Genomic DNA, 50,895 nt, shown 5'->3' with positions numbered 1-50,895 from the left:
CATTGCAGGCCGCGTCGAGGACGCTTGTCGAGCATCACTAGGATGTCCGCACGACGTCTCATCCGTTCTGGAGGTCCTGTGGCACAGCTCCTGGTACTCACTTCGGCTGCGCCCGGGGACGTGCTCCCGAGCCTCGGCCTCCTGAGCCACCGGATCCGCCACGTGCCGGCGGAGGCCGCGCAGCTGGTGAACGCCCCGCAGAGCGACCTGATGTTCGTCGACGCCAGGACCGACCTCGTCAGCGCCAAGGCGCTGTGCAAGATCCTCTCCACCTCCGGCTCGACGACCCCGATCGTGCTCGTCGTCACCGAGGGCGGCCTCACCGCGGTCAACAGCGAGTGGAACATCGACGACGTCGTGCTCGAGAGCGCCGGCCCGGCAGAGGTCGACGCCCGCATCCGACTGAGCGCCGGCCGTGCCGCGAAGAACCAGACCGGCTCGAAGATCCAGGCGTCCGGCGTCGTCATCGACGAGGCGAGCTACTCGGCGAAGGTGCGGGGCAAGCCGCTCGACCTGACGTTCAAGGAGTTCGAGCTCCTGCGCTTCTTCGCCACGCACCCGTCGCGCGTGTTCACCCGCGAACAGCTCCTCTCCGAGGTCTGGGGCTACGACTACTTCGGCGGCACCCGCACGGTCGACGTGCACGTGCGACGCCTCCGCGCCAAGCTCGGCGACCTCGAGTCGCTCATCGGCACCGTCCGGAACGTCGGCTACCGCTTCAACGTCTACGACGACGAGGCCGATCGGCTGATGGGCCAGTAGTGGTGGACCCCGCCCGGTTCACCGTCCCCGGCGAACCACCGCCGTTCTCCGACCAGACCCTCGTCGACGTGCGCGCGGGGCGCGCGGTCGTGCTGCAGGAACCCGACGGGGTCGCGGTGGTCAGGAACGGCGAGCTGGAACTGGTCGTCGGACCGGAGGCCCGTGGCCACGGCGTCGGGACGTGGCTCGTCGAGCAGGCGCTCGCCCTGGGCGGCGGGGCCGCTCCCCGGCTCGCCTGGGCACACGGCGACAGCCCGGCGGCACGCGCGATCGCGACCCGGTTCGGCTGGGCCGCCACCAGGACGCTGCTGCAGCTGCGCGCACCGGTGCCGACGTCGGCACCGGATCCGAGCCTCCCGTCCGGGTACACCGTGACCGCGTTCCGGACCGGCACCGGCTCCGATCCCAGCACCGACGAGGGCGACTGGCTCGCCCTCAACGCCGCGGCCTTCGCGTCACACCCGGAGCAGGGCTCGATGACGCTCGAGGACCTGCGGGCGCGGGAAGCCGAGCCGTGGTTCTCCCCGGACGACCTGATCCTGCTGCGCGACGCCGACGGGGAACTCGCGGGGTCCTGCTGGCTCAAGGTCGAGGACGGGATCGGCGAGTTCTACGCCGTCGCCGTCCGCCCCGACCTGCAGGGGCATGGGCTCGGCGGTGTGCTCATGCGCGCCGGGTACGCCCGCCTGGCCGGTCGTGGCCTGACCGCAGCCGCGCTCTACGTCGAAGGCGACAACGAACCCGCACTGGCGCTGTACCGGCGGTCCGGGTTCACGCAGCACGCGATCGACGTGCAGTACGCCGCTCCCTGAAACGTCCGGGTGGCAGGATGTGGGCATGGACACCGAACCGCAGCTCGACGGCGACTCCGTCGCGCCCGACCTCGACGACTTCGACGAGGTCGTGGAGATCGAGCACGAGTCCCTCCCCTCGGATCGATACTTCGACCGTGAACTGAGCTGGCTCCGGTTCAACCAGCGGGTGCTCGAGCTCGGCGAGGACCGCACGGTGCCCCTGCTCGAACGCGCCAACTTCCTGGCGATCTTCGCGTCCAACCTCGACGAGTTCTTCATGGTCAGGGTCGCGGGCCTCAAGCGCCGCATCGACACCGGCATCGCGGTGCCCACGAACGTCGGCCGCGCCCCGAGCGACGTCCTCCGCGACATCGCGACGAAGGCGCACGAGCTGCAGGACCGGCACGCGCAGGCGTTCATGGGGTCGCTGAAGCCCGACCTCGACGCCGCCGGCATCCACATCGAGCACTGGTCCGACCTGGCAGAGGCCGACCGGCTCCGGATGCGCGAGTACTTCGCCGAGCAGATCTTCCCGGTGCTCATGCCGCTCGCGGTCGACCCGGCGCACCCGTTCCCCTACATCTCCGGCCTGTCGCTCAACCTGGCCGTGCGGGTGCGGAACCCGAAGTCGCAGCGGCAGGAGTTCGCGCGCCTCAAGGTGCCGCAGAACTTCTCCCGACTGATCAAGCTGCCCGACGACAACTCCGGCCGCATGCGGTTCATCCCGCTCGAGGACCTCATCGCGAACCACCTCGACGACCTGTTCCCCGGCATGGAGGTGCTCGAGCACCACGTGTTCCGGGTCACCCGCAACGAGGACGTCGAGATCGAGGAGGACGAGGCCGAGAACCTCATCCAGGCCCTCGAGCGCGAGCTCCTTCGTCGTCGGTTCGGGCCGCCCATCCGCCTCGAGATCACCGAGGACATGGACCCGGTGACGCTCGACCTGCTCGTCCGCGAGCTCGACATCACCGAACAGGAGGTCTACCGGCTGCCGTCACCGCTCGACCTCGGCTGCCTGTTCGAGATCTCGAAGATCAGCCGCCCCGACCTGCACTACCCGAAGCACGTCCCGACCACGCCCGTGCAGTTCCAGCCGGGCGAGCCGAACACGAAGCCGGACCTGTTCCGTGCGATCGCGTCGCGGGACGTCCTCGTGCACCACCCGTACGAGTCCTTCGCGACGAGCGTCCAGGCGTTCCTCGAGCAGGCCGCCGCCGACCCGAACGTGCTCGCCATCAAGCAGACGCTCTACCGGACCTCCGGTGACTCCCCCATCGTCGAGGCCCTCATCGACGCCGCGGCCGCCGGCAAGCAGGTCCTGGCGCTGGTGGAGATCAAGGCGCGCTTCGACGAGCAGAACAACATCACGTGGGCGCGGAAGCTCGAGAAGGCCGGCGTGCACGTCGTGTACGGCCTGGTCGGGCTGAAGACGCACTCCAAGCTGGTGCTCGTCATCCGGCAGGAGGGCGGGACGCTCAAGCACTACAGCCACATCGGGACGGGCAACTACAACCCGAAGACCTCGCGCATCTACGAGGACATGGGGCTGTTCACCGCGGACGACACGGTCGGCAAGGACCTCACCCGCCTGTTCAACGAGCTCTCCGGGTACGCGATCGAGAAGAAGTTCAAGCGGCTGCTCGTCGCGCCGCTGCACCTGCGGAAGGGCCTGCTCAAGCGCATCCAGGTCGAGACCGACAACGCCGCGGCCGGCAAGCCGTCCGGCATCCGCATCAAGGTCAACTCGATGGTGGACGAGCAGATCATCGACGCGCTCTACCTGGCGAGCCAGGCCGGTGTGCCCGTGGACATCCTGGTCCGAGGCATCTGCTCCCTGAAGCCGGGCATCGAGGGGGTCAGCGAGACGATCCGTGTCCGCAGCGTCGTCGGCCGGTACCTCGAGCACTCCCGCGCGTTCGCCTTCCACAACGAGGGCGACCCCTACGTGTTCATCGGCAGCGCCGACATGATGCACCGCAACCTGGACCGCCGCGTCGAGGCACTCGTACGGATGTCGGACCCGGCGCACGTCAACGAGATCCAGGAGATCTTCGACCTGGCGATGGCCGAGACGACGAGCTCCTGGCACCTCGAGTCGGACGGCGAGTGGACGCGCCACTCCACCGACGACGACGGACGGCCCCTCGACGACGTGCAGAATGTCCTCATGCGGAAGATCTCTGCGCGGAAGCGTTCCACTCGGTGAGCGGCGGTCCCACGGGTCCCGTCGTCGCGGCGGGAGCGGTGGTCTGGCGTGAGCAGGACGGCGTCCCGCTCGTGCTGCTCATCCACCGCGAGCACCACAAGGACGTCTCCCTCCCCAAGGGCAAGGTCGACCCGGGCGAAGCGGTCCCGACGACGGCCGTGCGCGAGGTCCACGAGGAGACCGGCTACCGCGTGCACCTCGGCGCACCGCTCGGCGTCGCGGAGTACGTGCTCCCGAACGGCCGCGACAAGGTCGTGCACTACTGGTCGGCTCGGGTCTCCAACAAGGAGTACGAGCGCGCTGGGGAGTTCCGGCCCAACGACGAGGTCGCCGCGCTCGAGTGGGTCACGATCGACCAGGCCCGCACCCGCCTGACGTACGCGCGTGACGTCGAGATCCTCGACCGCTTCGCCGCCCGCGCCGAGGTCGGGCACCACCGGACGTTCGCGCTCATCACGCTCCGGCACGCCAAGACCATCCCGGGCTCGGACTGGCAGGGACCCGACGCCACCCGTCCGCTGCTGCCCGTCGGCCGTTCGCAGGCCAAGGCCGTGGCGTCGCCGGTCGCCGCCTTCGGTCCGCGCAAGATCCTGAGCAGCACGGCCGCCCGGTGCCTGGCGACCGTCGAGCCGCTCTCGGACACGACGAAGCTCGGTGTCTCCAGCACGCCGGACATCAGCCAGGACGCCCACGACCAGGGTGCTGCCGACGTCAAGGGCGTCGTGCGCAAGCGGCTCGAGAAGGGGAAGACCGCCGTGCTGTGCTCGCACGGGCCGGTCGTCCCGGACATCATCGCGCGCATCGCCACCGCGACCGCCGACGACAGCGGCCGGTTCGACCTCCGTCGCGCCGCGATGCTCTCGGTCGGCGACTTCTCGGTGATGCACATCGCCGACGGGCAGCTCGTCGCCGTGGAGACGCACCGCAACCCGGTCTCCGCCTGAGGCGCACAGCGCGGGCGGGGCCCGCGATCCCGGCCACCTGCCGGGGTCCTGCGGCGCGCCCAACCGAGCCGGGCCTCCCGTCCGCTCCTGGGCACGCTGTTCCCGAGCATGCCCCCGGATCCGCACCCGTGCGCGCGTTCCGCGCGGGGACAACCCGTCGTTCACCTCCCGTTCACCAGTGGGCGTGATCCCGGTCACTTCGCGTCCCTACAGTCGCTCCCGGGTCGGCACCGGCCCGGGGACCAGCAGCGGTCCCACCTGCACTCCACATTCCCGAAGGGACCCCTGTGAACATCAAGCGAATCGGTACGGTCGCGGCAATCGCGATCGCCGGCGCGGTCGTGCTCTCCTCGTGCGCGGCGAACGAAGGCGGCGCGGGCAGCACCTCGTCGGCTTCGGCCTCGGGTGTCGACTACTCGAAGCTCTCCGGCACCCTCACCGGATCGGGCTCCTCCGCCCAGCAGACCGCCGAGGCCACCTGGGCCGCCGGCTTCCAGGACCAGGCCTCCGGCGTCACGGTGAACTACTCGCCCGACGGCTCCGGCGCCGGTCGCAAGAACTTCATCTCGGGTGCCGCGGACTTCGCCGGCTCCGACGCCGCGCTCTCGGACGAGGAGCTCTCCGGCTCCTTCGGCCTCTGCGCCGCGGACTCGAAGGCCATCGACGTCCCGGTCTACATCTCCCCGATCGCCATCGCCTACAAGGTCGACGGCGTCAAGGACCTGACGCTCGACGCGAAGACGATCGCCGGCATCTTCTCCGGCAAGATCACCAAGTGGAACGACTCGCAGATCGCGGCGCTCAACGACGGCGCGAAGCTGCCGGACGCCAACATCACGGTCGTGCACCGCTCCGACGACTCGGGCACCACGCAGAACTTCTCCGAGTACGTCTCGGCGAACGCCGGCGACGTCTGGACCGAGGCCCCGAGCCAGACCTACCCGTACCAGGTCGGCGACAGCGCGAAGGGCACCTCGGGTGTGGCTTCGGCCATGCAGGGCGCCTCGAACGCCATCACCTACATCGACGACTCCGGCGCCGGTGACCTCGACAAGGCCAAGCTCATGGTCGGCGACACCGCCACCAAGATCTCGGCCGAGGGCGCCGCTCAGGTCGTCGCCGACTCGAAGACCGTGTCGGGCCGCGAGGACAACGACCTGGCGATCGACATCGACCGCAAGGACACCGCCAAGGGCGCATGGCCGCTCGTCCTCGTCTCCTACGCCATCGCGTGCCAGGAGTACAAGGACTCGGCCAAGGCCGACCTCGTGAAGTCCTACCTGACGTACGTGGTCTCGGACGACGCGCAGAAGGCCGCCGCGACGGAGGCCAAGTCGGCCGCCCTCTCGAGCGACCTCGCGAAGAAGGCCGCTGACGCGGTCGCGTCCATCAAGTAGCACCTCCTGAACGCCCGGGTGCCGGTCCACCGACCGGCACCCGGGCACTTCCCCGTCACCCGACAGGAGCCCCACGTCCCATGACGACAGCACCGGCCCACCCAGGGTCAACGACCACCCCGAAGCCGAAGGCCGTCGTCCGCGTCGGCGACCGGGTCTTCTCCGCCGCATCGGTGATCTCCGGCGGACTCATCCTCGTCGTGCTCGCGCTCGTCGCGGCCTTCCTCGTGTGGCAGAGCATCCCCGCCTTCTCCGCGAAGGTCGGCGAGCTGCCGAACCAGGCGGCGAACTTCTGGGACTACGTCGGGCCCCTCGTCTTCGGCACCGTCTGGTCCGCGCTCCTCGCGCTCGTGATGGCCGTGCCGCTCTCCATCGGGATCGCGCTCTTCATCTCGCACTTCGCACCGCGCCGCATCGCGCCGGTGCTCGGCTACGTCATCGACCTGCTGGCCGCGGTCCCCTCGGTCGTCTACGGCCTCTGGGGCATCGTGGTGCTCGCCCGGTTCGTGCAGCCGTTCTACTCGTTCCTCAACGAGTACCTCGGGTGGTTCCCGCTGTTCTCCGGACAGATCTCCGGCACCGGACGCACCATCCTCACCGCGTCGATCGTGCTCGCGGTCATGGCGATCCCGATCATGACCGCCGTCATGCGCGAGATCTTCCTGCAGGCGCCGACCCTCAACGAAGAGGCGGCGCTCGCGCTCGGCGCCACGCGCTGGGAGATGATCCGCCTGTCGGTCCTGCCGTTCGCCAAGTCCGGCATCGTGTCCGCGATCATGCTCGGCCTCGGTCGGGCGCTCGGCGAGACGATGGCGATCGCGCTGGTGCTGTCGGTGTCGACGAACGTCACCTTCCAGCTGCTCACGTCGCTGAACCCCTCCACGATCGCGGCGAACATCGCCCTGCAGTTCGCCGAGGCATCCGGAACCGCCCTGAACGCGCTGATCGCATCGGGTCTGATCCTCTTCGTCATCACCCTGGTCATCAACATGCTCGCGCGGTACATCGTGCGCAAGCGCGTCAGCTGAGAGGTCGCACCCCGATGTCCCTCGCACTCCGTCAGTCCTCCGGCAACGTCTTCGCCAACGGGAAGCTCCACAAGTCCGTCCCGTGGCTGCTCCTCGGCGGGAGCTGGGTCGCGCTCGCCCTCGTCTTCGCTCTGCTCAACGCCGGCGGCGCGGTCAAGGACTTCAACATCGTCGCCGCGCTGTTCCTCGGCACGGTCCTGTTCGACGTCCTCATCGTGGTCGTCTCGCGGATCGTCGAGGGCGGGCGCAAGGCGGTCGACCGGCTGATCACGTCGCTCGTCGTCACGGCCTTCGTCATCGCCGTCCTGCCGCTGGTCTCGCTGCTGTACACAGTCCTCGCGGACGGTCTCGCCCGTTTCGACGCGGCGTTCTTCTCGTACTCGATGCGCGGCGTCATCTCGGTCGGCGGCGGCGCACTGCACGCCCTGATCGGCACGCTCGAGATCACGTTGTTCGCGGCGCTCATGGCCGTGCCGATCGGCCTGCTGACCTCGATCTACCTGGTCGAGTACGGCCGCGGACCCCTGGCACGCGGCATCACGTTCTTCGTCGACGTCATGACCGGCATCCCGTCGATCGTCGCCGGTCTGTTCGCCTACTCGCTCTTCGCGCTGTTCCTCGGCCCCGGCGCCCGGTTCGGCCTGGTCGGCTCGGTCGCCCTCGCGGTCCTGATGATCCCGATCGTCGTCCGCTCCACCGAGGAGGTGCTGAAGATCGTCCCGATGGAGCTCCGCGAGGCGTCCTACGCCCTCGGTGTGCCGAAGTGGCTCACGATCATCAAGGTCGTCCTCCCCACCTCCCTCGCCGGCATCACGACGGGTGTCATGCTCGCCATCGCCCGCGTCATCGGTGAGACGGCTCCCCTGCTGGTCACCGCCGGGTTCACGACGAGCATGAACTACGACCTGTTCAAGAACCCGATGATGACGCTGCCGGTATTCGCGTACACGCAGTACTCGCAGCAGGGCGCCAACCCGGTACCGTTCGTCGACCGGGCCTGGACCGCGGCGCTCGTGCTCATCCTCATCGTGATGGTGCTCAACCTGCTGGCCCGCTTCATCACCCGCCTCTTCGCCCCCAAGCTCTCCCGCTAGAACCTCCGGAAGGTCCACTGTGTCCAAGCGCATCGAGGTCGACGGCCTCAACGTCTACTACTCGAAGTTCAAGGCGGTCGAGGGCGTCGACATGACGATCGAGCCCCGCACCGTCACCGCGTTCATCGGCCCGTCCGGTTGCGGCAAGTCCACGTTCCTCCGCACGCTCAACCGCATGCACGAGGTCATCCCCGGCGCGTACGTGGAGGGCTCCGTGAAGGTGGACGGCGACGACCTCTACGCCCCCGGCGTCGACCCCGTCATCGTCCGCCGTCAGGTCGGCATGGTGTTCCAGCGTCCGAACCCGTTCCCCACGATGTCCATCAAGGACAACGTCCTCGCGGGCGTGAAGCTCAACAACAAGCGCATCTCGAAGTCCGAGGCCGACGACATCGTCGAGCGTTCCCTGCAGGGCGCGAACCTCTGGAACGAGGTCAAGGACCGCCTCGACAAGCCCGGCATGGGCCTGTCCGGCGGTCAGCAGCAGCGTCTCTGCATCGCGCGGGCGATCGCCGTGCAGCCCGACGTGCTCCTGATGGACGAGCCGTGCTCGGCGCTCGACCCGATCTCCACGCTCGCGATCGAGGACCTCATCGAGGAGCTGAAGAAGGAGTTCACGATCGTGATCGTGACCCACAACATGCAGCAGGCCTCGCGCGTGAGCGACAAGACCGCGTTCTTCAACATCGCCGGCACGGGTGCTCCCGGGAAGCTCATCGAGTTCGACGACACCGCGACGATGTTCTCGAACCCGTCCGTGCAGGCCACCGAGGACTACGTCTCCGGCCGCTTCGGGTGAGCGTGCGGGTTCTGGGGTCGGTCTCGCGCTGACGCAGAACGACAACGCCGATGTCGTACGACATCGGCGTTGTCGTCGTTTGCGGGTGCCAGGGGTCGGCGCACGCAACGAACGACGAAGTCGCTGTCGTACGACAGCGACTTCGTCGTTCCGGATCGGGCGGCGACTTCGTCGTTCCGAGTCGGGCGGCGACGCCAGCACGCGTGCGGGCGACCGGCGAAGGGCGCGGGCGGACGGACCTACGCCGTGGGCACCGCGACGATCGGCGTCGTCGTCGGCTGCTTCGACCCACCGGCGGGCTCAACCGTGATGCCGACCGCCGCCCCGGCGGACTTCGCACCGCTGAGCACGGCCGAGCGGACACCGCCGTCGACGTCGTTCATCAGGCCGGCGGACTCGATCGTGCCGCCAGACGCCTCGGAGCCGATGTACCAGAGCTGGTAGGTCTTGTCCTTCGGCGCAGCGGCCACCCCGTCGAGGATGACGGCGGACTTGCCGAGCTGGTCCGACCACACGACCGTGGCAGAGCCGCCGCCGGTCACCGGGGAGGTGGAGCGCTTGAAGTCGGCAGCGGCGTAGATCTGGTCGAGGCCGGACGCCGCCTGGGACGCGCTGGTCCCCGGGCCGGAGTCCTGGCCGAAGATCGCCCCACCCGCGCCGAGTCCGACGCCGAGGAACACGACACCGACCGCAGCAGCGGCACCGAGCATCGCTGCCGGACGCTGGAACCACCGACGGCGAGCCGCGGCACTGGCCGAGCCACCCCCGGAGGTGACGTCCGTGACGGAGGCGATCGGAGCCTCCTGGACGGTGGCGGGGACCGACTGCGCAGCCCGACCGGTGTCGGGAGCGACCTGCGGCGTGGTCTGGATCGCGGCCATCAGCGAGGCCTTGAGGGATGCCGGCGGCTCGATCGGCTCGACCGCGTAGGCCAGGGCCCTGGCGGTCTCGGAGAGCGAGTCGGCCTCTGCACGGAGTTCCGGGAACTCGGCGAGTGCCGCTTCGACCTCGCGTCGCTCGGCGTCGCTCAGCGCGTCGAGCGCGTACGCACCCGTGAGGAGTGCGGGATCGTCGTGTCGTTCGGTCATGACGCCACTCCCATCTCGTCGCGCAGTCTGATCATCCCGTCGCGGAGACGGGTCTTCACGGTGCCGATCGGCACCCCGAGGAGCTCGGCCATCTCGCTGTGCGAGTAGCCGCCGTAGTAGGACATCTGGACGGCCTGCCGCTGGAACTCGGTCAGGCGGGCGAGGGCCCTGCTGACCCGTTCGTGCTCGATCCGGATCTCGACGGACTCGGACACCTGGTCGAAGCCGGACTCGAAGTCGCGGATCCCGATCTTGGTGTCGCGGTCACGGGAGGCCTGCGCGGCACGCACCCGGTCCACCGCGCGGCGGTGGGCCATCGTCAGCACCCAGCTCGAGGCGCTGCCCCGGGTGGTGTCGAACTTGGCGGCCTGCTGCCAGACCTCGAGGAAGACCTCTTGTGCGACCTCTTCGGACTGGGCGCGGTCCTTGAGGAGGCGCGTGATGAGTCCGAGGACGCGGCCGGCGAGTTCGTCGTAGAGCTCCGAGAAGGCCTGCTGGTCGCCCTGGGCGACGCGGAGGAGGAGGGAATCCGGCGACGACGGAACCGGCTCGGTCGAGCTCCAGCGTTCGGTGTCGCGTTCCACGATGGCAAGCATTGCAGGTTTTCCTCCTTCCGGTGTCCGGGTTGCTCCATGCTGCGGTTCTTGGCAGCGAGGGTCCCGTGCGATCCGCAGGGAATTACTCCGGCCGGGTGAGCCGGGTCGGGTCGCACGGGGAGCCCTCGCTGTGTGGCGGCCCATGGGATCCGTCACGCTGATGATTCGGCACCCTCGTCCAGTCGGATTGCTCGGGATCCCGGCGAGGATCGTCACGCGTTCATGGCGCGCCCGAGATCGATGTGTCCACCGAGAGTGAACACGGGCGCGCGCACGGCAGGTGTCTCGTAGAATCGATGTCGCCGGGCCGCAGCAAGCCCCGGGCTCCAAAATTCGCCGCTTCGAGCGGCCTCGCGCCGAGAGGCGCTTCTGCGGCCCGGTTTTTCTCTGCCTTCTGACCGGTCGTGCGGTCTCCGGTTGGTCCGGTCTCCGGTTGGTCCGGTCGTCCGGTCTGGAGGCTCGGTGCGGGTCGTCCGCCCCGGTTTCGTCGGGTGGTCGGCTCAGTCCAGGGCGTCGCGGCGCCACAGCGCGGCAGCCGCGGACAGGTCCTCCGCCAGCTCGGACAGCCGGAAGGCACGGACCGTCAGCACGCTCGCCCGCTCCTCTGCCGTGAGGTCGGAGTCGTCGGCGACGCTCGTGGCTCCCGCTGCGGCGAGGCGGCAGAACGCGGCACCGCGGTCGAGCGCCACTGCGAAGTCGCCGGTGTAGAGACCGTGCAGGATGCTGTCCGCGAGCGTCAGGATCTCGGCGGGCCCCGTCGGCGCCTCAGCACCCGCGACGGCCTGGTCGATCGTGCCGATGCGCTCCGTCCCGCGCGTGAAGAGGAACGCGATCTCGTCCGGGTTCTGCCGGATCACCGTCCGCATGAGGTAGATCCGCCAGAGCGCGCCTGGCAGGGTGTGCGCTCCCACGCGGGCCCAGAGCTCCGCCACGGCCTCGATGCCGTGCACGTCCGTGTACGTCACGAGTCGCTCCACCACCTCGGGATCCGGGTCCTGCCGGACACGGTGGAGCAGCGCGTTCGCGGTCTCGTGCGCGACACGGTTCACCAGCGCTGGGTCCTCGCCACCCTGGATGGCGGCGAACTCGGCGTCGGTGAAGTGGACGGGACGGTGGTGATCGCGAGGCACCGCAGCAGTGTAGGCGCCGCCGGTGACACGCCCGCCCTCCGTTCGCCCCGAACGGACAGCAGCGGTGACGGGTACCGTGCTCGTGCGTAAGGGAGGCACTCCTCCTGGACGTAGAAGAGAGGAACCTCGTGAACGCCCTGCTCATCATCCTGGCCGTGATCGCCGTCATCCTGCTGTTCGTCGGCGGATTCGCCGCGAGCCTGAAGTTCTTGCTGTGGGTCGGCGTCGTGCTGCTCGTCATCGCGATCATCGCCTGGCTGCTCCGGACCTTGACCGGCCGCCGGAGCTGACCTCGTCGGCGCCCGACGTGGTGCCGGCCTGAGATCGAACGAGTGCGCAGTAGCCGGGGGCTCCCATCGCGTGGAGGCCCCAGTACTGCGCACTCGTTCGTTGTCGGCGTGCCCGTCCCGGTAGCCTGGACGCCGAGGGCCTCTAGCTCAGTTGGTAGAGCACCGGACTTTTAATCCGAGGGTCGTGGGTTCGAGCCCCACGGGGCCCACGCAGAAAAGCCCCGGCCAGACCGCATTCGGTCTAGCCGGGGCTTCTGCGTTCAAGGGCCTCGTGGGGCAGACGTGGGGCAGACGTGGGGCACAGCGCCGCGGCTTCTCCGCAACCACCAGGGGTTGATCCGTGAGAAATCAACCCGCCAGCGTTGAGAACGATCGGGCCGCCCGCGCGCGCAGGCCAGCCTCGGCCGAATGCGCGACGCGGTGCGAGACGATCGCGAACTCCTTGAGGACGTCCTGTCGCTGCACGAGCCGAAGCAGCACCCGCCGGTACCGCACCCACGAGATCCCGAACGCCTCGTGCACAGCGGCCTCCTTGCCTCGGTCGTTCGCAGGGTGACGCTCCTCGAACGCCAAAATCGCCCGCTCATCCCCCGTCACTGGAACATCCGATCTTCCGAGTCGGTCAGGGGACGCCGGTGGCCGTTCGGGCACCGCCACTCGTCGTTCACCCGAGGAGACCCCCACGACGTCTTGATGATCACCGGACCACCCTCGACGAGATGCATCGTCATCGGTTCGCCACATGTCACGCACGTTGGGTTCATCCCTCCAGTGTGCGAGCCGCCGCCGACATTGACCCAACTCCTTCGCTTGTCAACTGACAAGGACTATGATACGATCATCTTGTCAAACAGGAAGGAGGAAGACAGAATGGACAAGGACCTGAAGAAGATCATCGGAGCACTGCAGAAGCAGGGCTTCGGGGTCGAGATCACGAAGCGCCAGCACGTCATGGTGTACCGCGACGGCGTGCTGATCGTGACCTTCTCCGGCACCGCCAGCGACTGGCGATCCCTGCGCAACGGGATCGCAAAGGCTCGACGGGCCGGATTCGAGTGGCCGCCCACACGGTGACCACGAAGGGGCCGGGAGACGAAGCAAGCGTCTCCCGGCCCCGGGTCCCGCCCATTCTGTCAGGAGGAACCATGAAGCACCACGCCGTGTACGTCGAGCTCGACGTCAACCAGCCCACCACCGAACAGATCGAAGGTGTCCGCGAGTACCTCGACCAGCTCGGCTACTCCCCCGCCGTCGGCACCTCGCCCGCTGGACGTCTCGACGTCCAGCTCAGCGTCCCGGCCGACGACGTCTACATGGCGACCGCGCGCGGGGTCGTCGCGGCACAGCAGCTCGCTGGCGCGAAAGCCGTCACCATCGAGAGTCGCGACGGAGACGAGTACGACGCGATGCAGGGGTTCGCTCAGATCCCCGACCTCGTGAGCGTCGCCCAGGCGGCCGAGATCCTGCAGGTGTCGCGTCAGCGGGTTCAGCAGATGATCGACGCCGGCCAGTTCGTCACGGCGCGGAAGGTCGGAAACTCGACCGTCCTCGCCACGAACGAGGTCACCGGCCGGGTGCACAACAGCACGGACACCAGCCCCGTGTGACCTCGACGACAGAACGCCCCCTCGAACGCTCCGTGAGGAGTACGTCGAGGGGGCGTTTCCATCTGGTCAGAGACCGAGCAGTTTCCGCTTCGCCGCAGTGAACTCCTCGTCCGTGAGGACGCCGGACTGGTGGAAGCCCGCGAGCCGCTCAAGCTCCGCGTTCAGGTCCGACGCGGCGGAGGGCGCCGGCGCGGCCGGGGCCTGAGCGGGCGCTGCGGCGTGCGGGAACGGCGACCCCTGGTAGTTCACGTGCTGCGTAGTCTCGCGGACGCGTAGAGCCTCCCGCGCGGTGTACGCGGCGTCGTTCAGGGCAGTGACCCCCTCGCGGAAGTTCGGGATGTCCTCGAGCACCACCGTCTCGCTCGATCCGTCTGCACGCCTCGCGTGCAGCGTGATGGTCCCCAGCCCCCGAGCACGTTGGGCCATGGACTGCTTCGCGTCGACGTCGAAGATCTCGTGCGTTCGGATCTGCTGCGCGTTCGTCCGGATCGTGCCCGACTCGAAGTACAGGTACTCCGGCGTCAGCGTGTACCGACCGCCGCCGATGCCGGTCAGAGGCTTCCCCACCGCCGACCAGATGGTGTCCGGGTACGCCTGCGCCTCGCGGGTGACCATCGCCCGTCCAGCGTCCGCGAGCTTCGCCCCGAGCCCGGCGCGCTGCGGAGCGTTCTCCTGCGTCCGCTCGGTCCACTGCTGGCCGTCCCACCAGCGGCTCGTGCCCTGCGCGTCCGGATAGAAGCCTGCAGGGGGCGGCGGTGTGTTCGTCATGGTCGCAGCGTAGCGGCGACCTGTGAGACCGAACAGCCCACGTCCGCGGGGCTTGGCTTACGGTGTCCGCGATGACGTTCCGTAACCGAGCTGGCCGGCGTGGCGCCCCGGTCCGCTAGGAAGCGTGCCAGCCTTCCACCATGACCGATCCGATGGTGATGCCCCTCGACGAACCGATGATCCTCGATCTTCCCGCCGGCGTGACTCAGGTGACGCGCGGCCGCCCAGACCTGTGGGTGTTCGTCCGTGCCGGCGTCCGAGTCGCGACAGTGCGGCACACCCCCGAGAGCGAGTACCGATGGCACGTTCGGCCAGCGTCACCGATGGTCGACGAGGACGACGCCACCTTCGACAGCTGGGCCGAAGTGCTGCGGGTCATCGACGGACTCCCGCAGCCAGAGGTGTGACCGCGATGTCGGTGGTGCACATGATCCTGCTGCGGTGACCGACCACAAGTGGGCACCGCCCGAGCACCAGGACGTCCCGATCTACGCCGCGGAATCGATGCCCGCCGACGCCGTCGGCACCCCACAGCCGGTTGACCCGCCACAGCCGGTCTGGGTGTCCCGGCTCCGGTTCGAGCAAATCGGCGTGCTCGAAAAGGTGAAGGCGTTCGCCGTCGCTCGATCCGACGTCGCCGTGTTCGTCGAGATCGCGTGGCAGGGACGGCTGCAGCGCGCCTGGGTGCCCCGCGACACCGTGACCACCCGCACGCTCGCACCTCGCCGCGACTGATGGCTCGCCGGCGCCGTGACCGATGGGCGCTCGGCCCCGCGCTCAGCCTCCCCGAGGCGGCGTACGGCGGTCCCATCTACGACCTGCCAGCGCCCGACGCGGTCCTCGCGTGGATCACGTTCCCCGACCGGCACCTCGAGGTGGAGGCGCATGTCCTGGCGCACACGGAGCGCGCCGTGCTCGTCGAGTGGGGGTTCGGGCAGGCCGCCGAGAGCGCGTGGGTCTGGCGAGACGCCGTCTGGAAACCTGAGGTGATCTAGGGTTGTGGCGACCCTCGGGAGGGAAACGGTGTCGACTACCTTCGTTGCACGTCCGCAGCCAACGACGTCGCGGCCGCGTGTTCTCGCGTTCGTGGATGAGACTGGCGACCGTGGCGTTGGTCCGACAAGCTCACGATTCTTCGCGATGGCCGGAGTCTCTATAGCCGAGGAAGCGTATCCGCAGTTGCAGCGGGCGGTGATCTATCTGCGCCAGCAACTTCGCGTGCCTGCCAACAAAGCGCTCCATTGGCAGGAGCACGTGAAGCGGTTCTCACGACGTCAGTTCGTCACGACCACGCTCACCGCCGTTCCCGGGATCGTCCTCAACTACGTCATCTTCGAAAAGGCTGCCATCCCGGCGACTGCGGGATTGCGATCCTCACAAGCAACGTTCTACAACTACACCGCTGGCCTTCTGATGGAGCGGCTCCTGCTAACTGCCGAGCATTGGCCTGGGGGCGCCCGGGACCTCAAGGTCGACCTTGGTCACGTCCGGGGGTTCAACCATGACGAGACCCTCAACTACTTCGCGCTGAAGCGCTCACGAGCGCAAGGCCCTGCCAACTGGGGTCTGCTCGAAGGCGTTCCACGATTCCTAGGGATGATGTCGAACGGCGGCATGCAAGCGGCAGACCAGTTCGCCGGGATGCTCTCGGCAGCGCTGAAGCCCGATGAATTCGGGGGCTTCGAGCCACAGCATCTCCTACACGCACGCCCGCTGATCCGACGCAACTGGCAGGGCAGGAGCGATGGGTACGGCTTCAAGGTGATGGCTCAGCCCAACACGATGAGCTCGTTCCCCTGGTGGCCGAGCGGCGGGGTGTGAAACGAGCCCCCAAGCGGCCCGAGGCACCGCAACCGATCAGCGTCGGAAGGGTCTGGCAGCAGACCTGGTGTTCTTCCCCGTGGCCTCTTGGAGGCTCGTTCAGTGCAACCTAGCACGTTGGGATGACATTCCCTCGAACGCCGCGGACGCCACGACGAAAGACCCCCACCAGGCTCCCGAAGGAACCCGGTGGGGGTCTCGTTGTGTCTCCCGAAGCGGCGGGCTACGGTGTGCTGGTGAGTCTCATGAACGCGATCCGCGCGGTCCTCGAGCGGCACGACCCGAAGCGGCCGCACGACGCCGTGACCTGCGAGGTCTGCGGCGAGCTCGTGCCCCGCAACGCCGGCCACTGGGACGCGAACTACGGCGAGCTCCTCTGCGGCTCCGCCGAGTGCGAGGAACGCGCCGCAGCGACCCGCTCCTGGTGATCCCGACTACTTGATCACCAGGTCGTCGAGACGCCCGCCGGCGCTGCTCAGGTCCGTGATGCGGAACCCGTGCTTCGTGTTCGACGCCATCGCCGTCTGCCCCGTCGCGGTGAACGCGGACACCCCGTCGACGTAGATCGTCAGCGTCCCACCCGTGTGCACGACGCGGACCACGGAGCCCGACTTCACCTCGACGGTCAGCGCGGACCCGACCTGCGTGAAGCTCCCCGCGGTCTTCGTGTACACCTTCGCGTTCCCGACGCCGGTGTTGAAGACGTCGAGCGCCCACATGTTCGACAGGTCGGCCGCCCGCCACACCGGGCCGGAGCCCTTCGACGTGATCGCCGACATCGTGAGCGACAGGTCGACGTCGCCCTTCCCGGAGTCGTACACGGCGCACGATTCACCGACCGCGCCGGAGTCCGACCGGTACGCCTTGTTCGCGATCGTCCCGAACGTGCTGCCGCCGAGGATCGAGTATCCCTGCGCGTAGAGGTTCGACCCGAGGCTGGTGCTGTTCGGCCGGTTGAAGGAGTCGTAGAACTGCGTCGGCGCCTTGATGCCGTAGTTCTGGCCCTCCCGGTACGACACCGCGCCGAGCGCGGTCTCGATCGCCTGGGCGATGAACGCCGACCCGCGGTCGTTCGGGTGCTGCCCGTCCGGACCGACCATCGTGGCCGTGTTCCAGCCCGTCGCAGGATCCGCGATGACCACGGACCCATCGGTCGGGTACTGCGCCACGACGTCGCGCAAGTACTGGTTGTACCGGTCGACGTCCGCGTCCGTCGGCGGCGTCGAGTAGCGCGCGTACCCAGCGGCCGTGCACTTCGTGTCGAGCACGACGACGACCGTCGGGACGAACTCGCCCGGCCCGCGGACCCAGTCGATGATGCCCTTCACGTTCGCCTTGAACGTGGCCTCCGGGACCTGGTTGCCGACGTCGTTCTGGTTCCCCATGAACGTCACGACGCCGTAGTCGCCGCGCTGCCAGGTCGCTTTCACCTTGGCGAGAATGTCGGCCGCGCGAGCGCCACTCACCGTCTGGTTCACGAACAGCGACGCGTCCGTGTCGAGATCGTCGCGAACGCGCAGCGGGTACAGGCTGCTCGCGCCGGCGTTCACCGGCGTCTGCTGCTGCCCGAACGAGTGCCCGTACGCGTAGTACCTCGTGCCCTGCAGCGTCATCGTCTGCCGGCCGGCGGTGACGACGATGTTCCCGTTCCCGTCGGGGCTGACGCCGTTGATCGTCAGAGCCGCCGCGACGGCGCGATCGAGGGCGGCGCGGACGTCCGAAGCGAGGTCCGTCTTCGGGATCCCGCTGGTCGGCTTCGTGTACTTCCCGAGGGCAGCGTCGATTGCCTTCTGGTCGTCGAGCGGAAGGTCGAGGAAGGCGGTCATCCCGTCGCCCGTCCGGTACTCCCCGTCATGCTCGTTGCCCGGGTCGATGACCACGGTCGGCTCGCCGGCCTCGAGCACCGGGTTCGCCGCGGACCAGACTTCCCACGTGTCTCGGCGAAGCCTGATCTGCTTGTAGTCGGCCATGCTGCCCTGCTTCCTCTACTGCTCCGGCGTGGCCGGGTCGGTCGGCGTGCTGATCGTCGGAGTGCAGTCTCCTGACACGTCCGTGGTGGTGCTGTCGGTGAAGGTGAACCGGTAGGCCGTCCCGGAGTCCGTGGCGACGCACGTGACCGAGGAGACGCCGCGACCATCTCGTCCGTCGGATCCGTCCTTGCCGTCCGCTCCGGCCGGTCCGGTCGCGCCGGTGGGGCCTTGCGGCCCGGTCGCCCCGGTGGTCCCGGTTGCGCCGGTCTGACCAGGCACGCCCATGTCACCGGCTGCGCCTGCAGCTCCTGGGATGCCCGCCGCCCCGTCCTTGCCGTCGACGCCGTCGCGACCGTCCGAGCCGTCCGCCCCGTCCGCGCCAGGGACACCGGCCGCGCCCGTGGCACCGGTCGCACCGGAGGTCGGAGCCGACGGCACATCGTCCGGGTTCGTCGTGGATGGTCGGACGCCCTGCTGCTCGGACTCGTCGTACAGCTTCGAGTACTCGTCGAACAGCCGGTCGTACCGCTTCGCGGCCTCCGAGCTCGACGCTCCGAGCTGGAAGTTCCGAGTGCGCAGCGCGTCGATCGTCGCGACCTGTGACGCGACGAGCGCGATGACCGCCGAGATCGCCGCTACGACGACGACCCAGGTGATGACCGACTGCCACGCAGCGGTGAACAGGCTGCGGACGAACCGCAGCGCCAGGCGTGAGCGGGTCACGGTGAACCTCCTCGAGCGAGCAGAATGCCGACGATCGCCGTGATGATGGGACCTGCGATCGCGAGCGCGACGGAGAGCGTCATGGTCTTCCGCATGCGGTCCGCGTCGGCGCGCTGTGCGGCTTCCGCGCGGTCGCGCTCCGACGACTTCGTGTGGAAGCCATCGATCTCGTCGCGGATCGACCTCTTCCACTCCTCCATCGCGCGCTTGTCCGAGTCATAAGCGGCCTGCGTAACGACCTTTCCGCCGAGGGAGTCGATCGACTGCTGAACCCGCTCGAGGCCCCGCATGAGCTCCCACCCGGTGGGTTCCGGTCCCTGTGGCTCAGGCACGGGTCCCCCTTCCATGGCTCAGGGCGGTCAGGACGTCGCGAGGTGCTTCGGGGCGTCGTCGTCCGGAACGGTGCCCGACTGCTCCGACTCGGCCCCGCCGACCACCGGGACGAGCGAGCCGTCCGGCGCGGTGGTGTGCGTGACGAACGGGGACAAGTCGAGGTCCTCGGCGTCGAGCGGCTCCGGGCTCGCTGACACGGTCGTGATGCTCGGCACGCCAGGGTCCGAAGTCGAGCCAGCGTCGACGACCTTCGCAGCGTCAGTCCGCACCGTCACGCCGACCTGCACCGCGACGGCCTTCAGCGCCGCGGTGAGGAACAGGATCAGCGTGGCCTGCGTGAAGTGGCCGTCCGGGATCGTCGCGATCAGAGCCGACACGATCGCGCCGACGATCGCTGCTCCGGTCTTGAGCGCGCCGGCCCACTTCCCGGGCACGAGCGGCAGCACGAGCGCCGCTCCCGTCGTCGCGAGCAGCAGGATGAGCTGCGTGATGGTCTGCCACCCGAGCAGGGCGGTGCCGGTGCGCTGTGCCGCGTCGAACACGCCCAGCACGGCGACGCCGAGAGGGAGGATCGCTGCGAGGTAGCGGGTGCTGGTGGTGGTCATCGGATGCCCTTCCCGTCGACGTCGGTGTAGCGGAAGCCGCGGAACATGTCCTTCGGCTGCGGCCCGTCGAGGACGACGGCGCCGAGTTGCGCGGCGAGCGCGAGCTCGTTCGCGTTGCGGATGTGGTCGTAGGTCTTCGTGTTCCGGTCGAAGAGCCAGGTGTCGGTGCCCGGCCCCTTTCCGATGAGGGTCTTCGCGACCAGCGGCTTGAATGACATGTCGTCCTCCTCTGGGACGGTCGGTGTGACGGTGTCGGTGATCGGCGCACCAGCGCCGCCACCGGGTGAGAGGACAGCGCCGCCGTACGACGACTGCCATCCGTTGATGCGGCGCCCGCCGGTCTGCACCTGACGGCGACCGAACGTGACGGTCGAGATGACGCCGACGCCGGCCGCGTCGGTGCCGACGAGTTCCCAGTCGCGCCAATCGGCCGAGTCGAGGCCAACGCCGGTGAACATCGCGACGTCGCCGTACATCCAGTTCTCGTCGCCCGCCCACCGCGGGCCGTCCGTCGCGCCGAACGACGCGATCGCGCCGCGGAACGGCCGCTGCTCGAGAGTGTGCCGATGCTCGGCGGGCGCGTTCGCCCACGCAGCGACAGCGTGCGGTAGGCCAGTGGTGTTGTGGAACGCGCCGAGCGCGAGCCAGTTCCACCGCGTGCACTTCCCGGGCTGGTTCCGGCCCGCGCCGTAGCGGACTCCGTTGTCGCCGAGGCCCGCCATCGAGGCGAACACCGACGGTGCGTTGGACACGTCGATCACGGTCACGAGCTGTGCTCCTTAACGACGAACGCCGCCCCGGTCGGGACGGCGTGAGACTGCGATGTGCGCGGGCTACATGCCCGCGGTGAGGTACCCGGCGACACGGTTGTTGCCGAGCCAGGTGCCGTTCGTGGTGTTCTTCGCGCGGATCTGCACCGACGTCGGACTCGTTGCCGGGTTGTCCCAGACGATGCAGTCAGCGACCAGCGCGACCGCGTCGACCCCAGCGTTGCGCATGGTGATCTGGAACCAGTTCGGGACGAACCCGAGACCGTGGCGGACGACGAGGATCCCGTTCGCGGCGGTGACGTCGTTGAATCCGACACGCTTCTCGAGCGGCACCAGCGGCGCCCACCCCGCCGCGCTGCTCTTCCACACGTACGGCCAGTCCGATGCCCCGACGAACGCCTGCCGACCCGGCCAGTTGCCGTCGCCGGGGAGCGCGTCGGTCGAGGGGTACCACTCGCCGGCATGGTCCCGGACCCAGTCGGCGAGATCGTTGTGGTCCGCGCGGATCGTCGGCGACGGATCGCCCTCGATGCGAGGGACGCCCTTCACGGGCTCCGGTGTCGTCGTCATGCTCGTCCTTCCATCAGGTGTGCCAGGTGATGTCGAGCGCGCCGGCCTGGCCGTCCTGCTGCGTGCCTCGGAAGATCGCGAACCCGGCGCCGTCGAACCCGACACCCCACTGAGCGCCCGCCTTCAGCTGGTCACCGAACGACGTCGGCAGTGGAACCCAGCCGGACGCGTTCGCCAGCGACACCAGATTGTTGATGACGGGCTGCCCGCCCGGGTTCGACTGGTAGCCGTGCGTGCCGATACGGGGCTGGTTGCCGCTGTTCCGCTCCGGGCTGAGGTAGATCGAGATCGCGTCGATCACCGCATCGTTCGGGAGCGTGTCGCCGACCTTCGAGCCGTAGAAGAACGCGGACTTGTTCGACGCGGACGCGTACACCTTGTTCGTCCACCAGCGGCCCTGGAACGACCCGGAGTCGATCGCCGTGAACGTCTGCCGCCCCGACCCACCCGACGGCGGCGGAGGAGGTGGCACGGGCGTCACCTGCCCCGCAGCGGCCGTTACGACCGCGACGACCGTGCCCGCCGCCTCGCCCTGCCAATCGATGAGGACGACGTCACCCACCGCCGGCGTGACGTTCGTCGGGTACCCCATCAGATCGCTGACACCCGACCCAGGCGGGTACTCGACCGTGCACCGCGGACTACCCGCCGTGAGCACCTTCCCGACCGTCGCCCGCTGCTTCACCGGGCCGAGCAGCAGGTACGTCTTCCCGACGCGCAGGAGACGCACCCCGTCTCCGACGATCGGCCAGTGCGCACCCAGCGCCGGGACACGCAGCTGGTTCCCGTCGAGGTTCACCACCGCCTGGTCGCCGTCCACGCCAGCGAACACACCGATCGTCGACGCGTCGAGCTCCGGCACGGCAGCGAGCTGCTCGGCGATCTTGTCAGCGGAGGTTGGGGACACGGTCGAGCACCTCACCTGTGATCGTCATCGTGCCGGCGGAACCGAACGAGTACTTCGTGAGCCGGACCGTCCACGTCGACGAGTCGTCGTCGACCGTGCGCACATCCCCGATCTCCACAGTCGGGTCGATGACGCACTGAATCGCGAGCGCCGACGCGCGAGGCTGCGACTTCTGCGCCAGCAGCTTCGGCGCGGCCGACCGTGCCTGCGCGTCCGTCGTGATCTGCGGCGACGAATAGAAGAACGGCACCCGGTGGAACGGTGTCCGTGGTCCGCCGTCGACCGTCGCGCGCAGCGGCCCCGACGTGATCCACAGCTCCGCGAGGATCTGCTGCTGGTCGCTCGTCTCCGAGCGGATCACCACGCCGTTGTAGACGCCGTCCGTGTCCAGCGACGCGCCCACCTGCGTGATCGTGCCGCCGGGCCCGACCGTCAGGTGACCGTCGGGGTCCGGTGCGTCCGCGGGTCGTGCCGTCAGGGTGCCATCCGACGCCATGTACGGGACGCCACCGATGATGTCGAACAGGTCTTTCAGGCCGGCGATGCGGCTCTCCTCGTACACGACCGCGCGGCGGATCGCGGCGTCCGGCAGCGACTTCGTCACCTGGAACCCCGTGAGGGCCGCAGCTTCCGCCCACACCGACGCCATGTTCGACGGGCTGGACTTCTTCGTGAACCGGTCACGCTGCACCTCGACCATGCGGTCCTTGAGCTCGAGCTCCACCTTCGAGCCGACCACGATGCGAGTCTCGCCGAGCCGGAACAGGGTGTCGTTCGCGGACGGGACGGACGTGATGGTGAAGTCACCGAGCTGCACGCGCTCCGTGAACGCCGTGCCGGCGCTGACGACGGCGTAGATGACGAGCCGAGAGCCGAACGGGGCGAGCCAGTCCTGCGGATCGTTCGGCGACAGCGACGTTCCCTGCGCGTCGGTCCACATCACCTTCAGCGAGTGTGACGCTTCCACCTCCGCCGAGCCGTCCCACTGGAACGACGGCTCCACGATCGGCAGCCCCTCGAACAGGCGCGTGCCGTCGTAGAACAGATCCGCCGTGTACTCGATCGTGAACGATCCGCCACTGAGGACCTCCGCGAGCTCGAGGGAGCGCTGCCGCGTCATCGTGCCTCCCTGAGGTCGAAGTCGGTCTCGAGGTCGAGGTACGTCAGGTACCCGTTCTCGATCGCGGAGTACGACGTGAACGAGTTCTCGATGTCGGAGTACGCCAGGAGCGCGCCGACGACGTTCTCGACGGGCGGGGCGACCTCGTCGCCGGTCAGCAGCCACCGCACCGCCGTGCCGCCGACCTGCGCGTCCTGAGGGACCCGCTCCGGCTGCTGCACGACGACGAACAGCGTCCCCGGGAGCCCGGTCGGCAACGACGATCGGACACACAGCACGGGGAGCTGCATGTCCTCGTACCCGCCGAACACCGAGGCCATGGCGGCATCGTCGTCAGCGGTCAGGGTCAGGGCGTTCAGGACGACGCCCGTCAGCCCGGTGCGCCCGGTCCCCACGTAGACGGGGACCGGGCGCCCGATCGGACGGACGATCTCGCCATCGAACGGCCGAACCAGCGATGGCACCGCGTCGAGCGCCAGGTGGACCTGCACGGCCCGCTCCGGATCGATCGGCTGGTGAATGACAGTGCCGCGGAACGGGACCGTCGTGGTGGACGACTCGGTGTAGCCCAGCGAGCTGCCAGCCGCGTCGAACATCTCCGCCCGGTACGTGATCGGAACGTTGAACGGTGGCTCCGTGTCGATGCCGCCGAACCCGCCGGACGCCGCGACGTCGATCAGCCCGCGCACCTTCATCACGCGGTCGCCGCCGAGACGGTACACGGTCGCCCGCGTCGCGCCGGCGTCGATCTCGGTGAACGTGATCTCGACGTGCGGCACGGGCGTCATCGTCGGCACCGCGACGAGCTCGGGACCCGCAACGGGGAACACGTAGGTCGCGGTGCCACCGTCAAGCACGGGGAGCGCCGGTCCGGACGCGTTCGCCGTGCTGCCGTCGAAGTAGTCCCCCAACGTGCTCCCGAGCTCTGTCAGGAACCCGTCGAGGTACATCGTCGCGCCGTTGACGAAGTTCGTCGCGTCGTCCGTGAGGACGTAGAACGTGACGAACTCTTGCGACGGCACGAACGGCCCTGAGGACACTCGGTGCCACTCCTCCAGGCCGGCAGTCCAGAACACCCGGTCGCCGCCGGAGGCGAATCCGGAAGCACCCTTCAGGTCGTAGATCTGGCCGGGCGTCCCCCCGGCCATGTACATCGATAACGTGTACGTCTGCCCGGGCGTCAGCCCGTGCACGTCCATCACCGCGTAGCCGTTCCCGGGCGTGCTCGTGTTGCGAACAAGCTTGACCGAGTGCGTGCCGAACTTGGCCTTCTCGGTGCTGATCGACCCGGTCCAGCTCGGACCGACGCCAACCCAGAGGGTGCCACTCTCGGACGACGGGTCGAGGACGAGGTTCGTGCGCTTCCCGGTGGAGGTGAACTCCTCCGACGTCGAGGCGTTCGGGGCGCCCGTCCAGCGATGCACAACATCGCCAGGACGGAGCGCGCCGCCACCATCGACCACTTCGGCGACCATCGTCAACCCTTCTTCCCGTTGCTGATGATCCGACGCGACTGGCCATCCGCCGACGAGATCCGGCCGTCCGCGACGTCCGCCACCTGCGCCAGCAGGTACTCCCCCGTGAACGGGTTCTGGACGTACACCGCGGCCGCGCTCCCAGACGCAGACCCAGACGGGAACGACGACGCACGAGTCAGGCTCGGCGCCGGCACCGTCGACGCGACAAGGTCAGTCACATCACCGAGCTGACGACGCAGCGCGCCCGTCTGTGAGCCGATACCGCCCATCAGGCCGCCCATGATCAGCTGGCCGTTGTTGAACAGGAGCTTCGCGTCTGTCGACGGCGGACCCTTCCACTCCGGGATCAGATTCGTCACCGACCCCAGCAGATCCTTCACGCCACCGATCGCGCCCTTGATCCCGTCGATCAGGCCGCCGATGATCTTCTTGCCCGCGTCGAGCAGCCACTGCCCTGCACCCGCGAGGGCACCCGTGACGACGCTCTGGATCTTCCCGATCGCGGAACCGACCGAGCCGACCGCGGCCGAGACGATCCCGCCGAGCGCACCGAACACGTTGCTGAACGTGCTCGACACGAACGACAGGGCCGAACTGATCACCGACCGGATCACGCTGAACGCACCCGAGATCACCGCGCCGATGGCGCTGAGCACCCCGGAGACGATCTGCTTCGCGCCGTTCCACACCTGCGACCAGTTGCCCGTCAGCAGGCCCGATATCACGTTCACGACGCCCGAGATGATCGTCGCCAGGGACTGGATGATCGGCACGATCGCGCCGACCACCGCGGTGACCACCGGCGTGATCGCCTCGAACGCGACCACGAGGACCTGAGACAGGACCGTCGCGATCTGCACGATCACCGGGATCAACGCCGAGACGATCGGAGCGATCGCCGCGAAGATCGGCGCCAGCGCACCCAGGAGAGCGTTGAGCACCGGCAGCACCGCCGCGATCAGCGGAGTGAACGCCGCAGCGACCTGCGCGACCACCGGGATCAGTGACGTGATGAGCGCCATCAGCGGTGGCAGGAGTGCGCTGATCAGCGGCGTCAGCGCCGCACTGAGCGACGCGAACGCCGGGGCAAGCGCGGCGATCACCTGCGTGAACACCGGCCCCAGCTGCTGGATCAGCGGCGTCACCGCGGCCGCCAGGGACGTGATCAGAGGAGCAAGCGCGGAGAACGCTGCACCGAGCACCGGCCCGAGCGTCGCCGCGAGGGAGCCCACCACGGACATGAGCGCGCCGAGTGCCTGCCCCATCGCGGGAAGCGCGGGGAGCAGCCCCTGGATGCCGACAGCGATCCCGGACACGGCAGCCTCGATGCCCGCACCGACACCAGGCTGGTTGAGCGCGTCCGCGATCCCGCCGATGAGCGCCCCCGCAGTCGCACCCAGACCCGCCAGCGCACCACTGATCGACGGCGCGAGGTTCGCGAACATCTCACCGATCGGACCCAGAGCGGCCGCGAGACCCGAAGCGCCAGCAGCTGCGCCTTCGAACACCGTCGTGAGCGCACCCTGGAACGCGGGCCCAGCGGTGAGCTGGTTGATCGCCGCGAGCCCGTTCGCCAACGTCTGCAGCCCGGACCCGCCAGCAGCGAACGCGGCGTCCGCGACGTTGCCGAGGATGCCGAACGTGTTCGAGAACACGGCGCCGAGCTGACCAAGCACCACGCCGGCCTGCTGCACCCATGCCGCCAGCTGCCCGTTCGACGTGACCGTCTGGATGAAGTCGTTGAACTGGATCGAGATGTCCGAGAACCAGTTCCCGATCCCCGGCAGGTACTGCGCCGCGAACGTGCTCAGCGACGCCAGCGACGCGGCGAACGCGTCCGTGCCCTGCGTCGAAGCGTCGATCGCCGCCGACAGCCCGCCGGTGATCGTGCCGATCACGCTCGCCGGGAACGCAGCCTGGAACGACTTCGCGACCGACGACGACCAGGACCCCAGCGACGACGCGACCGACGTCAGCCCATCCCGCAGCGACGGCAGCACGCCGTTCACCAGGTCGAGGATCGGTTGCTTCGCCTGCTCCCAGAACGACCCCGAGATCGAGTCCTGCAGCGCCGCGAACCCCGGCTTCAGCGAACCGAGCTGAGCGCCCGCGTCCGCCATCGCCGCCGCGAACACGCCGATCGCCGCACCGCCCGCGAGCAGGAGGCCCGGAAGCGGTGCGGCGAGAGCGGCAAGCGGCGCCAGAGCGGCACCCATCGTGACGAGTCCGGACACCGACGACAGCGCGACGGACCCGAGGCTGCCGATCGAGAGCGCCAGGCCAGCGATCGCCGGCACCGACCGGTCGAGGTTCGACAGGCTGGTGCCGATGTTCGACAGCGCCGACTGCGCCACTCGAGCACCCGACAGCGCCGCGAGCGCAGTCCCGACTGACGCCAGCGACTTCTTCGAGACGGCGAGCGTGAGATCCACGCGTCGGTTCCGCGCTGCGTACGCGATCTGCGCAGTCGCGGCACCCGTGTCGGCGTCGACGTTGATCGTCGCGTCGTGACTGTCGGCGAGCTTGTCGATGCGGTGCTCGGCGTCCTTCGTGTCCGCGTCAACACCAACCCGGACGCCGGCGGCCGACATGCGCTCCGTCGCGGCCTTCAGGTCCGCGCGTGCGCGAGCCGTGTCGATCGCGAGGCTGACCGTGACCTGCAGGGTCTTCTCGAGCTTCGAGAGGTAGCTCCGCACGTCCGGGCCGAACCGCTTCGTGTTCGGGACGACCGCGACCCAGACCTTGTTCGCCACGGGAGCCTCCTAGACCTTGCCGGAGGCGATCACCTCCATGAACCCGTCGACGTCGAACTCGGCGATCGTGGGCGCGAACAGGCGGACCTTCCGGGCGGCGCTCGGGCCGTCGAGCATCAGCTCCTTGGCCCGCTTCCCGCCGGCCATGCCGGCGATGAGGTTGTGCATGCGCAGCAGCAGCGCGGAGTCCTGCGACCACCCGGCGAACGAAAGCTCCGGCTTCCCGGACGTCGCCTCCTGCGGGTGCTCACGAAGCCACCGGGCCCGGAACAGAGACGCCGGATACGCGAGCAGCCCGTCGATGAGCTGCGCCGCGTATCCGGCGTCGAGGCGTCCGTCGAGGACGCCGAGGATGTTGAGGTGGTAGATCGACTGGAAGTCCGCGATCAGCTCGAGGCGGTAGCCGTCGATCCGTTCGCAGACGTCGACGATTCCCCCACTGCCCTCCCGTACTTCGCCAGGAGCGCGAGCAGAACCTGCTCGGGGTCGTCGAGTGTCGCAGACCAGGTCGCGTACGCATTCGGGTTCGCGGCCACGGACTCGAAGAAGTCGTCCACGTCCCCGAAGAAGTCGAGCGCGCCGGCGACGTCCGCGACGTCGTCGAGGTCGACGGTGAGCTTCCCGTCGTCGTCGAGCAGCTCGGAGAGGCGCGCGGCGAGGATCCGGAGACGGTTGCGGTGACGGATGCGCCACGGCAGCGGGAGGAGCTCGGGCTCACCGACGCGAGCGAGGAGCTCGGTCAGGGAGGCGAGTTGCTCCTGCTCGGTGAGGAGGGCCGGTTCCTGGTCCGCGGGCACCGCTGACGGGACGGCGGGCGGCGGCGGAGGGGTGATGGTGGGCTGACCGAAGGCGTTCGTGTCGCTCATGCTTGGGACCTTTCGAGGAGGCGGGACCGTGAGGGTGTGGACCCGGGGCAGGCAGGTCCCACCACCTGCCCCGGGGGTTCATCACGCGGCCTCGAGCGCCTTCGGCGGGTAGATCTTCATGATCCCGCCGCGCCCGTCCGCGAGGGCCGGGATCACCGCCTCGTCGGCCGCCTGAATCGACGACGACAGCGGCAGCTCGAGGAAGTTCTCCGTGTCGAACGACGGGGAGTCGCCGAGCTTCGTCGACGTGTTCGGGATGTAGAACCCGAGCTTCCCGGTCGTGTCCACGGCGAGGACGAACAGCGCCATCTCGAGGCCACCGTTCGACCCGGGCACGATGTACCCGCCGTCCTCGTCGACCTCACCGTTGAACGCGAGGTCCAGGTTCGGCTTGTCGAGCTGCAGCGCGTTGATCCCGAGGGACCACGACGTCGCCGCGTAGATGGTGCGGACGTTGTCCTGCAGCCACGTGGACAGAGCGGTCGCATCGCCGCCGTCAGTGGAGAACGAGACCATGTTCTCCTGCGACGTGTGACCGATGTTGACCCACCCCGTCGGGGCAGCGTTCAGGCCGAACGCGGACGGGCCCGCGGTCGGCATCGGGGTGTTCTTCGGCGCCGTGAACACGGTGCCGTGTCCAGGCACGACGAGGGTGCCGGCATCTGCGGGCATGGTGTGCTCCTTGCTGGTGAGTGAGAGGGTGCCGCTGGGGTGAGCGGTCAGAGTTCGCGCAGCAGCAGCGCCCACGACGCCGTGTACTGCACCCCGGTGTTGCCGCCGTCGGGTGACGTCGGCTGCCGTGTCGGCATGTCCTCGTCGTCGACCTGCTGGACTGCTCCGAGCCCGTCGATGCGGCTGTTGAACGGCCACGCGTGCACGAGGTCGTAGAGCTCGGAGGTCACGCGCCACGCATCCGCCGGTTCCCCGTGGACGTTCGCCGTGAGCTCCACGGTCCAGAGACCCGGACCGTTCGACACCTGGCCGTCGCCGGTCAGGCGGTACACGAGCGCCGGGAGGGTCCGCTCGAGCGTGGTGTCGTACTCGCCACCGATCGACGCTGCCGTGCTGTCGCGACGGAGCAGCGTGTCGATCAGGGTCTCGTGGTCGATCATGTCTGCCTCCCGCTGCCGTGCTGGCGGGCGGCGTTCTGGAGGCCGTGGATCCCCGGCACCCAGCGCCCTGTCGGCTCTGAGGTCTTCGGGTTCACGGCCATGTGGCCGAACTCGAGGAACGACGCCACCGGGTGGTCGAAGACGACGCGCGGCTCGCGGACGCCCTTGTACGTCTCTTCCTCGACGTGGACGAACGCTGCTGCGTCTCCGTGGCCGGCGTAGTTCGCGCGAGCATCCGTGGCGATTGCCTCAGCAATGGCCTGCAGCTCCGGATCGGAGCCGACCATCTTGGCGACGTCGGTGCTGAGGTTCCGGTCGATCTGAGCCATGGCTCACCCCGTTCCTGCCGGTCGGACACGCGCGAGAGTGACCTCCCAGTGCGCGGTCGCCGGCGACGACGCGTACTCCCGCGGCGCCCCGGCGAGGCCCCACTGCTCGCCATCCGTGTCGGTGACGAGCGCGTTGACGTCGCCGACCCATGAACGTGACGTCCACAGGCCAGTGCCGCGGTGGAAGAGGCCCCGGACGATGACCGGCGCCCCGTCGGCCACGAGCGTGACGCCGTGCGGCGTCTGCTGCGGCCGACGGGGCTGCACGGTCACCGTGTGAGGGCCGTTGTCGAGAAGGCTCATCGCGGTGGGATCCTCACTGCGACCGTGCCGGCCATGGTCTGCTGCGAGAACAGACCCGACAGGATCTCCACATCGTCGTTCGTGAACCAGAGGTTCCCAGACGCGACAGTCGCCCTCGTGCTGTACGTGTATCCGCCATCACCCTCGGACGCGAGGCCCTGCGGGTTCCTGAGGACGCGCAGCACCGCGTCGGCGATGATGCGCTTGTACAGGCCCGAGGTGAGGACGCCGGACAAGAGCCGTTGCGTGATGAACGGCCCCCATCGGGCGTCCGCGTAGTCCACTGCGTCCGCGATCTGCGTCTCCACGAACGGTTTCTCGAACCGGCCGAGGTCACCCTCGTACCGGTTCGCGACGTCGTCGTACTCGACCTTCACGGACGCCATGGCCTACTCCCCGTGCTCGGCGAGGCGCTTCTGCAGCTCCTCGAGGGTTCCGTCGGTGGGCTGCCCGATCGCCTCGAGCTTCGCCTTCACGTCGGCTTCCGTCTCGGCGTCCGGCGTGCCGCCGTCGGTCGATGAAGGTGCTGGCGGTGTGGCGGGCTCCTGCGGGACGGCCGGCGTCTCCGGATCGGGCTGGGCGAGGACGTGGTCGCCGACGAGCTTCGTCGCCCACGAGGGGACGGCATCCCCGGGCGCGAACGCCTCGGAGGTGCCGTCCTTCTTCGTGACGTGGACGAACGCGCCGAAGACCTTCTTCGTCGCGCCGGCCATCAGGCGAGCACCTTCGCGGCGAGCGTCGCGTTCGCGTTCTCGAGGATCGGGAGCGCGGTCGCCGAGAGGAGCACGTAGCGGCCCTCGGGGTCGTTGTCCGAGAACACGGCGCCGAAGATGCCGGAGCGCTCCGTGCCGCCGATGCCGTACTTCGGCGACAGCGACTCGGCGGTGATGCCCCAGTCGGTCCCACCAAGAGCGGTGCCACCGTCGCCCGAGATCGACACGGAGGCCGACGACGGGACGAAGATGACCTTGCTCGGCGAGATGACCGAGACCTGAGCGCCCGCTGCGCCGGCGACCTTCTCGTCGTTGATGACAAGGGTGCCGTACCCGAAGGCCGAGAACACCGCCTGCACCTGGTCGACCGAGATGATCGGGCCGACGTCGGCCGCGGGGCGACCGGTCGCGGCGGACCGGATGCCGTCGTTCCGCTGCAGCGCGGTCATGACCTGCGTCGAGATCAGGACGTCACCCCAGCCGCCGTTGTTGGCCGCGACGTAGACGGCCTTCCAGGCGGCGAGGTCGCCGAGGACGTCGGCCGTGGGGTCAGACCAGAACTTCACCGCCGTGACGGCATGAGCCGCCTTGCGGCCGAAGTCGATGGTCGCCTTCAGACGGTTCTCGTTCAGGGTGACCTGACCGAACTCGAGCGCCTGACCGCGGGCGAGCTCCACGCGGGTCTGGATCTGACCCGCGATGAGACGCGCCTTCTTCCGGTAGGACGCTTCCAGCAGGCCCGTTCCGTCGATCTGCTGCGAGAGGGTGTCCCACTCGTTGACGCGCAGCTTGCGGCTGATCGGGGGGATCCGGCCGGAGCGGGACTCGCCGCCCTGCTCGGAACCGAAGTCCGACTCCGCGTCGAACGATCGGTACGACGCCGCCTGCGGCAGCGACGTCTGCGACACGTCGAAGTTGAACGACAGCGACGGATTGTCGCGGTTCGGGAGGTACCGGTCGAGGGTGAACGCCGGCGAGACGACGACCTGCGCGGCCCGCGCTTCGGCGGTGACCGCGGCGGCCGTCAGGACAGAGGGGTCGTATTCCATGTCAGGCTCCTAGTCCTGGTAGGTGAAGATGCCGGTGGTGTCGGCGCCCTCGACGGTCGTCCGCTGCGCCACGACGGGCAGACGGTTCTGGTGGATGAACGCGTGCACGGTGACGCCGACGATGACCGACGTCGCGAGCGACCCGTCAGCCCGCAGCAGCGGCTCATCCGCGATCAGGAACGAGTCGAGGACCTCCGTGCCGTCGGACGCCGCAGCGTCGAACGGTGCCGCGAGACCCGTCGCCGTGACGATGCCGAGCGCGACACCAGACGGGACGACCTTCGTCGTCGCGTTGTAGTGCGTGCCCGAGGTGAACTTCGAGAGGTCGAGGGTGCGCGACTGGCCGTTGCTGAGCCCGTGCCGCGACGCGAGCCAGGACTGGTCCGAGCCACCCGTCGACACCGTGGTGATGCCGAGATCCATGGGGATCTCCTTTCTGGTGAGAGTGGGGTTACTTCTTGCCCTGCAGCTCGTCGACGCGCTGACGTGTCATCTCCGCGATCGAGCCGCCCGACGTGCCGCCGGGGTTCTGCTGCTGTCGCTCCATCGCGGCCCGCACGGGGTCGCTCGGAGGCGTCTGGGGGTCCGCCGATGCACCGAAGGTGCCCGCGAACGAGGTCAGGGCTTCGACGTTGATGTCGCCCTGGTCGTTGACGAAAGAGTTCGCGTTCACGTGCGCGAACGCAGTGGCGACCTCGTCGTCGGTCTTCTTCGTGAGGAGCTGGAACCGGGCCTTCACGGCGTCGGTGAGGTACCGGGCCGCGCCGAGGTTCTCGCCCTCGCGCCGCGCTTCCTCGCGCGCTTCGGCGAGCGCCTTCTCCGCCTCGGTCTGGTTCGCCGCCTTCAGCGTCGCGAGCTCGTCGGCCGCGGCCCTCAGCTGGTCGTAGTCCTTGCGCTCATCGGCGCGACGCTCGTGCTTCCGCGACTGGTGCTTCCAGTACGCGAGCTGCTGCTCCTGCGTCATCTCCGCGACCGGGGTATTCGCGGGGAAGCCAGAGGGGTCCGGGTCCGGCGTGGGATCACCAGGCGTCGGGTCGCCCGGGTTCGGGTCCGTGACGAACCGGAGGCGGGGCATGCAGAGGATCGGGCGGCCGAACGAGTCGAACTTCATGGTGGTGTCCTTCGTGTCGAGAGGTGGCGGCCCGTGACGGGCCAACGTGGTCAGGAGTCGGATCGGGAGAGGTCGGCTTCGAGAGATCGGAGCAAGCTCGAGAGGTTCTTCACGCGCTGCGCGAGCACGACCTGCTCCCGCGGTGTTGCCGTGCCGTCGTTCGCGTGGGACGCCTGCACCTGCTGCAGCCGCGATCGCGCGTCTGCGAGGTCGGCGGCGGCCTGGTCCCGGGCCTGCTGCTTCCGCTGCCGGATCACGGCCGGCGTCGGCTTCTGGAACGCCGCGGCACCGGCCTCCGAGTGCGTGCGGAAGTGGTCGCCCTGTTTCACCAGGACGGGCCCCTTCTCGCCGTGCTCGTTCACCTGCACGCGGACGTTCAGCAGGTCCTCGCGAGCGGTCGACCGAGCCTGCGCGGGTCGCTGCCCGCCGACAGACGCTGCCTGCCCGGCTGCTGCGTAGAGCTGCTCAAGGTCCTCGTCGTTCAGCACCTGGCCGGGATCCTGCGTGCCGACGATCGGCATCGACCCGCACTCGCAGCCGTCGTGCAGCGGCCGGAGCTCGTCGGTCCGGTACCGCTGGGTTGCCGCGACCGCGCAGAGCCCGCACGTGCCGCTCTTCGACCGCTCTGGGTGGATCACCCGCCGGTACCCGACGACGCGCGGCAGCGCCTCGTAGATCCGCTGCTCCTCGTCGCGCTCGGCGAGCATGATGTCCTCGTGGAGCAGTAGCTCGAGGCGATCCTCGACAGCCTGCCGAGCGTCCTCGAGGGTGCCGCCCTGCGAGTACGCGTAGATCGCCTGCGACGCCGGCCGCGCGTATACGTCCAGCGCCGTCGTCCCCGACCTCGGGTAGTAGGTCACCTCGGTCGGGAACGTGTCGAGTGCGTCGAGAGCGCGCAGCAGGCTGGTCTGGTACGACCGCACCAGCCGTCGCGCTTGCGTCTGCGCCTGCATGACTCGGTACGCGGACGCCGCGGCCGCCGACCCGACCTGGTCGTCGTCGTGGTAGTTCGACACCCCGGACCAGATCTGCAGGATCGCCGTCAGCAGCTTCCCGATGAGCGAGTCACGCTGCGACGCATGCCGATCCGACAGGCTGCCCGCCTGCTTCGTCGTCAGCGCCATCAGGCGGCCGTCGCCGGTTCAGCCGTCTCGAACTGCTCCTGCAGCCGATCCGTGAGCTCCTGCGCGATCTCCGAAGGAGTCATCCCCCACACGGAGCGGTTGATGTACGCCTGCGAGACACCGGACTGCTTCGCCGCCTGCGCCGCCGTCGCGCGCTGGTTCACCGACTCGAGGTTCACCGGCGCCCAGATTGTCTCGACCTGCGCGGCGTCCGCGCGCACCGAATCGCCGAGGCCCTGGAACGCGAGCGACTGCTCAATCGCGAACGAATCGCCGGCACGCGTGTTGCGGTCCTTCACCTTGAACGAGAACGACTCCCGAGCGAGCGCAGCGCCCTCCGCTGAGCCATTCGTCGCGTCCGGCATCAGCAGGTAGATCGGCGTCGACGTCACCGACGCCAGGTCCCGCTTGTCGTCCTTCGCCGCGGTCAGCAGCTGAGTGATGTCGGTCGGGTTCGACTCCCAGATCTTCGCGTCGCCGCCGAGCAGCCAGAGCGCGGCCGGGCCGCCGGCGAACACCTCGTTGTAGTCGATCCGCTGGCCGCGGAGCGTCAGGTCCGGGTAGTCCGCCGGGTAGTGCGACGGCAGCGTGCCCTCGATCGCGCGCTGACGGAACGCCTGCATCGCGATGATCGTCAGCCGGTCCCGGGTGACCGAGTTGATCCGGTCGATGGAGTCGAGGTGCTTCTCGAACTCGCCGAACCCACCCGGCGCCGCATGCTCCACCATCGGGTTGTCCGCGGTGAAGCCCAGCGGCACAGGATCCGTCGCCCACGACCAGCCGCTCCCCGGCATCCAGGGGGTGCCGTCGTTCGGCAGCGTCGGCACCGGCGTCGGCCGGTAGGCGGTCCGCATGTAGCCGGGCCGGAACAGGGTGATGATGTCGGCCTTGTTGATCGCGTCGTACCCGACGACGATCGCGTCCTCCGTGGCCCACGGAGCGGTCGCGTACTGCTCCGTGGCGGTCGTCCAGCCGTTCGACGGGAGGAACATCGGGGACGCCGCTGCCGACGGCTGAGACGGGCCCGTGGTGAGCACGAACGCACGGCCGTAGTCAGCGACGTCCCGCAGCAGCTCCTTCGACCGAACCGCCATGTGCGACCGGTTCCAGTTCGTCAACGCGAGCGCGTCCCCGGTGTCGTCGCCCGGTGCCGCCGTCCGGAAGCCGAGCGCCGTCTGCCGGTCGACCAGCGATCCGGAGATCAGCTCGGCGGTGTTCAGCCGTGCCTGCTTCACGATGGTGAGCATCGCCTGCGCGTTCACGCCCGACACCCCGGCGGGAACGAACCGGGAGCCGTCCGAGAACGAGCGCAGCAGCGCCATCCTCGGCAGGCCCTTCCCGAGCTTCGTCGCCAGCCTCATCAGACGCCAGTCATCCGACCCCGTCACGCTCGTCTCGGTCAGCATCGGACCCTCCTCACCTGACTCGGACCGGCACCGCCGTCTCCGGTTCATCGGCCGGTGGCTGTGAGCCCCGGTTTTCGTAGTCGGCAGCGGCCTGGAACGCGAGCGTCGCCGCCATCGCGGCGTCGATCTTCCGGACGCTGTTCTTCGTCTCCTTGCCGATGACGTCGCCACCGGTGCGGCGCCACACCCTCGCGTTGAGGAAGTGGCGCGTCATCGCCTTGTGCCCGGCGTGCGTCATCGACCCGTCGGCGATCGCCGTCTGCAGAAGCTCGAGCGCTTGAGCGATTCGCGTGGTGTGCTTCGTCCAGAACCGGATCGACTCCTTGCCGCCGGCATGCACCAGGAGCGCGTCGCCGAAGTCCCGCTCCCACGCGTTCACGTACTCCTGCCAGTACGGCGGGTCCGCGTAGAACCCGACGACGGTGTACCGCTCGAACGCACGACGCACCTCGGCGTCGAACTCCTCACGGTCGACCGTCCAGTCCTCACCCTCAGGCCCGTCGGGCTGCTCTCGGATCAGGATCGGGAACAGGTGGTGGTCCGAGACGCGGCATGCGATGAGCGCGGTCGCGTCGTTCGACCGGGCGCCGTCGAAGCCGAGCGTGATCATGTCGCCCTCGGCGGGCGGCAGGAACCCCTTCGCGTCACCGTTCCGCAGCAACGTGATGATGTTCCGAGACGCCCAGGACTCGACCTTCACCCACGCGTCCTGCGACGACGTGAGCGCGTTCAGGAACAGCCGTCGGGTGTCGGACTCCTTGCGCTTCGGGTCGAAGACGTCGTTGACGAGCCCCTCGAGGTCGTTCCACTCGAGGCAGTCGCCGTAGGCGTCCGCGAACGCACGCTGCAGGTTCTCGATGTGCCAGCGACGCGACTCCTCCGTCGACGGCACCACCGGGTCGCGCAGCGACTTGATCTCGCCCCACCGATGGTCGATCAGCTGCCGGTTGATCAGCAGCCGGCCTTCCTCGATGAGGTCAGCGACCTTATACGTCTCCTCGGCGATCGAGTCCTCGCCCGGTCCGAACATCGTCGTCGTCTCGAGGTACCAGGTGCCCGCCGACCCGCGACGCTTCGACATGTTGTTGACGACGGTGCGGAACATCGACCGGAGCTCGGGCTTCACGTACAGGTGCGTCTCGTCGAACACGGCGAACGTCTCGATCCCGCCGTCCTTCGACGCCGAGCCCGACGTCGACGGTCGGATCTCGCCGCCGGACGGCAGCACGACGCCCTTCTTGTTCACCGTCAGGCCGTACGCCTGCGCGTACCGGAACAGCGGCGCCGTCTCGTCGGTGAGATTCAGGTACACGGCCGCGAAGACGTTGCCGGCCTGCTCCTCCTCCGTCGCCATGATGCGCACGAACGGTGACGTGACAGGCTTCCCCATCGGCTCACCGGGCGCGTACGTGTACACGCGGCCCATGAACTCGTACGTCTCGCCGCCGACCGCGAACCCAGCGAACCGGGCCGGGCCGAACGCCTCGAACATCACGAGGTCAGCCGCGAGCCCCGACTTGTTGCATCCCTTCGGGCGGGACAGGAACGCCGAGTCGTACATGCGGCGCCCACGCGAGTCGAGCGCGTAGCAGTCGACGATGAAGCCCGTGTACTCGTCCGTCAGCCGAACCGGCTGCCCGATGACGTCGCCCGGACCGTGGACGCAGAACGTCTCGATCCACCACGTCGCGATCCACCCGAGCGAACGGTTCCTGTCGTGCCCGTCCGCGTGCAGCAGACGGCGCGGCATCAGGCGAGCCGCTTCCGGCGGTCATCGATCGACGACACGTTCCCGGCGGGCCCGTCGTCCGTCTCGACCTCTGCCTCAGTCGGCGCTGGCCGGTCGACCGTCACATCGACGCGGAGCCGCTGACGAGCCTCCGGCGTCGCGCCGAACTGCTGCACCCGCAGCCGCACCTCACCGGCGAGCTCGAAGTTCCCCCGAGTCCACATCCAGTGGTGCATGAGCGCGGTGTCGAGGAGGAAGTCCCAGTCCGGCTGCGTCAGCATCCGAGTCGCCTGCGGACTCTTCCGCCAGTGGTTCCACCACCGGACCGTCGCCGGGTGCCACGGCATCGTGTTGCCCGTCTTCGGGTCCCGCACGAAGTTCCGCGGCAACGCCATGCCGCGCAGCCGACCGTCGGCGACGAGCGTCACCCGATCGATGCCGGACCGGTCCCTCGTGTGCGCACCCTGCGCAGGCCCGCGGCCTGCCATCAGAGAACCCCGATCGAGGTCGCAACAGTCGTGATCGTGCTCATGGAAGCCTCCGTGACGGATGCCCGAGCCGCTGACGCAAGCCCAGACGTGGCGAGACCCCCCAGACCTGCCACACGCAACGCGAGCAGCAGGACGCGGAGCGGTCTTGGGCCGCCCCTGGGGGGAGGGGGTGGTGTACCCCCGTGTTGTATTTCAATGACAGCCGCAGGTTCGATTGATTGGTGCCCGGGGTGGGTGGGCGGTGTCAGTCGTCGTGCGGTGCGGGGCTGTCGGGTGTCTGGGTCATCCCCAGGTGATGATGCCGACGGAGGTGAGGGTGGACGCGGTCAGTGCGGCGGCGATCATGGTGACGCCGGCACGATCATCGCGATGATGACGGCGACGAGGTTCAGGGTCTCCATGGGTGGTGTTCCTTCCCCCTTGGTCAGGCGACGTCGAGCGTCCCCGTGTGCATGACGACGCCGACCGCGCCGGTCGCTGCCTTGATCGCGTCGGCATCGACCGCCTCCGTGGTGGCGTGGACGATGTCGCCGGCGTACGAGTGGACCTCGTTCTCGACTTCGAGCTGGTCGATGACGATCGCGAACGGCGTGGTCGCGCTCTCCCCCTCGACGATTGCCGGGAGTTCGAGTACCTGGATGCGTGCCATCAGCGCACCACCGGCCACGCGTACGAGTGGGGCGCGTCGCCCTCGGAGACCGAGGTGACCCACAGCACGTCGTTGCCGTCGAGGAGCACCTGCCCGTTGACCAGGCTGTCGTTCCACACGCGGACGATGATCATCGGGTAGATGTCGCCCTCGCGTGCGGCGTTGCCGATGTGGTGCTGTTCACCGGTGCCCGGGCTGTGCACGCCGGGCTGGGGGTGGCGGTGGATGGCGGAGTCTTCGCGGCGCTTGTTGATGCGCGCGGCGTCGTCGGCTGAGATCCGGAAGTGAACGATGCGGCCGATGCTGGGCTTCGACATGGTGTGCTCCTCTGAGTTGATGTGGTCGTGGTTGGTCAGCGCTGCGCGTCGAGGTCGTCGTCCGCGTCGCCAGTCGCTGGTGTCGCGGTCGGGTCGTCCTCGGCGCCGCCGTCCTCGGTCGGTGTCGGGATCAGTTCGCCGTTCTCGTCGACGGGCTGGTCCGTGACGATCGGCTCGTCGACGACGGCGGGCTCGACGTACGGCTCCGGGTCGGAGTACGTGGTCGTCTCGGTGATCGTGACGAGCTGCACGTCGGGCTCGAGGCCGGCGGTGCGCATCGCCTGCTCGATGACGGCGAGGTCGCCACGGGCGGTCGCGAGGAGCGTGCGTCGGTCGGTGATGACGTCGGCGTCTCGGGCGACGGCGTAGAGGGTGCGGGTGGTGTCGGCCATGGTGTCTCCTCAGAACGGGGGCGGGTCGTTGCGTGTCGGTCGGATCGGGGTGTCGAGGACCCCGGGATGTTTCGGCGCCTCGGCTGCGGCGCGTGCTCGGCGTGCTGCCTGCGATGCGCGGCCGCCCTGCTGCCCGGAGCGGCGGAGGTGGTGCCAGGGGCAGAGGGCGCGGAGGTTGCTGAGGCTGTGGTCGTTGCGGTCGTTGATGTGGTCGCAGTCGGTCGCGTACAGGCCGCACGGCTCCCCTGTGTCGGCGCGCTCGTGCTGGCATTGGTAGCGGTCGCGCTCGAGGACGGCGAGACGTCGGGCTTCCCAGTCGGCGGGGAGTGTGACGCGTCGAGTGCTGCCGGACCAGCCCGTCACGGGAGCAGGCCGCGCCGGTACAGGGCGGCGATGATGTCGGACGTGATGTCGCCGACCGCGTACGCCATCGGTTCGTGGTTGCCGAGGAGGATGCCTCGTGCGCGCGAGTCCCAGCCGGCCATGACGTCGAGGAAGTAGATGACGGCGGCGGCGTGCGTCGCCTCGTGCGCGATCGTTCGGGTGGTGAGCTGGCCGGTCCACAGACGGATGACGAGCACCGGGCCCGGATCAGGTGCCGGCCACGAGAAGCCCGTCGAGGTCTGCGTCACCATGCCGCCGCCGATGTCGTCCGCAGGGTCGTACTCCCGGCCGCGCGCCGCGGTATGCGCGCGAGCCATCTGCTCCTGGTCGTCGTAGACGTGGACGTACACCTGCCGGCGTCGGCCAGATGCGCGGGTAGCCACACGAAAACGGGCAACCAAGGTCATGAGGCTCCCTCCGCCCTAGGCTGCTGGCGTGTTCGCCGACCTCATCGCTGCCACCGCTGCGCCGACCCCCAACGTCCAGATCGCACGTGATGCCTATGACTGGTGGAGCGACATCTGGCTGCCCGCACTCACAGCCGTCGCGAGCTTGGCCGTCTCCGCGGTCGCTGTCGGCATCGCCAGGCGGTCCAACAAGTTCGCGCAAGCGGCCACGAAAGCAGCAGAACGATCGAATGCCATCGCTCGAGCTGCCGCTCGGCAGGAGGACCTTCGGGTCGAGCGCGAAGCGGCGCGCGTCCTCAGGGAAGAACGCAGCGCGTTCGCGAAGCGCTTTCTACGAGCGATCGACCGTCTCTCTGGTGAGCTTCACGCTGAACCGATGCTCTGGAGCATGCCGATGGATGAGATCGGCGACAACGCTCTCTACGACATCGGCCCAATGCTGTTCGAAGCAGCCGTCCGACGTTGGGAGCAGACACCCTTCGATGCAGCGGTGCAGTTCATCCGAGACGGCGCGAAGGCAGGCGGCGGGGCGCGTCACACCCAGATCGCGCGCAACGCTGCGCACAGTCTGGTCTGGTACTGGGCGGAGGATCCGGCGAGGATCGACCGAATGCTGCCCTTCATCCGCAAAGACACCGCCGAGCGCCTCGGCCTCTGATCAGCCGGGCCCGACGGGGTTCTTGCCCTTTCGCGCGCCCGACGGGTAGCCGAACACGTCCTCGAACCACTTCGACACAGTCGCGTCGAGGTACGGCGCCGGCACCTTCCCGCGAAGCTCCCGCTTCAACGCGGTCCACGGGTGCGGGCTCAGTCGCCACTTCGCGAGGCCCGGCCCCTTGGTCCAGTACCACTTCAGGTAGCCCTTGGACCCGGGCCGGGGGTCGGCGACCGCGTCGATGTGTGCCGGGTTGCTCGCCATGACCTGCTCCTCACAACGTCGGTGCGGACGTGGTCGGCCGTCGTCCAGCCGAGGCCCGCGTGTCACCAGCGGGTTGCCCGGGGTCGCGGCCGGTCGGTCCCCGGCGATCGCGCCCCGGTCGCTGAGGGAGGTGCGTGTGGGCGGTCGCCGGGAAGTCGCTGGGCCGACGCGGCCAGTCCCTGCTGCGTCGGCCCGGGATCCTTCGCCACCGACGGCCGGGCGGATCATCCCGTGTCCCGGGGCAACGACGCCTCACCGGGGGTACGACGGAGGCCCCCACCGTGATGGTGAGGGCCTCCGGATGCTCCATGCCGGTGACCCGGCGTGGAGGTTCGCTAGCGCCAGTGTACATACTCGATGCGACACACGGGAACTACTGCGGATCCGGCGTGGCGCGCGTGGCCTTCTGCCCGAGCTTCCGTGCCCGGTACTCGGCCTGGACGACGTCGCGGCGGACGAAGACGCGGCCGCGGAGCTTCGCCACCTTCATGCCGTCGGCGACGTACCGCTCGAAGGTCTTGGGGTCGATCTTCAGGTGCTGGCAGGCGTACTTCTTCGTCCACCACTCCTCAGCCATCGGCGCCCTTCGGCGGTGTCACGTCGCGGATCGTGGACGGGTTGAAGGCATCGCGCAACGCACGCAGCTCGTTCCGGTACCACTCGTGCACGGAGGTCGAGGACGTCCAGTCGTGCTGCACGAATCCGCCGAGCACGAGGTCGGCTCGCTCGACGGCTGCTCGCACTGTCGCCTCGGCGGTCGGGGTCGGCTGCGAGAGCAGGGCGCGGGCCTGGCCAACGGCCCGTGCACGCCGGTTCCCGAAGTCGTCCAGCAGTCCCACGATCAGCGACTCCGGCACGGGGATCATGCGGTCGGTCATGCTCCTGCCCCCGCCTCGTGCTCCTCGCGGAGATCCCGGATGAGCTCCCGCACCCGCTTCGCGCCGAGGTGCTCAGCCGCAGGCTCCTCGTGCCCGCAGAGCTCGCACCGGAGCACGAAGTCGATCACGTCCTCCGACCGCCACTCCGCGCCGAACGCGAAGTGGTCGCACACCGGGCACGGCCGCGGCAGCACACGCCGCTGACCGCGCGGGGACCGCGGGTACTTCCCGAACAGCGGCCGGAAGATGTCCCCCACGTCCGTGATGAACACCCGGCCGGACGGGTCCGCGAGGATCTCGTCCCACCGGATGAGGAGCCACGTCACGAGGATCTTCACGAGCTCCCCGGCGCCGGCCGGTGTCGCCTCTGCGCGGAACCCCTGCTCGTCGTCGCCGCGCCGCCACACGACGACAACGGTGGCGGGCGGGTTCACGTGCAGCGTCTCCGCCCAGTACGTGACCCACTGGATGAGGCGGGCGTACGCGTCGTCGGTGTCGTCGATCGCGTCCGCACGAAATGGCAGCGGTGCCTCCTTCGAGGCGGCGCGGGGCATGCCGTCGCCCATGGTCCCGAGGGACGGGAACGCGAGCATCCGGGCGTACGCGATGAGGCCGGGAGCGTCGTTGAGCGCTCGGCGGGCCCGGGTGGCGTCGAGCTCGAGGGCGGTCTGCTCGTCGAGCTCGGAGGTGATGGTATCGGACATGTCCTCGCCTCTCAGAACGGGGTCTCGTCGTCGTACGTGCCACCCGGCTGGGACCACCCGGTGTCCTGCTGCGGTTGCTGGCCGCCCTGCGGCGCCCACGGCTCGCCGCCGCCCTGCTGGCCGCCCCAGTTGCTCCCGCCGCCGCTCTGCCCGCCCTGACGCGGCGCACGGGGCACGACACCGAGCGTCGGGAACCGCAGCACGACCTTCGCGCCGGAGCTGCCGTCGCGCTTCGCGTAGACCTGTACCTCCGGGTCGCCCGTGACGATGACCTTCGTGCCCTTCTGCACCTGCTGGGCGACGACCTGCGCCTCGTCCTCCCAGAACGTCGCCTCCGCCCACGTCGTGCCGCCCTGGTCCTGCCAGGTGCCGTCGTCCTGCCGCTTCGACCGTGTGTGCGGGACCGTGACCGAGATCACGGACTTCCCGCCCTGCGTCGTGTTCAGCTGCGGCTCGTTCGAGACGAACCCCTCGACGGTCATCGTTCCCTTGCTCATGACTTCCTCGCTTCTGCCGCTCGTGCGGCGTTCTCGTCTCGCCACTGCTCGGCGAGCTCGATTGCTCTGGTGACGTCCGCGAGGTGCTGCTTCGCCTCGTCGATCGTCAGGACCTGCTGCGTCCCGCGGACCATCACGGTCACGCCGCCGAAGTCGTCCGGCCAGACGTCGACCACGGTCTCCTCGCGCGTCTTCGTCACGGCCATCACGACACCTCCGTGAACGGCGCCCGCAGATACTCGAGCAGCTCGAGCACGGACGTGTTCGACCAGTCCGACGTCGTCTCCTCGTTGCCGACCGCGGTCATGTCGATGCGCGTCACGACCTCGAGGAGGACGGCGGCGCCGTCGTGCCGATGCGGCCGGAGCCGATCGAGGATCGCGACCCGGTCCGGGAAGTACCGGTACACGGTCCCGATCGAGCAGCCCGCGATTCGTGCGACGTCCGCAGTCGTGAAGCGGTCGATGCCGATCTCCGCGATCGCCACCTCGCCGGCCTGTTCGATGGTCGCCAGCCGCTTCGCCGAGCGGGCCTGCACCGGTTCGTTCCTCAGTTCCAGCGTCATCACGCCGCCTCCACTCCATCGAGAGCCACCGCACCGTGCGGCGACCACGTCCTGTCCTTCAGGCGCGCGTACTGGCCCTGCCAGATCAGCGACACCTCCCCGTTCTCCCCATGCCGGTTCTTCGCCACCGCGACCGTCAGGTCGTCCGGCTTCGACCGGTCGTACGACAGCAGCAGCACCACGTCCGCGTCCTGCTCGATCGACCCCGACTCGCGCAGGTCCGACAGGATCGGCACCCGCGACTTCCGGCCCTCCACCAACCGGTTCAGCTGCGACAGGGCGATCACCGGAACGCCGAGCTGCTTCGCGAGCTTCTTCAGCGACCGCGACAGCTCCGAGACGAACTCCTGCCGGGACTGCTGCGGCGCCGCACCCTCGATCAGCTGCAGGTAGTCCACGACGACGCCGGCGAGATCCCCGCGGCGCGACACCGACCGGATGTACGCCCGCATCTCCGCGAGCGTCGTCGACCGGTCGTCGATGAAGATCGGCGCGCCCTGCATCTTCTGCCGAGCGATCGCCACCCGCTTCCACTGCTCGTCGTTCAGCGTGTGGTTCCGCAGCGACTTCATGTGGACCTCACCGAACTGCGAGATCAGGCGAAGCTGCAGCTCGTCCTCCGACATCTCCAGCGAGACGTACACGACCATGCCGCGGCGGGCGAGCATCGTCGCGAGGTTCATCCCGAAGATGGTCTTCCCCTCACCGGGCCGGGCGCCGAGGACGATGAGGTTCCCGCCGGCGAGACCGCCGATGACCTTGTCGAGGGAGTCGAAGCCGGTGGACACGAACTCCGGCTTCTCGTCGAGCCGGTCGATCGTCGCCGCGAGCGTGTCCCCGACCGGGTGCACGTCGACGCGGGTGTTCTTCGCGACGCGCTCGAGCTCCTGCTGCGCCTCGTCGACGAGCTTCAACGGATCGCCCTCGGTCGCGGACCCCATGCCCGTGATCCGCATGCCAGCGTCGCGCAGGCGGCGACGGATCGCCTTCTGCCGGACGATGTCCGCGTGGTACCCCACGTTCGCCGTCGTCGCGACGAGGGACGTCAGCTGGAACAGGTACGCGTCTCCGCCTGCCTTCGCGATCTGCCCGGTCTTCTCGAGCTCGTTGACGACCGCGAGAGTGTCCGACGGCTCATCCCGCTCCGCGAGGGTCGCCGCGGCACGGGCGATGAGCTCGTGCTTCGGCTGGTAGAAGTCCGCCGGCGTGAGCGTGTCGAGCGCCGTCCAGATCGCCTCCCGATCGAGGAGCATCGCGCCGACGACGGTCTGCTCAGCGACCTGGTCGTACTGCTGCGCGTCATCCACGGCGACTCACCTCCTCGATCCACTCGGCGTCGTGCTTGTGTTCGTCGAACTCCTCGACGGTCACGCCGTGCGCCTCGCACCACGCCGCCTTCTGCTCGGCGAGCATCTCGGCCGTCGCGTCGTACCCGTACCGCGGACCCGCCGGGACCGCACGCTTCAGAACGTCCGCCGGCATCACCCACCGGTGCTCCTCCCGGTAGTGCTCCTGCACCGCCTCGAGCGCGACGTCGAACGGCAGGTGACCGATCAGCTGATGCCACGTCCGAGCGGAGAGCTCGGACAGCACGCGGCCGTCAACGCCCTGAGCCCAGAGCAGCAGCTGCGCTGCCTCCGATACCTGCATGGCTCACCTCCTCCTGCTCACGGAGCCGTGCGACCAGCGCGAGCCCCTCGTCCTGTCGTTCCTGGCCGCGGCCGCCGCGCGGGCTCGGGAGGTCGTCCTCCCACCGCGCGCCGTTCAGCCACGTCGCCAGGTGCGGCACGTACTGCTCCGGCACGTACTGCGCGTACGCCTTGCCGTGCTCCGCGATCGCATCGACGATCCGGATCATCGACAGCGGCTGAGTCCGCAGAAGACGATCGAAGGCCCTCCGCGCTCCCTGCTTCCCCGCCTTCCGAGGCCACGTCTTCCACGCCTCCTCGAAAAGCTCGTTCATGCGCGCGTTGGACGGTTTCTGGACGGTTTCTTCTCCGTAGGAGAAGAGGGACGGTTTGTGTGCAACAGGTTGCACGTCGTGAGTACGCGATCTCGCACCCCGTGACGCGTCAGATTGCACGTCGTTCACCGACGGGGTGCAGACGTTGCCTGCCGTCATGACGACGTCGTAGACCACCGGACGACGGTCCGCGCGGAAGTGCGCCACCAGGTCCTGGTCGCCCTTCCGGATCAGTCCCGCTTCCTCGAGCGCCCGCAGGTGGGACGCCACTGACCGGACCGAGCAGCGAGCTCGATCGCCGATCCACTCTCGGGACGGGTACGCGGCCGTGCCGTCGTCGTGTGCCCGGTCAGCGAGTGCGAGCAGCACCAGCAGGTGCGCCTGCTGCGTCACCGGCGCCTCGTACAGCACCCACGTGATCACCTTCAAGCTCACGGTTCCTCCTCCTCTCGTTCGTTCATCTCGCCCGCCTCGATGCGGGTCCTCATGCCCTCGGCCATCGCCGCCAGCAACGGGTTCCGGTGGTCCTCCCACCGCGCCAGGTGCGCCAGCACCGCGGCCCTGCTCAGGGCCATCAGTCGGACTCCGCTCGGTGCGCCGGGTTCCCATCGATCGGGACCCAGTGCACTTGACCGATCCAGTCCTCGGACCAGTACCCCCACTGCCGCCTCTCGCGGTCGTAGTAGGCGTAGTCGCTCTCGGCCATCAGCCCCACGCTCCGTCCGCCGGCGGCCACGCATAGTGCACGCTGCCGTCGTCCCGCAGCAGCACGAGGCCGTGCACTGCGTGCCGCACCTCGACCAGCTCTGGGTCATCGTGGCCGCTGATCTTGATCCCGCGGCGCACGGCCTCCGCCTGCATTGCCGGGTCTGACTCGATCAACCCGTTGATGTCGGACTCGAGCCACACCACGTTCGACAGCCGGTGCTTCGACTTCCGGCCGCCCATGCCGCCCTGCCGGTGCTGCGGGACGAGCGTGTCGCTCTCGTTCCCCGTCCACGCCGACCGGCGGCCGTCGCGCTCCTCGAGCGCGACGAGTAGCCACTTCGGGGTCTGGTCAGCCACGACCCACCTCCGCTACCGTCATCCCGATGTGGGATGACCTGTGGGAGTGGGCAAGTAGCCCTCTCGGGAGCGGAATCGTGGGCGGCGTGGCCGTGGCATTGATCGTCGCCATCGCCGCTCGCGTGTCGAAGAACGCTCGCAAAATGATCACCGCGATCTTCCGCTGGATCTTCGGCATCAGGATCACGACGAAACGCGGTATCCAGCGCCGCGTCGACGCCGCCATTTCCGAACGGCAGAGGCACGTTGTGCCGGCAAGGTGGGTCATCAGCGCGCGAGCCGGGACCGGGGCAAAGGGGTTGTACAACCTCGTCCTCGTGAACGTCGCACTCGGTAGCACTGCACGGGCCGTGCATGTCGACTCTGAAAGCTTCGGATTCCGATTCCTGAGCTCAGCCGACTGGGAGATCGTGGAGCCACATACCGAGGCTGTGTTCCAAGGCCACTGGGACCGGATGATGTACGGCGATCCCGGTTTCACGGTCGCTTGGACCGACGAGGCGGGGCAGCGTCGAACGGACTTCGTCTCCGTGTGAGTCCCGCCCTTCACGACGCCTCACCCCAGTCGAAGTCGAGGCCCTGCGCGTGGTCCTTGCGGATCCGCTTCTCGATGAGCGGCAGGTAGTCCGCCTCCCGCTCAATCGCGATGACGTCGAACCCCTCACGGAGGCACGCCTCGACGGTCGTGCCCGACCCCGCGAACGGTTCCAGGAGGGTGCCGCCCTTCGGCGTGACGAGCCGGACGAGCCACCGCATCAGGTCGAGCGGCTTCACCGTCGGGTGCGCGACACCATCGACGACTGGGCGCTCGGACGTCGGGGCCTTCGCCTCGTACCGGAACGTCGGGAGGCTGCGCACCCGGGCCTCCCATGCCCAGTCCTCGTCCGTCGTAGAGAACGTCGGGAACATCCGCGACGCGCCACCCCGGTCACCGTAGAACGCGGGCTCGCGGTCATCCGGCAGTCCGTTGCGAGCTCCGAACGCCGCGCCAGCGGTTGTTGCGCCCCGGAGCGAGGGACCGGACGCCCGGCCGGAGCCGCCCGTGTCGGGTGCCTGGCGGTCGAGCTCGGTTGCCTGCGACTCGTCGAGAACGACATTCGCCGGCCAGCGCCCCAAGGACTCGGCCTTCTCGACGTTGGCGGTCACGCGCTCGGCGTGCGCTGTTCGAGCGTCCACGTCTGCCATCCACGGGCGTGCCCAGCCATCTGACTTCGTCGTGAGCCCAGATCCGCTCTGCGCGCCGCCGCCGAGCGGGTCAGTGGTCGGAGTCCTGACGGCGTCGATGTTGAGCGCCCCGGAGCCGTGCGCGAGGACGTTCTTCGCGACGGTACCGATGATCGGCTTCCGCGCGACGACTATCGGCTCGAACGCCGGCTTCAGCGCGGTGCCCCAGCCGTCCCACGCCTTCGCCTCATCCGTCGTCGGCTCGAACGACGGCGGCGTCGTCCGGACGTTGTCCATGGACGACTCCACCTGGCGGAACGTGCCGGTGGCAGCGGAGGGCGCATACTCGTCGCCCATCGCAGCGCGACGTTTCTGTGACGTGTGCGACCCGCCGACCAGGACGTGTGCCTCGACAGCCTTCGCGACGTCCATCGACTTCGGGAAGCCGGAGCCGTAGAGCCACGCGATCGAGTCGCGGATGTCGAAGCCGGCGAGGCGAATCGACAGAGCCATGAGGTCGATGGTGCGAGAGCCGGCGAATGCGAGCAGGTGGCCGCCCGGCTTGAGCACACGCATGCACTCGTCCCACACCGCGGGCGGCGGCACGAACTCGTCCCACGCCTTCCCCATGAACCCGCCACCGGCCGACGGCAGGAACGAGCGGTCGCCCGTCGTCCAGTGCGTGATCGCCTCGGACACGTGCCCGGGGTCGGTGTTCGAGAGGCCGTAGGGCGGGTCGGTGACGACGGCGTGCACGGACTCATCGGGAAGCTCGCGCAGGACGTCGAGGCAGTCGCCGTGGAACAGCGTCACACCAGCGGCCTCGTAGTGCGGCTTCATGCGGCCACCGCCTCGCGCTCGAGCAGCGTCCGCATCGCGAGAGCGGCCTGCTGCGGGACGACGCCGTTGCCGAGCGCCTTCCACTGCGCGCTGTCGCTGAGACCGATCTCTGGGGCGCAGACGTGGCCCTCGGGAAGACCCATCATCCATTCACCGAACCTGGGGTTACCGCGCGGCTGCCCGCCCTTCACAGCCGCCTTATGAGGGGCCGGTGCAGAACGTCCGATCACTCGCTCCCATCGTTCGATGGTGGGGCGATACGGCCCCCAGTCCGCAGCAGGTCGTAGTCGAGCATCACCTTCAAACTGGTGACCTTCGTGCGCCCGGGCTTCTTCCGCAAATGGTTCTCCGGAGTGTTCCCCGAGTCGTGCGCCGCTGGGGTTGGCAGCAGCGGAAACTCCGCGAGTACGCCCGCGAGCAGCAGCTCGTCCGAGCGCTTCCCACCCCGGCGACGATTCCCGCCCGTAGCGATGGCCACCGTCGGCGTCGGCAGGATGGGCGAGGACGAAGATGCGCTCTCGACCGTGAGGGGCACCGGCGTCGGCAGCTCGTACGCGACTCCACGACGCGTCATACCCGAGCTCGGCCAGGTCGCCGAGAACGGCTCCGAGTGCTCGGAGAGCAGGTCCATCGTGTCGGTCTCCCACACCCCACGGGCTCGATTCCATCTGCCGATCAGCCGTTGCACTGAGTAGTCCTCTCACGTTCTCGATGACGACGAGCGACGGCCGCAGCGCGTCGATCGCCCGGGCGAACTCCGACCACAAGCCGGAGCGGGTGCCGTCGCGGAGGCCCCGGCGCAGACCGGCGAGGGACACGTCCTGGCACGGGAACCCTCCGGTGAGGACATCTACCGACTCGACCGTGGCCCAGTCGACCGCGGTCACGTCGCCGTAGTTCGGGACGTCCGGCCAGTGGTGCGCAAGGATCGCGGACGGCGCCGCGTCGAACTCGACGTGCCACGCGACGGATCCGCCGAGCACCTGTTGGACGCCGAGGTCGAGGCCGCCGTAGCCGCTGAACAGCGAGCCGATGCGCGGCCGATGTGTACCGTTGGCACCATGACCACGCTCATCTACGGCGGCCAGTCCTACGAGATCGACGGACGCGTCAACATCGACGACTTCACCTCCCTCGGCTACAAGCGGCTCCCCCTCGTTGGCGGCGGAACCGCCGTCTTCGCGACCGGCGAAGGGATCCACGCGGTCGTCATCGAGGACAAGCCCAAGGGCCGCGCCGCGGGCTTCTGACCCGCTCACGACCGCACCTCGACTCGCACAGCCGAGTCCACCGTGAGCACCCGGCACCGTCCAAGCGTCCCCGTCGGCTCGAACGTCAGCGTCGTCACCGTGCGGCCGGTCACCGACCCGTCGTGCCCGACCGACAGCAGACGGCCCGCGAACGCTTCGTCCAGCCCGGACGCCGGCACCGACACGCGGCGGCCGATCGTCTGCGCACCGAGCCGCCCTGCAGGCGTCCCCGGCTCCGGGACCGGGCCGCACAGCGAGCAGAAGTTCATGCCCGCGATCGGCGGGCCCTCGACGGGCGTCACCTTCACGCCCTGCGCTCGCGAGCAGTTTCGCGTGTGCACGACGTCGCCGCGACGCACCAGCATCGTGTCCGTCATCGTCTTCTCCTACCTCTGCTCCGGGACGTGCCCGTGAGCCTGGAACTGATCCGCCGCACGCTGATCCGCGCGGTCGGTACGGTGGTTGTCGCCCGCCGCAGCGAACGTGTCGAGGAGCTTCCGGAGCCACTGCTCCCGCTTCTCCGCGACGAGCAGCTCGAGCAGCAGCCGATGCCCGTCGTCCGAGCCCTCCGCCATCTGCTGCGCGAGCGCCCTCGACGTCTTGTGCGCCGCGACCTCGCGGACCGTCGTCGACGCGATGTGGTGCTCGTACTTCGCCTTCGCCGTCGCGTACGCCTCCCCCGCCTCGCGGAGGAACTGCGCGACCTCGAACCGCATCGCGATGAGCTGCGCCCCGTACGAGCCGCCCAGCGTCCGACCGACCGCGTTCACGAGCGCGACGTGCAGGTGGTCCGTGCGGTCCGGCCGGTGGATGCCGACCGACGCGAGCACGCGCAGGATCCGCGGATCGAGGCCCGGCTCGTCGATGACCTCGCCCGTGCCGGCATCCACCGCGCTCACGCGAGTGCCTCCTCGATCTGCTGCGCGAGTTCGGCCTCGATGTCGGGCAGGTCACCCTGCGCGGCGACGTAGCCGTGCCAGGCGATGAGGTTCGCGACGCGCTGCTCCTCGCCGAGGACGACGGTCGCGGCTGCCCCGAGCGCCTGCACCTGGAGCTCGTTCAAGTCCCGCTTCGACAGGAGGTCCTGCACCAGCTTCTTCGCGACGCTCATC

At 68.9% G+C, this 50,895-nt stretch carries 74 protein-coding genes, 1 tRNA gene and 1 pseudogene (1 of these 76 cut by a window edge); 20 read left to right on the top strand and 56 right to left on the bottom strand.

The genetic code is table 11. The annotated features are described in order from the left end of the window. Positions 1–78 precede the first annotated feature (78 nt). The 8 genes from ACEN9V_RS14435 (at position 79) to pstB (ending at position 9,027) form a co-directional block, all read left to right on the top strand. Complete coding sequence (locus tag ACEN9V_RS14435; protein ID WP_281265880.1) at positions 79–762, top strand: DNA-binding response regulator; 684 nt, start codon at positions 79–81, stop codon at positions 760–762. Further along, positions 762–1,574, top strand: coding sequence for a mycothiol synthase (mshD, locus tag ACEN9V_RS14430; RefSeq protein ID WP_413600877.1), 813 nt, complete (start codon positions 762–764; stop codon positions 1,572–1,574). The genes ACEN9V_RS14435 and mshD overlap by 1 nt, the downstream gene beginning before the upstream one ends. A 25-nt stretch (positions 1,575–1,599) precedes the next feature. Beyond that, positions 1,600–3,765 carry an RNA degradosome polyphosphate kinase gene (locus ACEN9V_RS14425; protein ID WP_281265882.1) on the top strand — a complete coding sequence of 722 codons (2,166 nt, stop codon included), beginning with the start codon at positions 1,600–1,602 and terminating at the stop codon, positions 3,763–3,765. After that, positions 3,762–4,709: an NUDIX hydrolase gene (locus ACEN9V_RS14420; RefSeq protein WP_413600876.1), complete on the top strand. Its 948-nt coding sequence runs from the start codon at positions 3,762–3,764 to the stop codon at positions 4,707–4,709. The genes ACEN9V_RS14425 and ACEN9V_RS14420 overlap by 4 nt, the downstream gene beginning before the upstream one ends. Before the next feature lie 287 nt (positions 4,710–4,996). After that, complete coding sequence (locus tag ACEN9V_RS14415; RefSeq protein ID WP_413600875.1) at positions 4,997–6,106, top strand: phosphate ABC transporter substrate-binding protein PstS; 1,110 nt, start codon at positions 4,997–4,999, stop codon at positions 6,104–6,106. Between the two features lie 80 nt (positions 6,107–6,186). Continuing rightward, positions 6,187–7,134 carry a phosphate ABC transporter permease subunit PstC gene (pstC, locus tag ACEN9V_RS14410; RefSeq protein ID WP_413600874.1) on the top strand — a complete coding sequence of 316 codons (948 nt, stop codon included), beginning with the start codon at positions 6,187–6,189 and terminating at the stop codon, positions 7,132–7,134. A gap of 14 nt (positions 7,135–7,148) precedes the next feature. After that, positions 7,149–8,228, top strand: coding sequence for a phosphate ABC transporter permease PstA (gene pstA / locus ACEN9V_RS14405; protein WP_413600873.1), 1,080 nt, complete (start codon positions 7,149–7,151; stop codon positions 8,226–8,228). A 19-nt stretch (positions 8,229–8,247) separates the two neighbouring features. Further along, a complete protein-coding gene (pstB, locus tag ACEN9V_RS14400; RefSeq protein WP_281265887.1) occupies positions 8,248–9,027 on the top strand; it encodes a phosphate ABC transporter ATP-binding protein PstB in 780 nt (259 codons plus the stop codon). Between the two features lie 239 nt (positions 9,028–9,266). On the opposite strand, the gene ACEN9V_RS14395 is transcribed toward pstB, so the two are convergent. The 3 genes from ACEN9V_RS14395 to ACEN9V_RS14385 all read right to left on the bottom strand — a co-directional run bounded on the left by ACEN9V_RS14395 (position 9,267) and on the right by ACEN9V_RS14385 (position 11,841). Continuing rightward, the gene (locus ACEN9V_RS14395; RefSeq protein ID WP_281265888.1) at positions 9,267–10,115 is read right to left on the bottom strand and encodes an anti-sigma factor domain-containing protein; all 849 of its coding nucleotides are present in this window, start codon (positions 10,113–10,115) and stop codon (positions 9,267–9,269) included. After that, positions 10,112–10,711, bottom strand: coding sequence for an ECF RNA polymerase sigma factor SigK (gene sigK, locus ACEN9V_RS14390; RefSeq protein ID WP_281265889.1), 600 nt, complete (start codon positions 10,709–10,711; stop codon positions 10,112–10,114). Before sigK ends, ACEN9V_RS14395 begins: the two co-directional genes overlap by 4 nt. Before the next feature lie 500 nt (positions 10,712–11,211). Next, complete coding sequence (locus ACEN9V_RS14385) at positions 11,212–11,841, bottom strand: DNA-directed RNA polymerase subunit beta (protein WP_413600872.1); 630 nt, start codon at positions 11,839–11,841, stop codon at positions 11,212–11,214. Between the two features lie 128 nt (positions 11,842–11,969). Here ACEN9V_RS14385 and ACEN9V_RS14380 point away from each other — a divergent pair, with 128 nt between their 5' ends. Further along, positions 11,970–12,131, top strand: a complete 162-nt coding sequence (locus ACEN9V_RS14380; protein WP_165931368.1) for a hypothetical protein — start codon at positions 11,970–11,972, stop codon at positions 12,129–12,131. Positions 12,132–12,267: 136 nt separating this feature from the next. Beyond that, positions 12,268–12,340 (top strand) — tRNA-Lys (locus ACEN9V_RS14375). A 139-nt stretch (positions 12,341–12,479) separates the two neighbouring features. Here ACEN9V_RS14375 and ACEN9V_RS14370 read toward each other — a convergent pair. Next, positions 12,480–12,728 (bottom strand): DUF3263 domain-containing protein, encoded by a 249-nt coding sequence (locus ACEN9V_RS14370; RefSeq protein WP_413600871.1) that lies wholly within the window; start codon positions 12,726–12,728, stop codon positions 12,480–12,482. A gap of 273 nt (positions 12,729–13,001) precedes the next feature. Between ACEN9V_RS14370 and ACEN9V_RS14365 the strand changes: the two genes are divergently transcribed. Both ACEN9V_RS14365 and ACEN9V_RS14360 read left to right on the top strand, forming a co-directional pair. Then, positions 13,002–13,205, top strand: a complete 204-nt coding sequence (locus ACEN9V_RS14365) for a hypothetical protein (protein ID WP_413600870.1) — start codon at positions 13,002–13,004, stop codon at positions 13,203–13,205. A 71-nt stretch (positions 13,206–13,276) separates the two neighbouring features. Further along, positions 13,277–13,738, top strand: coding sequence for a helix-turn-helix domain-containing protein (locus ACEN9V_RS14360; RefSeq protein ID WP_413600869.1), 462 nt, complete (start codon positions 13,277–13,279; stop codon positions 13,736–13,738). A gap of 66 nt (positions 13,739–13,804) precedes the next feature. Here ACEN9V_RS14360 and ACEN9V_RS14355 read toward each other — a convergent pair whose 3' ends face one another. Continuing rightward, on the bottom strand, positions 13,805–14,506 hold the full coding sequence (locus ACEN9V_RS14355) for a DUF2510 domain-containing protein (protein ID WP_413600868.1): 702 nt from the start codon (positions 14,504–14,506) through the stop codon (positions 13,805–13,807). Between the two features lie 140 nt (positions 14,507–14,646). Between ACEN9V_RS14355 and ACEN9V_RS14350 the strand changes: the two genes are divergently transcribed. The 5 genes from ACEN9V_RS14350 (at position 14,647) to ACEN9V_RS14330 (ending at position 16,755) form a co-directional block, all read left to right on the top strand. Next, complete coding sequence (locus tag ACEN9V_RS14350; RefSeq protein WP_413600867.1) at positions 14,647–14,913, top strand: hypothetical protein; 267 nt, start codon at positions 14,647–14,649, stop codon at positions 14,911–14,913. Positions 14,914–14,947: 34 nt separating this feature from the next. Continuing rightward, a complete protein-coding gene (locus tag ACEN9V_RS14345) occupies positions 14,948–15,241 on the top strand; it encodes a hypothetical protein (RefSeq protein WP_413600866.1) in 294 nt (97 codons plus the stop codon). Next, positions 15,241–15,501 (top strand): hypothetical protein, encoded by a 261-nt coding sequence (locus ACEN9V_RS14340; protein WP_413600865.1) that lies wholly within the window; start codon positions 15,241–15,243, stop codon positions 15,499–15,501. Before ACEN9V_RS14345 ends, ACEN9V_RS14340 begins: the two co-directional genes overlap by 1 nt. A gap of 4 nt (positions 15,502–15,505) precedes the next feature. Then, positions 15,506–16,327, top strand: coding sequence for a DUF3800 domain-containing protein (locus ACEN9V_RS14335; RefSeq protein WP_413600864.1), 822 nt, complete (start codon positions 15,506–15,508; stop codon positions 16,325–16,327). A gap of 236 nt (positions 16,328–16,563) precedes the next feature. Further along, complete coding sequence (locus ACEN9V_RS14330) at positions 16,564–16,755, top strand: hypothetical protein (RefSeq protein ID WP_413600863.1); 192 nt, start codon at positions 16,564–16,566, stop codon at positions 16,753–16,755. Between the two features lie 6 nt (positions 16,756–16,761). Here ACEN9V_RS14330 and ACEN9V_RS14325 read toward each other — a convergent pair whose 3' ends face one another. The 30 genes from ACEN9V_RS14325 to ACEN9V_RS14180 form a co-directional block, all read right to left on the bottom strand. Beyond that, entirely contained in the window at positions 16,762–18,297 is a 1,536-nt protein-coding gene (locus tag ACEN9V_RS14325; protein WP_413600862.1) for a GDSL-type esterase/lipase family protein, read from the bottom strand. Between the two features lie 15 nt (positions 18,298–18,312). Beyond that, positions 18,313–19,020, bottom strand: a complete 708-nt coding sequence (locus ACEN9V_RS14320) for a hypothetical protein (protein WP_413600861.1) — start codon at positions 19,018–19,020, stop codon at positions 18,313–18,315. Next, positions 19,017–19,352, bottom strand: coding sequence for a hypothetical protein (locus ACEN9V_RS14315; RefSeq protein ID WP_413600860.1), 336 nt, complete (start codon positions 19,350–19,352; stop codon positions 19,017–19,019). The genes ACEN9V_RS14320 and ACEN9V_RS14315 overlap by 4 nt, the downstream gene beginning before the upstream one ends. Positions 19,353–19,379: 27 nt before the next feature. Further along, the gene (locus ACEN9V_RS14310; RefSeq protein ID WP_413600859.1) at positions 19,380–19,958 is read right to left on the bottom strand and encodes a hypothetical protein; all 579 of its coding nucleotides are present in this window, start codon (positions 19,956–19,958) and stop codon (positions 19,380–19,382) included. Next, positions 19,955–20,725 carry a hypothetical protein gene (locus ACEN9V_RS14305; protein WP_413600858.1) on the bottom strand — a complete coding sequence of 257 codons (771 nt, stop codon included), beginning with the start codon at positions 20,723–20,725 and terminating at the stop codon, positions 19,955–19,957. The genes ACEN9V_RS14310 and ACEN9V_RS14305 overlap by 4 nt, the downstream gene beginning before the upstream one ends. A gap of 66 nt (positions 20,726–20,791) precedes the next feature. Further along, positions 20,792–21,298, bottom strand: coding sequence for a hypothetical protein (locus ACEN9V_RS14300; protein WP_413600857.1), 507 nt, complete (start codon positions 21,296–21,298; stop codon positions 20,792–20,794). 13 nt (positions 21,299–21,311) lie between these two features. Beyond that, positions 21,312–22,205, bottom strand: coding sequence for a hypothetical protein (locus ACEN9V_RS14295; protein WP_413600856.1), 894 nt, complete (start codon positions 22,203–22,205; stop codon positions 21,312–21,314). Beyond that, the gene (locus ACEN9V_RS14290) at positions 22,186–23,325 is read right to left on the bottom strand and encodes a DUF5047 domain-containing protein (protein WP_413600855.1); all 1,140 of its coding nucleotides are present in this window, start codon (positions 23,323–23,325) and stop codon (positions 22,186–22,188) included. The genes ACEN9V_RS14295 and ACEN9V_RS14290 overlap by 20 nt, the downstream gene beginning before the upstream one ends. Continuing rightward, positions 23,322–24,800, bottom strand: coding sequence for a hypothetical protein (locus tag ACEN9V_RS14285; protein WP_413600854.1), 1,479 nt, complete (start codon positions 24,798–24,800; stop codon positions 23,322–23,324). The genes ACEN9V_RS14290 and ACEN9V_RS14285 overlap by 4 nt, the downstream gene beginning before the upstream one ends. Before the next feature lie 2 nt (positions 24,801–24,802). Continuing rightward, complete coding sequence (locus ACEN9V_RS14280; protein ID WP_413600853.1) at positions 24,803–27,556, bottom strand: hypothetical protein; 2,754 nt, start codon at positions 27,554–27,556, stop codon at positions 24,803–24,805. 9 nt (positions 27,557–27,565) lie between these two features. Continuing rightward, on the bottom strand, positions 27,566–27,724 hold the full coding sequence (locus ACEN9V_RS14275) for a hypothetical protein (RefSeq protein ID WP_413600852.1): 159 nt from the start codon (positions 27,722–27,724) through the stop codon (positions 27,566–27,568). A 218-nt stretch (positions 27,725–27,942) separates the two neighbouring features. Beyond that, on the bottom strand, positions 27,943–28,422 hold the full coding sequence (locus ACEN9V_RS14270) for a hypothetical protein (RefSeq protein WP_413600851.1): 480 nt from the start codon (positions 28,420–28,422) through the stop codon (positions 27,943–27,945). 81 nt (positions 28,423–28,503) lie between these two features. Beyond that, on the bottom strand, positions 28,504–29,094 hold the full coding sequence (locus ACEN9V_RS14265) for a hypothetical protein (RefSeq protein WP_413600850.1): 591 nt from the start codon (positions 29,092–29,094) through the stop codon (positions 28,504–28,506). A gap of 47 nt (positions 29,095–29,141) precedes the next feature. Continuing rightward, a complete protein-coding gene (locus ACEN9V_RS14260) occupies positions 29,142–29,534 on the bottom strand; it encodes a hypothetical protein (protein WP_413600849.1) in 393 nt (130 codons plus the stop codon). After that, the gene (locus tag ACEN9V_RS14255; protein ID WP_413600848.1) at positions 29,531–29,863 is read right to left on the bottom strand and encodes a DUF5403 family protein; all 333 of its coding nucleotides are present in this window, start codon (positions 29,861–29,863) and stop codon (positions 29,531–29,533) included. The genes ACEN9V_RS14260 and ACEN9V_RS14255 overlap by 4 nt, the downstream gene beginning before the upstream one ends. Positions 29,864–29,866: 3 nt before the next feature. After that, entirely contained in the window at positions 29,867–30,166 is a 300-nt protein-coding gene (locus ACEN9V_RS14250; RefSeq protein ID WP_413600847.1) for a hypothetical protein, read from the bottom strand. Next, positions 30,163–30,552, bottom strand: coding sequence for a Gp19/Gp15/Gp42 family protein (locus tag ACEN9V_RS14245; RefSeq protein ID WP_413600846.1), 390 nt, complete (start codon positions 30,550–30,552; stop codon positions 30,163–30,165). Before ACEN9V_RS14245 ends, ACEN9V_RS14250 begins: the two co-directional genes overlap by 4 nt. Before the next feature lie 3 nt (positions 30,553–30,555). Further along, positions 30,556–30,879, bottom strand: a complete 324-nt coding sequence (locus ACEN9V_RS14240) for a hypothetical protein (protein WP_413600845.1) — start codon at positions 30,877–30,879, stop codon at positions 30,556–30,558. Next, on the bottom strand, positions 30,879–31,928 hold the full coding sequence (locus ACEN9V_RS14235; protein ID WP_413600844.1) for a major capsid protein: 1,050 nt from the start codon (positions 31,926–31,928) through the stop codon (positions 30,879–30,881). The genes ACEN9V_RS14240 and ACEN9V_RS14235 overlap by 1 nt, the downstream gene beginning before the upstream one ends. Positions 31,929–31,937: 9 nt before the next feature. Then, positions 31,938–32,351: a hypothetical protein gene (locus ACEN9V_RS14230; RefSeq protein WP_413600843.1), complete on the bottom strand. Its 414-nt coding sequence runs from the start codon at positions 32,349–32,351 to the stop codon at positions 31,938–31,940. A 28-nt stretch (positions 32,352–32,379) separates the two neighbouring features. Beyond that, on the bottom strand, positions 32,380–33,039 hold the full coding sequence (locus ACEN9V_RS14225; RefSeq protein WP_413600842.1) for a hypothetical protein: 660 nt from the start codon (positions 33,037–33,039) through the stop codon (positions 32,380–32,382). A 50-nt stretch (positions 33,040–33,089) separates the two neighbouring features. Further along, on the bottom strand, positions 33,090–34,163 hold the full coding sequence (locus ACEN9V_RS14220) for a hypothetical protein (protein ID WP_413600841.1): 1,074 nt from the start codon (positions 34,161–34,163) through the stop codon (positions 33,090–33,092). After that, positions 34,163–35,569, bottom strand: coding sequence for a hypothetical protein (locus ACEN9V_RS14215; RefSeq protein ID WP_413600840.1), 1,407 nt, complete (start codon positions 35,567–35,569; stop codon positions 34,163–34,165). The genes ACEN9V_RS14220 and ACEN9V_RS14215 overlap by 1 nt, the downstream gene beginning before the upstream one ends. A 10-nt stretch (positions 35,570–35,579) precedes the next feature. Beyond that, positions 35,580–37,319 carry a terminase large subunit domain-containing protein gene (locus ACEN9V_RS14210; RefSeq protein ID WP_413600839.1) on the bottom strand — a complete coding sequence of 580 codons (1,740 nt, stop codon included), beginning with the start codon at positions 37,317–37,319 and terminating at the stop codon, positions 35,580–35,582. After that, positions 37,319–37,786, bottom strand: coding sequence for a hypothetical protein (locus tag ACEN9V_RS14205; RefSeq protein WP_413600838.1), 468 nt, complete (start codon positions 37,784–37,786; stop codon positions 37,319–37,321). Before ACEN9V_RS14205 ends, ACEN9V_RS14210 begins: the two co-directional genes overlap by 1 nt. A 427-nt stretch (positions 37,787–38,213) precedes the next feature. Then, entirely contained in the window at positions 38,214–38,438 is a 225-nt protein-coding gene (locus ACEN9V_RS14200) for a hypothetical protein (RefSeq protein ID WP_413600837.1), read from the bottom strand. After that, positions 38,438–38,755 (bottom strand): hypothetical protein, encoded by a 318-nt coding sequence (locus ACEN9V_RS14195; RefSeq protein ID WP_413600836.1) that lies wholly within the window; start codon positions 38,753–38,755, stop codon positions 38,438–38,440. The genes ACEN9V_RS14200 and ACEN9V_RS14195 overlap by 1 nt, the downstream gene beginning before the upstream one ends. A 35-nt stretch (positions 38,756–38,790) precedes the next feature. Further along, entirely contained in the window at positions 38,791–39,147 is a 357-nt protein-coding gene (locus ACEN9V_RS14190) for a hypothetical protein (RefSeq protein ID WP_413600835.1), read from the bottom strand. 9 nt (positions 39,148–39,156) lie between these two features. Then, positions 39,157–39,510 carry an HNH endonuclease gene (locus tag ACEN9V_RS14185; RefSeq protein ID WP_413600834.1) on the bottom strand — a complete coding sequence of 118 codons (354 nt, stop codon included), beginning with the start codon at positions 39,508–39,510 and terminating at the stop codon, positions 39,157–39,159. Then, complete coding sequence (locus tag ACEN9V_RS14180; RefSeq protein ID WP_413600833.1) at positions 39,507–39,848, bottom strand: hypothetical protein; 342 nt, start codon at positions 39,846–39,848, stop codon at positions 39,507–39,509. Before ACEN9V_RS14180 ends, ACEN9V_RS14185 begins: the two co-directional genes overlap by 4 nt. A gap of 118 nt (positions 39,849–39,966) precedes the next feature. Between ACEN9V_RS14180 and ACEN9V_RS14175 the strand changes: the two genes are divergently transcribed. After that, entirely contained in the window at positions 39,967–40,596 is a 630-nt protein-coding gene (locus tag ACEN9V_RS14175) for a hypothetical protein (protein ID WP_413600832.1), read from the top strand. Here the strand turns inward: ACEN9V_RS14175 and ACEN9V_RS14170 are convergent, their stop codons facing one another. The 13 genes from ACEN9V_RS14170 to ACEN9V_RS14110 all read right to left on the bottom strand — a co-directional run bounded on the left by ACEN9V_RS14170 (position 40,597) and on the right by ACEN9V_RS14110 (position 46,529). Then, positions 40,597–40,857: a hypothetical protein gene (locus ACEN9V_RS14170; RefSeq protein ID WP_413600831.1), complete on the bottom strand. Its 261-nt coding sequence runs from the start codon at positions 40,855–40,857 to the stop codon at positions 40,597–40,599. Positions 40,858–41,230: 373 nt separating this feature from the next. After that, positions 41,231–41,434, bottom strand: coding sequence for a hypothetical protein (locus ACEN9V_RS14165; protein WP_413600830.1), 204 nt, complete (start codon positions 41,432–41,434; stop codon positions 41,231–41,233). Beyond that, positions 41,427–41,735 (bottom strand): hypothetical protein, encoded by a 309-nt coding sequence (locus tag ACEN9V_RS14160; protein WP_413600829.1) that lies wholly within the window; start codon positions 41,733–41,735, stop codon positions 41,427–41,429. The genes ACEN9V_RS14165 and ACEN9V_RS14160 overlap by 8 nt, the downstream gene beginning before the upstream one ends. Then, entirely contained in the window at positions 41,732–42,439 is a 708-nt protein-coding gene (locus ACEN9V_RS14155) for a hypothetical protein (protein WP_413600828.1), read from the bottom strand. The genes ACEN9V_RS14160 and ACEN9V_RS14155 overlap by 4 nt, the downstream gene beginning before the upstream one ends. An 11-nt stretch (positions 42,440–42,450) precedes the next feature. After that, positions 42,451–42,936 carry a single-stranded DNA-binding protein gene (locus tag ACEN9V_RS14150; RefSeq protein ID WP_413600827.1) on the bottom strand — a complete coding sequence of 162 codons (486 nt, stop codon included), beginning with the start codon at positions 42,934–42,936 and terminating at the stop codon, positions 42,451–42,453. Then, positions 42,933–43,136 carry a hypothetical protein gene (locus tag ACEN9V_RS14145; protein WP_413600826.1) on the bottom strand — a complete coding sequence of 68 codons (204 nt, stop codon included), beginning with the start codon at positions 43,134–43,136 and terminating at the stop codon, positions 42,933–42,935. The genes ACEN9V_RS14150 and ACEN9V_RS14145 overlap by 4 nt, the downstream gene beginning before the upstream one ends. A gap of 5 nt (positions 43,137–43,141) precedes the next feature. Next, on the bottom strand, positions 43,142–43,501 hold the full coding sequence (locus tag ACEN9V_RS14140; protein ID WP_413600825.1) for a TetR/AcrR family transcriptional regulator: 360 nt from the start codon (positions 43,499–43,501) through the stop codon (positions 43,142–43,144). After that, positions 43,501–44,808, bottom strand: coding sequence for a replicative DNA helicase (locus ACEN9V_RS14135; RefSeq protein ID WP_413600824.1), 1,308 nt, complete (start codon positions 44,806–44,808; stop codon positions 43,501–43,503). Before ACEN9V_RS14135 ends, ACEN9V_RS14140 begins: the two co-directional genes overlap by 1 nt. Further along, a complete protein-coding gene (locus tag ACEN9V_RS14130) occupies positions 44,801–45,151 on the bottom strand; it encodes a hypothetical protein (RefSeq protein WP_413600823.1) in 351 nt (116 codons plus the stop codon). Before ACEN9V_RS14130 ends, ACEN9V_RS14135 begins: the two co-directional genes overlap by 8 nt. Next, the gene (locus ACEN9V_RS14125; RefSeq protein ID WP_413600822.1) at positions 45,102–45,899 is read right to left on the bottom strand and encodes a helix-turn-helix domain-containing protein; all 798 of its coding nucleotides are present in this window, start codon (positions 45,897–45,899) and stop codon (positions 45,102–45,104) included. Before ACEN9V_RS14125 ends, ACEN9V_RS14130 begins: the two co-directional genes overlap by 50 nt. Further along, complete coding sequence (locus tag ACEN9V_RS14120) at positions 45,896–46,039, bottom strand: hypothetical protein (RefSeq protein WP_413600821.1); 144 nt, start codon at positions 46,037–46,039, stop codon at positions 45,896–45,898. Before ACEN9V_RS14120 ends, ACEN9V_RS14125 begins: the two co-directional genes overlap by 4 nt. Beyond that, entirely contained in the window at positions 46,039–46,170 is a 132-nt protein-coding gene (locus tag ACEN9V_RS14115) for a hypothetical protein (protein ID WP_413600820.1), read from the bottom strand. Before ACEN9V_RS14115 ends, ACEN9V_RS14120 begins: the two co-directional genes overlap by 1 nt. Further along, positions 46,170–46,529 (bottom strand): hypothetical protein, encoded by a 360-nt coding sequence (locus tag ACEN9V_RS14110; protein WP_413600819.1) that lies wholly within the window; start codon positions 46,527–46,529, stop codon positions 46,170–46,172. The genes ACEN9V_RS14115 and ACEN9V_RS14110 overlap by 1 nt, the downstream gene beginning before the upstream one ends. Positions 46,530–46,555: 26 nt before the next feature. Here ACEN9V_RS14110 and ACEN9V_RS14105 point away from each other — a divergent pair, with 26 nt between their 5' ends. After that, positions 46,556–47,065, top strand: a complete 510-nt coding sequence (locus tag ACEN9V_RS14105) for a hypothetical protein (RefSeq protein WP_413600818.1) — start codon at positions 46,556–46,558, stop codon at positions 47,063–47,065. A 10-nt stretch (positions 47,066–47,075) separates the two neighbouring features. Here the strand turns inward: ACEN9V_RS14105 and ACEN9V_RS14100 are convergent, their stop codons facing one another. The 4 genes and pseudogenes from ACEN9V_RS14100 to ACEN9V_RS14085 all read right to left on the bottom strand — a co-directional run. Then, the gene (locus ACEN9V_RS14100; RefSeq protein ID WP_413600817.1) at positions 47,076–48,533 is read right to left on the bottom strand and encodes a DNA-methyltransferase; all 1,458 of its coding nucleotides are present in this window, start codon (positions 48,531–48,533) and stop codon (positions 47,076–47,078) included. After that, entirely contained in the window at positions 48,530–48,679 is a 150-nt protein-coding gene (locus ACEN9V_RS14095; RefSeq protein ID WP_413603092.1) for a hypothetical protein, read from the bottom strand. Before ACEN9V_RS14095 ends, ACEN9V_RS14100 begins: the two co-directional genes overlap by 4 nt. Positions 48,680–48,759: 80 nt before the next feature. Then, positions 48,760–49,164 (bottom strand): hypothetical protein, encoded by a 405-nt coding sequence (locus tag ACEN9V_RS14090; protein WP_413603091.1) that lies wholly within the window; start codon positions 49,162–49,164, stop codon positions 48,760–48,762. After that, a pseudogene (locus tag ACEN9V_RS14085) lies at positions 49,079–49,516 on the bottom strand (DNA cytosine methyltransferase); the annotation flags it as partial. The gene ACEN9V_RS14090 and the pseudogene ACEN9V_RS14085, both read right to left, overlap by 86 nt. A 78-nt stretch (positions 49,517–49,594) precedes the next feature. Between ACEN9V_RS14085 and ACEN9V_RS14080 the strand changes: the two are divergent. Beyond that, complete coding sequence (locus ACEN9V_RS14080) at positions 49,595–49,783, top strand: hypothetical protein (RefSeq protein ID WP_413600816.1); 189 nt, start codon at positions 49,595–49,597, stop codon at positions 49,781–49,783. A gap of 5 nt (positions 49,784–49,788) precedes the next feature. On the opposite strand, the gene ACEN9V_RS14075 is transcribed toward ACEN9V_RS14080, so the two are convergent. The 4 genes in view from ACEN9V_RS14075 to bet are tightly spaced (at most 9 nt apart) and all read right to left on the bottom strand, a layout consistent with a single transcriptional unit that may run on beyond the window. After that, a complete protein-coding gene (locus ACEN9V_RS14075; RefSeq protein WP_413600815.1) occupies positions 49,789–50,160 on the bottom strand; it encodes a hypothetical protein in 372 nt (123 codons plus the stop codon). Between the two features lie 9 nt (positions 50,161–50,169). Continuing rightward, positions 50,170–50,682 (bottom strand): hypothetical protein, encoded by a 513-nt coding sequence (locus tag ACEN9V_RS14070; RefSeq protein WP_413600814.1) that lies wholly within the window; start codon positions 50,680–50,682, stop codon positions 50,170–50,172. Then, positions 50,679–50,894, bottom strand: coding sequence for a hypothetical protein (locus tag ACEN9V_RS14065; RefSeq protein WP_413600813.1), 216 nt, complete (start codon positions 50,892–50,894; stop codon positions 50,679–50,681). The genes ACEN9V_RS14070 and ACEN9V_RS14065 overlap by 4 nt, the downstream gene beginning before the upstream one ends. Further along, positions 50,891–50,895, bottom strand: partial view of a phage recombination protein Bet gene (gene bet / locus ACEN9V_RS14060; RefSeq protein WP_413600812.1) — the 3' end only. 991 nt of this gene lie beyond the right edge of the window; only the last 5 of its 996 coding nucleotides appear in the window; the start codon falls outside the window, past its right edge — the gene reads right to left on this strand; its stop codon occupies positions 50,891–50,893. Before bet ends, ACEN9V_RS14065 begins: the two co-directional genes overlap by 4 nt.

The sequence above is a fragment of the Curtobacterium sp. Curtsp57 genome (assembly GCF_047324335.1).
Taxonomy (GTDB): domain Bacteria; phylum Actinomycetota; class Actinomycetes; order Actinomycetales; family Microbacteriaceae; genus Curtobacterium.
The sequence above is the reverse complement of the archived record's forward strand: the minus strand, read 5'-3'. Positions and strand labels throughout refer to the sequence as shown.

Excerpts from the sequence above, each read along its gene's own strand:
- ACEN9V_RS14115 (WP_413600820.1), bottom strand. The coding sequence starts at position 46,170 with ATGGCCGAGAGCGACTACGCCTACTACGACCGCGAGAGGCGGCAGTGG.
- ACEN9V_RS14210 (WP_413600839.1), bottom strand. The coding sequence starts at position 37,319 with ATGCCGCGCCGTCTGCTGCACGCGGACGGGCACGACAGGAACCGTTCG.
- ACEN9V_RS14160 (WP_413600829.1), bottom strand. The coding sequence starts at position 41,735 with ATGACCGACCGCATGATCCCCGTGCCGGAGTCGCTGATCGTGGGACTG.
- ACEN9V_RS14130 (WP_413600823.1), bottom strand. The coding sequence starts at position 45,151 with ATGCAGGTATCGGAGGCAGCGCAGCTGCTGCTCTGGGCTCAGGGCGTT.
- ACEN9V_RS14270 (WP_413600851.1), bottom strand. The coding sequence starts at position 28,422 with ATGAGCGACACGAACGCCTTCGGTCAGCCCACCATCACCCCTCCGCCG.
- ACEN9V_RS14120 (WP_413600821.1), bottom strand. The coding sequence starts at position 46,039 with ATGGCCCTGAGCAGGGCCGCGGTGCTGGCGCACCTGGCGCGGTGGGAG.
- ACEN9V_RS14325 (WP_413600862.1), bottom strand. The coding sequence starts at position 18,297 with ATGGCCGACTACAAGCAGATCAGGCTTCGCCGAGACACGTGGGAAGTC.
- ACEN9V_RS14215 (WP_413600840.1), bottom strand. The coding sequence starts at position 35,569 with ATGCTGACCGAGACGAGCGTGACGGGGTCGGATGACTGGCGTCTGATG.
- ACEN9V_RS14140 (WP_413600825.1), bottom strand. The coding sequence starts at position 43,501 with ATGACGCTGGAACTGAGGAACGAACCGGTGCAGGCCCGCTCGGCGAAG.
- sigK (WP_281265889.1), bottom strand. The coding sequence starts at position 10,711 with ATGCTTGCCATCGTGGAACGCGACACCGAACGCTGGAGCTCGACCGAG.
- ACEN9V_RS14065 (WP_413600813.1), bottom strand. The coding sequence starts at position 50,894 with ATGAGCGTCGCGAAGAAGCTGGTGCAGGACCTCCTGTCGAAGCGGGAC.
- ACEN9V_RS14255 (WP_413600848.1), bottom strand. The coding sequence starts at position 29,863 with ATGGCTCAGATCGACCGGAACCTCAGCACCGACGTCGCCAAGATGGTC.
- pstC (WP_413600874.1), top strand. The coding sequence starts at position 6,187 with ATGACGACAGCACCGGCCCACCCAGGGTCAACGACCACCCCGAAGCCG.
- ACEN9V_RS14260 (WP_413600849.1), bottom strand. The coding sequence starts at position 29,534 with ATGATCGACCACGAGACCCTGATCGACACGCTGCTCCGTCGCGACAGC.
- ACEN9V_RS14290 (WP_413600855.1), bottom strand. The coding sequence starts at position 23,325 with ATGACGCGGCAGCGCTCCCTCGAGCTCGCGGAGGTCCTCAGTGGCGGA.
- ACEN9V_RS14355 (WP_413600868.1), bottom strand. The coding sequence starts at position 14,506 with ATGACGAACACACCGCCGCCCCCTGCAGGCTTCTATCCGGACGCGCAG.
- ACEN9V_RS14205 (WP_413600838.1), bottom strand. The coding sequence starts at position 37,786 with ATGGCAGGCCGCGGGCCTGCGCAGGGTGCGCACACGAGGGACCGGTCC.
- ACEN9V_RS14100 (WP_413600817.1), bottom strand. The coding sequence starts at position 48,533 with ATGAAGCCGCACTACGAGGCCGCTGGTGTGACGCTGTTCCACGGCGAC.
- ACEN9V_RS14395 (WP_281265888.1), bottom strand. The coding sequence starts at position 10,115 with ATGACCGAACGACACGACGATCCCGCACTCCTCACGGGTGCGTACGCG.
- ACEN9V_RS14350 (WP_413600867.1), top strand. The coding sequence starts at position 14,647 with ATGACCGATCCGATGGTGATGCCCCTCGACGAACCGATGATCCTCGAT.
- ACEN9V_RS14180 (WP_413600833.1), bottom strand. The coding sequence starts at position 39,848 with ATGGCTCGCGCGCATACCGCGGCGCGCGGCCGGGAGTACGACCCTGCG.
- ACEN9V_RS14230 (WP_413600843.1), bottom strand. The coding sequence starts at position 32,351 with ATGGATCTCGGCATCACCACGGTGTCGACGGGTGGCTCGGACCAGTCC.
- ACEN9V_RS14235 (WP_413600844.1), bottom strand. The coding sequence starts at position 31,928 with ATGGAATACGACCCCTCTGTCCTGACGGCCGCCGCGGTCACCGCCGAA.
- ACEN9V_RS14165 (WP_413600830.1), bottom strand. The coding sequence starts at position 41,434 with ATGGCTGAGGAGTGGTGGACGAAGAAGTACGCCTGCCAGCACCTGAAG.
- ACEN9V_RS14155 (WP_413600828.1), bottom strand. The coding sequence starts at position 42,439 with ATGTCCGATACCATCACCTCCGAGCTCGACGAGCAGACCGCCCTCGAG.
- ACEN9V_RS14190 (WP_413600835.1), bottom strand. The coding sequence starts at position 39,147 with ATGGCCGACACCACCCGCACCCTCTACGCCGTCGCCCGAGACGCCGAC.
- ACEN9V_RS14310 (WP_413600859.1), bottom strand. The coding sequence starts at position 19,958 with ATGACCACCACCAGCACCCGCTACCTCGCAGCGATCCTCCCTCTCGGC.
- ACEN9V_RS14285 (WP_413600854.1), bottom strand. The coding sequence starts at position 24,800 with ATGGTCGCCGAAGTGGTCGATGGTGGCGGCGCGCTCCGTCCTGGCGAT.
- ACEN9V_RS14195 (WP_413600836.1), bottom strand. The coding sequence starts at position 38,755 with ATGTCGAAGCCCAGCATCGGCCGCATCGTTCACTTCCGGATCTCAGCC.
- ACEN9V_RS14240 (WP_413600845.1), bottom strand. The coding sequence starts at position 30,879 with ATGGCCGGCGCGACGAAGAAGGTCTTCGGCGCGTTCGTCCACGTCACG.
- ACEN9V_RS14245 (WP_413600846.1), bottom strand. The coding sequence starts at position 30,552 with ATGGCGTCCGTGAAGGTCGAGTACGACGACGTCGCGAACCGGTACGAG.
- ACEN9V_RS14340 (WP_413600865.1), top strand. The coding sequence starts at position 15,241 with ATGGCTCGCCGGCGCCGTGACCGATGGGCGCTCGGCCCCGCGCTCAGC.
- ACEN9V_RS14250 (WP_413600847.1), bottom strand. The coding sequence starts at position 30,166 with ATGAGCCTTCTCGACAACGGCCCTCACACGGTGACCGTGCAGCCCCGT.
- ACEN9V_RS14200 (WP_413600837.1), bottom strand. The coding sequence starts at position 38,438 with ATGGCACGCATCCAGGTACTCGAACTCCCGGCAATCGTCGAGGGGGAG.
- ACEN9V_RS14170 (WP_413600831.1), bottom strand. The coding sequence starts at position 40,857 with ATGGCGAGCAACCCGGCACACATCGACGCGGTCGCCGACCCCCGGCCC.
- pstA (WP_413600873.1), top strand. The coding sequence starts at position 7,149 with ATGTCCCTCGCACTCCGTCAGTCCTCCGGCAACGTCTTCGCCAACGGG.
- ACEN9V_RS14075 (WP_413600815.1), bottom strand. The coding sequence starts at position 50,160 with ATGACGGACACGATGCTGGTGCGTCGCGGCGACGTCGTGCACACGCGA.
- ACEN9V_RS14360 (WP_413600869.1), top strand. The coding sequence starts at position 13,277 with ATGAAGCACCACGCCGTGTACGTCGAGCTCGACGTCAACCAGCCCACC.
- ACEN9V_RS14365 (WP_413600870.1), top strand. The coding sequence starts at position 13,002 with ATGGACAAGGACCTGAAGAAGATCATCGGAGCACTGCAGAAGCAGGGC.
- ACEN9V_RS14425 (WP_281265882.1), top strand. The coding sequence starts at position 1,600 with ATGGACACCGAACCGCAGCTCGACGGCGACTCCGTCGCGCCCGACCTC.
- ACEN9V_RS14095 (WP_413603092.1), bottom strand. The coding sequence starts at position 48,679 with ATGATGGGTCTTCCCGAGGGCCACGTCTGCGCCCCAGAGATCGGTCTC.
- ACEN9V_RS14300 (WP_413600857.1), bottom strand. The coding sequence starts at position 21,298 with ATGACGACGACACCGGAGCCCGTGAAGGGCGTCCCTCGCATCGAGGGC.
- ACEN9V_RS14265 (WP_413600850.1), bottom strand. The coding sequence starts at position 29,094 with ATGCCCGCAGATGCCGGCACCCTCGTCGTGCCTGGACACGGCACCGTG.
- ACEN9V_RS14225 (WP_413600842.1), bottom strand. The coding sequence starts at position 33,039 with ATGAAGTTCGACTCGTTCGGCCGCCCGATCCTCTGCATGCCCCGCCTC.
- ACEN9V_RS14275 (WP_413600852.1), bottom strand. The coding sequence starts at position 27,724 with ATGCACAACCTCATCGCCGGCATGGCCGGCGGGAAGCGGGCCAAGGAG.
- ACEN9V_RS14080 (WP_413600816.1), top strand. The coding sequence starts at position 49,595 with ATGACCACGCTCATCTACGGCGGCCAGTCCTACGAGATCGACGGACGC.
- ACEN9V_RS14220 (WP_413600841.1), bottom strand. The coding sequence starts at position 34,163 with ATGGCGCTGACGACGAAGCAGGCGGGCAGCCTGTCGGATCGGCATGCG.
- ACEN9V_RS14105 (WP_413600818.1), top strand. The coding sequence starts at position 46,556 with ATGTGGGATGACCTGTGGGAGTGGGCAAGTAGCCCTCTCGGGAGCGGA.
- ACEN9V_RS14150 (WP_413600827.1), bottom strand. The coding sequence starts at position 42,936 with ATGAGCAAGGGAACGATGACCGTCGAGGGGTTCGTCTCGAACGAGCCG.
- ACEN9V_RS14090 (WP_413603091.1), bottom strand. The coding sequence starts at position 49,164 with ATGGACCTGCTCTCCGAGCACTCGGAGCCGTTCTCGGCGACCTGGCCG.